The organism is Streptomyces sp. NPDC045431, from assembly GCF_040646655.1.
Lineage (GTDB): Bacteria > Actinomycetota > Actinomycetes > Streptomycetales > Streptomycetaceae > Streptomyces.
Genome location: NZ_JBEZAQ010000004.1, coordinates 459,329 through 515,619, shown reverse-complemented (window position 1 = coordinate 515,619; position 56,291 = coordinate 459,329). Strand labels below are relative to the sequence as shown.

Sequence of the window (56,291 nt, the reverse complement as noted above, 5' to 3'; positions counted from 1 at the left end):
CCGCCTTCGGCAAGCGCGCCACCGCCCCGCTCCAGCTGTCCGTGGGCGGCGAGAAGGAGGAGCTGGCCCCGGACAAGGCGGGCCTCTCCCTGGACGCCGAGGAGACGGTCCGCGCGGCCGCGGGCAGCGACTACAACCCCGTCTCCGTCATCGGCTCCCTCTTCGGCGCCGAGCGCGTGGCCCAGCCGGTGTTCCCGGTCGACGAGGAGAAGCTCGGCGTCGCCCTGACGGACCTGGCGGGCGCCTCCGGCTCGGCCACCGAGGGCACGATCACCTTCCAGCCGAACAAGCCCGTCGCGGTCCCGGGCAAGGCCGGCAAGTCGCTCGACGTCCTGCGCTCGATGATCTCGGTGCGCGACGCGTACCGCGCCCAGGTCGAGACGGGCAAGGAGAACGTCGTCGAGCTCCCCGTCACCACCAAGCAGCCGACGATCACCCAGGCCGAACTGGACCGGGCGATGAACGAGTTCGCCAAGCCCGCGATGTCCGGCCTGGTCACGATCAAGGCGGGCGGCAAGCAGATCCAGTTCGGCCCGGGCCGCTCGCTGCCGAAGATCCTCTCCATGAAGCCGGTCAACGGCCGCCTGGTCGAGGTCTACGACAAGAAGGCGATCAACGACCTGCTGGACGGGGTCTTCGACGGAGTCATGATCACCAAGGCGGACGGCAAGCAGCACCAGGTCTCCGCCGACGACGTCGCCCACGCCCTCCAGACGGCCCTGCTGGGCAAGACCCCGGCGGAGCGCACGGAGGAGATCGACCTCGACGGCGAGGGCTGACCCTCCCGTACGCGAAGGAGCCCCCGCCCGGACCGGGCGGGGGCTCCTTCCGTCTGCGCGGCGCGCAGGGGCGCTCTCACAGGATGTCGGCGTTCGGCGTGAAGGTGTGAGGCCCGTCCGCCAGGCCGCCGACGTAGCAGGACTCGACCTCGCCCGTCAGCACCCCCACCAGGAAGCCGGCGCACGTCAGGGCGTGGTGTTCCCACTCCGGCCCTCGCCCCTCGTTGAGCAGCACCGTCCACTCCGCGGGCTCCTGCCCCGGCCCGGCGAGCCAGTACAGGTAGTGGCCGGCGCCCTCGACGTAGGCCCAGGGGATCACCCGTGCGCCCTCGGCCCGGAGTGCGGCGGGCTGGGGCTCGCCCGCGGCCCAGAGCCCGGCCAGTGCGTCGCCGCACGCCTCGGCCTCGGCGAGGAGGTCGTAGTCCTCGTCGGAGCAGCCCGGCTCGAGCACCCAGATGGTCTCGTCGAAGACCCCGCCGCCGTACGTCTCGATGATCCGCTTGTAGTCGTCGGGCAGCGGACTGCCGAGTGCGGCCTCGACAGGCGACCAGTCGGGGCTCCGGCGGGTCGAGGGGGGAGGCACGAGGGCGGTGAGCCGGGCGAGGGAAGGGTGCGTCATCGTCTCTCTCGGGCAGGTCGGCCGCGACAGGCCCGAACGCCTCCCGGAGGGCGGGCGGTTCGGTCCGCTGAACGCGCCGAACCGCGGTCGACCGGCACGCTGACCGATATTGCCACGGTCGACGCCACCACCGAACCCGACGACCCCGACCTCGGCGACAACACCGCCTCGGCGACCACCACCGTGAACAACTCCCGGGCCAACGGAGGCCCCAACTCCGACACCTGCACCACCGACCCGGGCGACACCCGCATCAGCTGCCCGTAACGGGCGAAGACCCGGCCGTCACCGGAGCCACGACCACATGGACGCGGGCCCCGGTGACGGCTTCGGCCGATCGGGTTGGCTTCCGGTCCCTCCGCATGGCGGTCCCGCCCCGGCGGTACGGGTGGCCACATGAGCGTGACGAACCGCACCCTCCGTGTCCGTGCCATCGCCGCCGTGTGCGCCCTCGCCGGTTCCGCCGCGCTGGTCACCGCCTGCGGGGCCGAAGAGGTGACCCGGGCCGGCGCCGCCGCGCCCACCCCCACGCACGCGACGCCGAGCCCACGCCTCACCCAGGACCAGGCCGAGCGCAAGGCCCTCGTCCCGGCGGCCAAGGTCGGCTGGGACAAGGCGGCCGCCACGGCGGTGGGCGAGGTGCCGCGGGGCAAGCTCGTGGAGATCGAGCTCAAGCGCGCGACCGCCGCGAGCCCCAGCCCCGGCTCGCCCAGCCCCGGGGACACCGCCAACCCGTTCAACCCGAGCCCCGCCACGCCGTCCCCCGCGAGCCCGAGCCCCGGCACCGGCCCCACACCCGGCGCGCCCGAGTGGGTCGCCAAGGTCGCCGGCACCGACGGCACCGTACGCACCCTCCACATCGACGCCGTCACCGGCAAGGTGACCCGCTCCCAGGTCGAGCGCGGCCAGGACGCCGACGACAAGCGCGAGCTCACCGACCGGCTGGGCCGGGCCGAGCGGACCCCGCAGCAGGCCGCGAAGACCGCCACCGACAAGAGGAAGGGCACCGTCACCGCGGTCCAGCTGGACGAGGACGACGCCAACCGCCTCATCTGGTCCGTCGACGTCGTCACCACCAAGGACTGGTACAAGACGACGTACGACGTCGACGCGGCGAACGGCCGGGTCCTGCGCGAGCACGTCGACCGCGACTAGGGGGGTGTCTTGCCGATCTTGCCGGGCTCACGACGCCTGGCACCGCGCCTCGCCGCGTTGTCGTCGGTCGCCAATGCTCCGCAGTGGCTCCCTCCTCCGCCTTGCGATACACGGCACCAGACGCCGCTCCCTGATCCGGCCTGATCGACAAGACACCCCCTAGCGCCGCGCCCCTCGCGACGGGACGGCCGTCAGTTCAGCATTGCCCGCGCCGCCCGCGCCAGGTCCCGGATCTTCCCCGCCGCCACCGGCTCGACCCCCGCCACCACCTCCGCGTACGCGTCCATCTCCGCCGCACCCGCGACGAAGTCGCCCCGCTGGATGAGCAGCTGGGCGCGCTCGTACCGCAGCCGCGCCGGATGGGACGGCAGCAGCAGGGACAGCTCCACCGCCCACAGCGCCACGTGCGAGCACTCGGGCCGGGCGGCGGCCCAGGCGCGGATGTTGTTGAGGATCCGCAGCACGACGTCCAACGGGTCGGCGGGGCGCAGCATCGACGGGCGCAGCGGCTCGCCGGTCGCGCCCGCCACCAGCAGCTCCACGTCCGTACCGGTCAGCAGCAGGCCCCGGTCGAACGGGTCCACCAGGACCCGCTCGTCCGGCCCGCCGAAGCCCACGACGAAGTGGCCCGGCAGCGCGACGCCGTGCACCGGCGCGCCCGCCCGCCGCGCCACCTCGATCCAGACGACGGACAGCAGGATCGGCAGGCCCCGGCGGCGCCGCAGCACCTCGTGCAGCAGCGACGACTCCAGACGCTCGTAGTCGCCGGGCGTGCCGTGGAAGCCGCACCGCTCACCGAGCAGTTCGGCGAGCGCGACGGCCCAGTCGTGCGGCTCGCGCAGGCCGTACGGCACCAGCCCGGCCAGCCGGTCCAGCTCGATCTCGGCGGCGTCGATCCCGGCCTCGCCCAGCTCCGGGTCGGCCTCCGCGCCCACCAGCAGGCACAGTGTCGCCAGGTCCGGCCGTTCCTCGCGGGCCGCCTCGGCGAACCGGCGCTGCCATTCGCTCGTGTGTTGCATACCGGTCACGTACCCGATTCGGGGGACCGGAAGTGGTGGTAGCGGTGGTGGAGGGCGAAGCCCATCCCGTCGTACAGCGCGCGGGCACCGCCGTTGTCCTCCTCCACCTGGAGCCAGGCCGCCGACGCGCCCTCCTCCAGCGCGCGGCGCGCCAGCGCCGCCATGACCGCCGTGGCCAGCCCCCGGCGCCGGTACGCCGGGTCCACCTCGACCGCCGCGAAGCCGGCCCACCGCCCGTCGACGACGCACCGCCCGATCGCGGCCGGCACCTCGCCGCCCTCCGGGTCCGGTACGGAGGCGAACCACACCGACGGTCCGCCGGCCAGCACCTTCAGCACGTGCGGCCCCGGCACCCCGGACCGGTTGTACCGTCGCAGCCACGCCTCGTCGATCTCACGGGACAGGACGACGCCCTCCGGCTCCACCAGGTCCGCGACCGGCGCGAGCGCCCCGATCCGCACCTCCGCGGTCACCTCACGCCGCCACCCCCGCTCCTCCAGCGCCGCGCACAGCCGCTCCTGCGTGCCCTCGGCCCCGGTCGCGGCCTGGACGTACGGCGGCAGGCCCCGCTCCTCGTACCAGGAGCGCACCCGCGCGAGCGCCTCGTCCAGGGGTATGCCGGGATCGCCGAGCGGCAGCGCCGAGTTGGCCCGCCGCGTGAAGCCCACCCGTCGCCCGGCCACCACCCCTCCCGGACGCCCTTCGGGCGGCACCTCCTCGAACGCCGCCCTCAGCGTCCACCCGCCGAGCGGCTCGCTCTCCACCGGCGGCCAGGCGCGCGCCAGCACCGGCGCGAGCTCCGGGAAGTCGGCGGCGGGGCCGCGGCGGCGGGCCGGCGCCGCGGGGACCACCTTGCCCGCGACCAGCGAGGATTCCGGGATGCGGACGGTCTCACCGGTCCGGCGTGTGATCAGCAGCACACCCTTGTCCCATGATGTGAGAACGCCGACCGTGTCGGTGAACGTCTCCCGGCCCGCACCGGGGTCGCCCAACCGGCGGACGGAGACGCGTTTCCCCACGTCAGCCGGGGTGATGCGGACCTCCAGCCGTCCGCCAGCAGTGAATTCCACAGCTCCGCGCGCCCCTCATGTTCGGATCGTTACCAAGAACGGAGATACTAGGTGCGGGCATCGACGACGCCGCGCTCCCGCGCAAGCCAGAGCCCTACCAAGGAGGAACGACAGCGTGACCTACGTCATCGCACAGCCTTGTGTCGACGTGAAGGACAAGGCGTGCATCGAGGAGTGCCCCGTCGACTGCATCTACGAGGGCCAGCGGTCCTTGTACATCCACCCGGACGAATGCGTCGACTGCGGTGCTTGTGAGCCGGTCTGCCCGGTCGAGGCGATCTTCTACGAGGACGACACCCCGGAGGAGTGGAAGGACTACTACAAGGCGAACGTCGAGTTCTTCGACGACCTGGGCTCGCCGGGTGGTGCCTCCAAGCTCGGCCTGATCGAGCGCGACCACCCCTTCATCGCCGCGCTTCCGGCCAACCCTAACGGCTGACGGCGCGCCCTCGGTCCCGTACGGCTTCGTCCGCTGTACGGGACCGACGTGTTTGGCCGTACGGGTGTGGCCGTGGTCGCCGGACCCGTACGCACAGAAGCCGTACGCAGAGAAGCCGTACGTAGAGAAAGAGAGCCCGCACCGTGTCCCCCGCCTCCTCGCGCGTCTCTTCGCGCCTGCCCGTTTTCCCGTGGGACAAGCTCGAGCCGTACAAGAAGACGGCCGCCGCCCACCCGGACGGCATCGTGGACCTGTCCGTCGGTACGCCGGTCGACCCCGTCCCCGAGCTGATCCGGCGTGCCCTGGCCGGCGCCGCCGACTCGCCGGGCTATCCGATGGTGTGGGGGACGCCCGAGCTGCGCGACGCGATCACCGGCTGGTGCGAGCGGCGCCTGGGCGGGCGCGGGCTCGCGCACACCAACGTGCTGCCGGTGGTCGGCTCCAAGGAGCTGGTGGCCTGGCTGCCCACCCAGCTGGGGCTGGGCGCGGGTGACGCGGTCGCCTACCCGCGGCTCGCGTACCCGACGTACGAGGTCGGCGCGCGGCTGTGCGGCGCGACCCCGGTCGTGTACGACGACCCGACGGAGCTCGACCCGGCCGGGCTCAACCTCAAGCTGCTGTGGCTGAACTCGCCGTCCAACCCGACGGGCCGCGTGCTCGCCAAGGACGAGCTGGTGCGGATCGTCGCGTGGGCGCGCGAGCACGGCGTGCTGCTCTTCAGCGACGAGTGCTACCTGGAGCTCGGCTGGGAGGCCGACCCCGTCTCCGTCCTGCACCCGGACGTCTGCGGCGGTTCGTACGAGGGCATCGTCGCCGTCCACTCGCTCTCCAAGCGCTCCAACCTGGCCGGCTACCGCGCCGCGTTCCTCGCGGGCGACGAGGCCGTCCTCGGCGAGCTGCTGCAGATCCGCAAGCACGGCGGCATGATCACGCCCGCGCCGGTGCAGGCGGCGACGGTCGTGGCGCTCGGCGACGACGCCCATGTGGCGGAGCAGCGCGCCCGGTACGCGGCACGGCGCGCGGCGCTGCGCGGGGCCCTGGAGTCGCACGGCTTCCGGATCGAGCACAGCGAGGCGAGCCTGTACCTGTGGGCGACGCGCGACGAGCCGTGCTGGGAGACCGTGGCGTACCTGGCGGAGTCGGGGATCCTGGTGGCGCCGGGTGACTTCTACGGCGAGGCGGGGGAGCGGTTCGTGCGGGTGGCGTTCACGGCCACGGACGAGCGGATCGAGGCCGCGGTGAAGCGGCTGGGCTGACGCCCGCCCGACCGGCCCGCGTACACGCCGAAGGGCGCGTACACGCCGAAGGGCCCGAGGAGCGACGCATCCGCTCCTCGGGCCCTTCGTGGTGCGTGTGCCGGTACGCGGCGGCGTCAGCCGAGCGCCGGGAGCCCGCCGGCCGGGAGCTGCGGGGCCGCCGGCAGGCCGCCGCCGAGCGCGTCGGTCGGGGCGGCGGAGGCGGCGCCGCCGACGAGGTCACCGGCGTTGCCCGCGGCGTCGCCGACGGCCTGCTGGGCGGCGGGCGTCGTGGTCTCGCCCGTCTTGGCGACGGTGTCGCCGACGGCCGGCACGGACTTCTTCACCGCCGAGCCGCCGGCCTCGCCGGCCAGGTCGGTGGCGCCACGGGAGGCGCCGCCCACGGTGTCGGAGGCCGAAGCGGTGTCGAGGCTGGAGACGCCGCCGAGGTCGGTGGCCTGGGGCAGATCCACGGCGTTTGCGGAGCCGGCCGCACCGACCACGGGAGCTGCGCCCGCTGCGATCAGCAGCGCGGCACGGGCGATCCGACGGGTCAGGGGGAGGGACATGATGCTCCTTCGACGGGAGAGGTCGTTGTCTGTCCGACGATCGGACGCTGTGACAACCGGTCGGAGGGCGGGGGAGGTTGCGGTGGCCCGAGGTAAAGAGTTGGTAATGCATCGCATTATCTGCTTCACGCAAAAACGGGCAAAGTGAGGTGTAGGGGCGAGGGTCGGGAACCCTTCGCAGAACCGTCACTCCCCAGGCGCCGCAAGGAAAAGGACGAGGATCGGCGAGGGAGGGCGCGAGGTCGGCGGAAAAAGGCGCGGGGGCAAGCCGCCGAGTAATTCGGGAGAGTGAATTCCAGCGCTACTGTGCGACCCGGATACGGACTTCGCCGGTGTGTGCATCGCCCGGCTCGCGGGAATCGTCATCCGCCCGCCAGCCCTCGGCCGACCGCTCGACGCTCCATACGCGGCCGGCGTACGACACCTGCGCGATGCCCAGCGCGTCCGCCTGCGCCACCGCCCACTGCGCCAGCTCCCAGCCGCGCCGCGAGCCCTCCGTGCCGTCGTCGCCGCCCGCGGCCGCGCCCTCCGGCCCGGCGGACTCCACCAACGCCGCCACCGGCAGGGCGATCTCCGAGGAGGCCGCGCCCTGGGCCTTCGGCAGCACCTCCTCGCCGAACGACCGCACCAACTCCGCGCGCACCTTCGCCGGATCGCCCGCCTCCGGTACGGCGCTGCCCGGCGTACAGGTCAGCGACGCCGCCGACCGCCCGGTCAGCGCGGCGGCCAGCAGCGCGGCGTCCGGCTCGTGCTTCGCGTACGCCTGCGGGAACCCGCTGCGCTGCACGCGCTGCGCGGCGACCGTCAGCGGCAGGCGCGAGTACCCCGGGACCTCGGCCAGGCGCTCGTAGAACCGGCTCGCCGAGAAGACCGGGTCCATGATCTGCTCCACGGTGCCCCAGCCCTGCGACGGGCGCTGCTGGAACAGGCCGATCGAGTCCCGGTCGCCGTGCCGGATGTTGCGCAGCGCCGACTCCTGCAGGGCGGTCGCCAGCGCGATCGTGACCGCGCGCTCCGGCAGCCCGCGCGTGGTGCCGACGGCGGAGATCGTCGCGGCGTTCGACGCCTGCTCGGGGGTGAGCCGGTACGTGTGCGAGCCGGTGCCCACCGTGCACTGCGGGCCGCCCTTGCCCGTCGTCATGTACTGCGCCACCACGTACCCGGCGAGTGCCAGCAGTACGGCGAACGCGACGGCGGTGCGGGCGATCCTGGGGTTGCGGGGGCGGGTGGACTCGGACACGAGCCCACCGTACTGGAGGCCGGGATAGGCTCGTCACCATGTCCGAGACCATGCCCGCGACCGCCTCCGCAGCCACGCTCGACCTGACCCTGGACGGTCCCGCGCTCACCGCCGCGCTCGTCGACTTCCCCTCCGTCAGCGGCACCGAGAAGCCCCTCGCCGACGCGATCGAACAGGCGCTGCGGACCCTTCCGCACCTGACGGTCGACCGGTACGGCAACAACGTCGTCGCCCGTACGAACCTGGGCCGCCCCGAGCGCGTCGTCCTGGCCGGGCACATCGACACCGTGCCGATCGCCGACAACGTCCCCTCGCGCCTGGACGAGAACGGCATCCTGTGGGGTTGCGGCACCTCGGACATGAAGTCGGGCGTCGCCGTCCAGCTGCGCATCGCCGCGACCGTGCCGGAGCCCAACCGCGACCTGACCTTCGTCTTCTACGACAACGAAGAGGTCGCCGCCCACCTGAACGGCCTCGGGCATGTGGCCGCCGCACACCCCGAGTGGCTGGCCGGGGACTTCGCGATCCTGCTGGAGCCCTCCGACGGCGAGGTCGAGGGCGGCTGCCAGGGCACCCTCCGGGTCCACCTGCGGATGACGGGCGAGCGCGCCCACTCCGCGCGTTCCTGGATGGGCTCCAACGCCATCCACGCCGCGGCCCCCGTCCTGGCCAGGCTGGCCGCGTACGAGCCGAGGCGGCCGGTGATCGACGGGCTGGAGTACCGCGAGGGGCTCAACGCCGTCGGCATCGAGGGCGGCGTCGCGACGAACGTGATCCCCGACGAGTGCACCGTCGTCGTCAACTTCCGCTACGCGCCCGACCGCTCCATGGAGGAGGCCGAGGCCCACGTGCGCGAGGTCTTCGCGGACTGCGGCGTCGACGAGTTCGTGGTCGACGACCACACCGGCGGCGCGCTGCCGGGCCTCTCGCACCCCGCCGCGGCGGCCTTCATGGAGGCCGTGGGCGGCGCGGCGCGGCCCAAGTTCGGCTGGACGGACGTGGCCCGGTTCAGCGCGCTGGGCGTGCCCGCGGTCAACTACGGCCCCGGCGACCCGCTCTTCGCGCACAAGCGGAACGAGCACGTCGCCGTCGACAAGATCACCCACTGCGAGCGGCGCCTGTACGACTGGCTCACTGCCTGACCACCGTAATTTCGCCATTCGTCATGTGCGTCGCCCTACCCTGAGCGGGAAACGATGTTCAGCGGAGGGAGCAGGTCATGGGCAACCCCGAGGCCGAGGCCGAAGGACTGCGGGCGCTCGCGGAACAGCGACTGGGGCCGGTGCTGCGCCGCCGTGAGCAGGTGCAGCCCGGTACGACCGATCAGCGGCTGCTGGACACCGCGGGCGATTCCGAGTGGGTGCACACCGACCCGTGGCGCGTCATGCGCATCCAGTCCGAGTTCGTGGAGGGCTTCGGTGCCCTCGCCGAACTCCCGGGCGCGATCAGCGTCTTCGGCTCCGCCCGCACACCGGTGGACTCGCCGGAGTACGAGGCGGGCGTCCGGATCGGCAAGGCGCTGGTGGAGGCGGGCTTCGCGGTGATCACCGGCGGCGGGCCGGGCGCGATGGAGGCCGCGAACAAGGGCGCGCGCGAGGCGAAGGGCATCTCCGTCGGACTCGGCATCGAGCTGCCCTTCGAGCAGGGGCTGAATCCGCACGTCGACATCGGCGTCAACTTCCGCTACTTCTTCGTGCGGAAGACGATGTTCGTGAAGTACGCGCAGGGCTTCGTCGTCCTGCCGGGCGGCCTGGGCACCCTGGACGAGCTCTTCGAGGCCCTCACCCTGGTGCAGACCAGAAAGGTCACCCGCTTCCCGATCGTGCTCTTCGGCACGGCGTACTGGTCCGGCCTGGTCGACTGGCTGAAGAACACCGTCATCGCGCAGGGCAAGGCCTCGGAGCGGGACCTGATGCTCTTCCACGTGACGGACGACGTGGACGAGGCGGTGGCGCTGGTGACGAAGGAGACGGGCGCGACTCCGCGTTAGCCGGTCCGCGCGGCGAGGGGCCGGGGCTCGTGCCCCGGCCCCTCGCCACGCCTACGCCAGCCCCCGGCGGGCGACGGCCGGCGGCCGGTGGCCCGCGATGGAGGCCACCATGTCGAGGACCTGCCTCGTCTCGGCGACCTCGTGGACGCGGTAGACCTGCGCGCCGAGCCAGGCCGAGACCGCCGTCGTGGCCAGCGTGCCGAGGACGCGCTCCTTGACCGGCCGGTCGAGCGTCTCGCCGACGAAGTCCTTGTTGGAGAGGGAGACCAGGACCGGCCACCCCGTCTCCACCATCTCCGGCAGGCGGCGCGTCGCCTCCAGGCTGTGCCGGGTGTTCTTGCCGAAGTCGTGGCCCGGGTCGATGAGGATGCCGTCGCGCCGCACCCCGAGCGCGGCCGCGCGCTCCGCGAGACCCACGGTGACGCGCAGGATGTCCGCCATCACGTCGTCGTACGTGGTGCGGTGCGGCCGCGTGCGCGGCTCCGCGCCGCCCGCGTGCGTGCACACCAGGCCCGCGCCGTACCGCGCGGCGACCTCCGCGAGCTTCGGGTCCACGCCGCCCCACGCGTCGTTCAGCAGGTCCGCCCCCGCCTCGCAGACCGCCTCGCCGACCTCGTGCCGCCAGGTGTCGACGCTGATCACGACGTCCGGATGCCGGCGCCGTACCTCGGCGACGAAACCGACCGTGCGGCGCGCCTCCTCCGCGGCGGAGACCTCCTCGCCGGGGCCGGCCTTGACGCCGCCGATGTCGATGATGGCGGCACCCTCCGCCACCGCCTGCTCGACGCGGGCGAGCGCGGGCTCGTCGCGGAACGTGGCGCCCTGGTCGTAGAACGAATCCGGGGTCCGGTTCACGATCGCCATGATCACCGGCTCGTGCGCGCCGAATTCACGCCGTCCCAAGCGCAGCATCCCGTACGTCCTCCTCGCGTTACGTCGACTGCGACCTTAGCTGTCGGTGGCGCATGGCACGATCGGGAGCAGACGGTTCGGCTCTTACCGGGAGAGGCACGCCTGTGTTCTGGTTCTTGATGATCGCGATGGTCGTGGTGATCGCCGCGGTCACCCTCGCGGTGGTCGGCGGCGGTGAGAGCGAGGTCCTTCCCGAGGCGGCGCCCGAGCAACTGGTGGACCCGCTGCCGCTGACCCGCCCGGTGGGCCGCGCCGACGTCGACGCCCTGCGGCTGCCGGTAGCGCCGCGGGGGTACCGGATGGCGGACGTCGACGACGTGCTGAGCCGGCTCGGCGCGGAGCTCGCCGAGCGGGACGCGCGGATCGCCGAGCTGGAGGCGGCGCTCGCCGGGGCGCAGGCGACCGCGGTCGGCGGGCCGGACCTCTTCGACAAGAGGCCCACCCGTCCGGAAACACGCCCGGAGGTCCGTCCGGAAACGCGCCCGGAAACCCGCTCCGGGGACGACGAGGAGCTGGGCCGGTGACCGGCGGAGTCGTACCCGGCCCGGACGGGAAGCCACGCTGCCCCTGGGGCGTCTCCGCGACCGAGTACGTGCCGTACCACGACGAGGAGTGGGGGCGGCCGGTCCACGGCGACGACGCCCTCTTCGAACGGCTCTGCCTGGAAGCCTTCCAGTCCGGCCTGTCCTGGATCACGATCCTGCGCCGCCGCGAGGGCTTCCGCCGCGCCTTCGCCGACTTCAAGATCGCCGCGGTGGCCGAGTTCACGGACGCCGACCGGGAGCGGCTGCTCGGGGACGAGGGCATCATCCGCAACCGCGCCAAGATCGACGCGTGCCTCGCCAACGCGCGCGTGCTGGCGGGCTGGGCGCCCGGCGAGCTCGACGCCCTCGTCTGGGGCCACGCCCCCGACCGCGCCGGAAGGCCGGCGCCCCGCACGATCGCGGAGGTGCCGGCGGTGACGGAGGAGTCGACCGCGCTGTCGAAGGACCTGAAGAAGCGCGGGCTGCGCTTCATCGGCCCCACGACGGCGTACGCCCTGATGCAGGCGTGCGGACTGGTCGACGACCACCTGGCGGACTGCGTGGCCCGGCGCGGCAGCCGCTAGCGGCCGAGGTACTTCGGCTGCTCCTTCGCGAGGAAGGCCTGGACCGCGATGGTGTGGTCCTCCGACGCGCCCGCCTTCGTCTGGAGCTCGTCCTCCTTCTCCAACGCCTCCTCCAGCGTCCGGGACGCGCCGTACGCCAGGGACTCCTTCAGCGCGGCGTACGCGAGCGTCGGGCCCGAGGCGAGGGTCCGGGCGACCGAGGCGGCCTCGGCGGGCAGGTCCGCCGCCGGGACCAGCCGGTTCGCGATGCCCAGGTCGTACGCCTCCTGCGCCTTGATCGACCGCGGGAAGAGCAGCAGGTCGGCGGCGCGCCCGGGGCCCACCACGCGGGGCAGCGTCCAGGAGACGCCCGAGTCGGCGGTCAGCGCCACGCCGGCGAAGGAGGTGTTGAAGGACGCGGTGTCGGCCACGACGCGGTAGTCGGCGGCGAGCGCGAAGCCGAAACCGGCTCCCGCGGCGACCCCGTTCACCCCCGCCACCACCGGCTTCTCCATTCCGGTGATCGCCCGGACGATGGGGTTGTAGTGCTCCCGCACCGTGCTCATGGTCCGGCCCGAGCCGTCGCCCAGGAGCGAGATGTGCTCCTTGAGGTCCTGGCCGACACAGAAGGCGCGGCCCGTCGCGGTCAGCAGCACGGCCCGTACCGCCGGGTCGTCGCCGGCGGTGTGCAGCGCGTCCCGGAGGGCCACCTTGGCGTCGATGTTCAGCGCGTTCATGGCGTCCGGCCGGTTGAGCGTGATCGTCGCGAGCCCCTCGCTCACCTCGTACAGCACGGTGTCGGCCATGGCGGATCCCCTCAGTCGATGACGACGATGTCCGCTCAGCATGGCGGAGATCTTCGCCCCCCTCCATGTGACCTGCGTCAAAGAAACTCCGGTGACGCGGCCGTACGCAGCGGCGAAGTATCGCAGGCGGATCGCCGAATTATGCGGTTTTGCGAGAGCGCGTTGCGGAAGCGATGCGGTCCGATGTTGGTCATCGGGTCCCGCCATGCGGGATAATGACCTGGAAGCAATGTGTTCGATGCCGGTGATGCGTGCCCATGCCAGAGGGCCGTCGGCGACGATGAGCTGGTTTCAGGAAGGGGAACGAGCATGGCGGCCATGAAGCCGCGAACGGGTGACGGCCCGCTCGAGGTGACCAAGGAGGGGCGGGGCATCGTCATGCGCGTTCCGCTCGAAGGCGGCGGTCGGCTTGTCGTCGAGCTGACTCCGGACGAGGCGAAGGCACTGGGCGAGGCGCTGGAGAAGGTCACGGTCTGACACTGCCCACGGTTTCTCCGACAGCCCCGGCGCGAGGGTACGCGCCGGGGCTGTCGCGTTCCCGCGGGTACGGACGGAACCTAGCCGCGCCGTACCGCGCAGAGCAGGCCGTCACCCACCGGGAGCAGCGACGGCAGCAGCTCCTGGCTCTCCCGTACGGCGCGCAGCAGCTCCCGCAGGCGCTGCACCTCGGCCGGCTGGGCCGCCGAGTCGACCGTGCGGCCGTCCGCGAAGACGCCCTCGAAGCAGACGAGCCCGCCGGGCCGCAGAAGGCGCAACGATTCAGCGAGGTAGTCGAGGCACTCCGTGCGGTCGCCGTCGCAGAAGACCAGGTCATAGCCGCCGTCCGCGAGCCGGGGCAGGACGTCCAGGGCCCGGCCGGGGATGAACCGGGCGCGGTTGCCCGCGAAGCCGGCCGCCCGGAAGGCCTGCTTGGCGAACTGCTGCCGCTCCGGCTCCGGGTCCACCGTGGTCAGAACGCCGTCCGGGCGCATGCCGTGCAGGAGGTAGATCCCGGACACCCCGGTCCCGGTCCCGATCTCGGCCACCGCCTTGGCGTCCGCGGTGGCCGCCAGCAAACGCAGCGCGGCGCCGGTGCCTGGCGACACCGAGGGCAGCCCTGCCTCCCGGGCCCGGTCACGGGCCCAGCGCAGTGCTTCGTCCTCGGCGACAAAGGCGTCGGCGAACGCCCAGCTCGTCTGCCGGTTGGCGGTAATGACCCTCTCCTGTCCCCGTAGTTGGCGCAACGGTGACTGTATCCGCTCGGGGCCGGGAACCCGCAGATGGGACCGGGCGTTAAGGAGGGGCAGAGGGACCAAGACACGGGAGACGGTCCCAAATTCACGTAAAGATTCTTATCCGGAGCTAACGGGCGAGGTGGCTATGGTAGGGGCTCTACTGGACACCACCAGAGCCGACAGGGGAGGTGCGGCTGCGCCTGTGGATCGGGGAGGAGTGCCGCTGCTGCGGCGCTTTCTCAGGTCGGCGGGTGAGCCGAAATCCGTGACCTACACCGCTGACCGTTCCCACGCCGTCGACGACTCCGCACCCACCACCGCGACCTTCGCCTCGGATGCGGAATCGCAGGCGTGGGCTCCGCCCTCGTGGGAGGAGATCGTCAGCACGCACAGCGGCCGCGTCTACCGCCTCGCGTACCGCCTGACCGGCAACCAGCACGACGCGGAGGACCTCACCCAGGAGGTCTTCGTCCGCGTCTTCCGCTCCCTGTCGACGTACACGCCGGGTACGTTCGAGGGCTGGCTGCACCGCATCACCACCAACCTCTTCCTGGACATGGTCCGCCGCAAGCAGCGCATCCGGTTCGACGCGCTCGGCGACGACGCGGCGGAGCGGCTGCCCAGCCGCGAGCCGTCCCCGCAGCAGGCCTTCCACGACACGCACTTCGACGCCGACGTGCAGCAGGCGCTCGACACGCTCGCGCCCGAGTTCCGCGCCGCGGTCGTGCTCTGCGACATCGAGGGGCTGTCGTACGAGGAGATCGCCGCGACCCTCGGGGTGAAGCTCGGCACCGTCCGCAGTCGCATCCACCGCGGCCGCTCCCACCTGCGCAAGGCCCTCAAGCACCGGTCGCCCGAGGCCCGCGCCGAGGGGCGCGCGTTCGCGGCCGTGGGCGGGGAGGGCGGACCCGCGTGAGTGGCACACGTCCGACCCCCGCGGAGCAGCATCTGGGGGACCGGCTCGCCGCGCTGGTGGACGGCGAGCTCGGCCATGACGCCCGCGAGCGGGTTCTCGCGCACCTGGCCACCTGCGCCCGGTGCAAGGCCGAGGCCGACGCCCAGCGCCGGGTGAAGAGCGTCTTCGCCCAGGCCGCCCCGCCGCCGCCCTCCGAAGGGCTGCTCGCACGCCTCCAGGGGTTGCCCGGGGGTCCTGTCGGCCGCGATGACGACGACGAACGACGCTCCGGCGGCGGACCGGGCGGCCCGGGCGGGCGCAGACCCTTCGCCGACGGAGTCTTCGAGGTGACCCGCGACGGCTTCGCGCTGCCCGGCGGGCCCGGCTCCGGCTTCCGTATCCACGAGGTCCACGACGTGGCCCGCCCGGCCGCGGACCGCTCGCCGTGGCGCGGACGCCGGTTCGCGTTCGCCGCCGCGAGCGCCGTGTCCTTCGCGGCGATCGCCCTGGGCGGCGCACTACCCACGGCCGCCACGCTCGACGCCCGGGGCGAGGGCGGCAACAACGTCAACCCGCTGCGTACACCCGGCCAGACGGCGAACGCCACCACCAATTCCGCGAGCGACCGCCGCCGCGGCAGCCTCCCCGGCAACGGCAACGGCAACGGCAAAGGCAACGGCAGTGGCGCCGCCAACGGCGCCGTCACGCCCGCCCCGGTCGTACGGGCGCAGTCGCGGCAGTCGGGAGCCCATCCCTTTCCCCCGGCGACCCTCCCGCCGACCGCGCTGACCGGGGTCGCCCCTCCGGCGCCGCTGGCCCCGCTGCTCCACCTCGCCAACGCCCCGGGCCTGGGCCCGGTCGCCACGGCGACACCGTCGTCGGGCGTTCTGCCACTGATCGCCCGACGCTGACCGGGAGCCCTGCGCGGGACCACCGGACCTGGTTGAATCCATGCCGCAGGGCGCCTCCAGCTCGCTGGGGCGCGGGACGGGACAGCAGCGCCGCAGCGGGGAGCACATGAACGACGGGAAGCCCACCGGTCCGAAGCCGAAATGGTGGAGCCGTCCGGCTCGCCCCGCCCCGGCGTCCCCGCCGGCGCCCGACCACCAGCCCGTACCGGTCGCGGAGCCCGCGCCGGTCGTACCGGGCGCCGAGCCCGTACAGGCCGCACAGCCCGCGACGCGGCCGCAGCCGCTGCACGAGCCCGACGAGTACCGCACACCGCCGTACGGGGAGCCCGGGCCCTGGGCGCCCGCGCCGCCCGTGCAGCGGCCGGTGGCGACCCCGCCGCACGGCACGCCGGTGCCTCCGGCGCCGCAGGCACCCGCCGTACCTCCCGCGTACGGGACTCCGGGAGCGCCCTCGCAGTGGCTGCAGTACGACCCCTGGAGCAGCCCCGGCGGCCGTCCGCAGCCGCTCACGCACGCCGGTGAGCCGCCCGCCCGCAAGGCCCCGCGGCGCGGGCTCGCCTTCACCGGCGCGCTGCTGCTCGCACTGGTCAGCGGCGTACTCGGCGGCGGCGTCGGCGCGTACATCGAGCGCCACGGCGGGCTCACGACCGTCGAGCTGCCCCAGGCCGGCCCCGAGGGCTCCGACCGGGCCCCGGACAGCGTCGCCGGCATCGCCGCCAGCGCCCTGCCCAGCGTCGTCACGATCCACGTGAGCGGCGGCGGCGAACAGAGCACCGGCACCGGCTTCGTCCTCGACGAGCGCGGCCACATCCTCACCAACCACCACGTCGTCGACCCCGCCGGCACCTCGGGCGACATCACCGTCACGTTCAGCGGCGGCGAGACGGCCCCCGCCAAGCTCATCGGCAAGGACAGCGGCTACGACCTCGCGGTCGTCCAGGTCACCGGCGTCTCGAACCTCAAGCCGCTGCCCCTGGGCAACTCCGACAACGTCCGCGTCGGCGACCCGGTCGTCGCCATCGGCGCGCCCTTCGACCTCCAGAACACCGTGACCTCCGGCATCATCAGCGCCAAGGAGCGGCCCATCACGGCGGGCGGCGAGAAGGGCGACGGCAGCGACGTCAGCTATGTCGACGCGCTCCAGACCGACGCGCCGATAAACCCCGGCAACTCCGGCGGCCCGCTCGTCGACTCCAAGGCCCGGGCCATCGGCATCAACAGCGCCATCCGCGCCGCCGACAACGGCGCGGGTCTCGACGGCGGCCAGGGGGGCTCGATAGGGCTCGGCTTCGCCATCCCCATCAACCAGGGCAAGCGCGTCGCCGAGGAACTGATCAACACCGGCAAGGCCACGCACCCGGTCATCGGCGTCAGCCTCGACATGAAGTTCGGCGGCGACGGCGCCCGGGTCGGCGAGAAGGCCCAGGACGGCAGCCCGTCCGTCGTCCCCGGCGGACCCGCCGCGCAGGCCGGCGTCCGCCCCGGCGACGTCATCACCAAGGTGGACGGCCAGCGGGTGCACAGCGGCGAGGAGCTCATCGTGAAGATCCGCGCCCACCGTCCCGGCGACCGGCTCCGGCTGACGCTGGAGCGCGGCGGCAAGGAGCAGACGAAGACGCTCACCCTGGGCTCGTCCTCCGATGACTGACGCCATGACGGAGGCGGTGGCTGCCGCGATGACCGAGGCGATGACCGAGGCGGTGGCTGCCGCCGGTGGTGGAACGGCAACCTGACGGTAACCACCAGGTACCGTCCCGGCAGCCCGGCCAGGTACCGTGGAGCGGGCCCCGGGCCCTCGGTACCGACCCCTGTGGAACCGGACCCTGTGAAGGAGCGGCAAGGTGTTCAACGACATAGGCGGATTCGAGCTCGTGGCGCTCGTGGTCCTTGCCGTGCTCATCTTCGGGCCGGAGAAGCTGCCGAAGGTCATCCAGGACGCCGCCCGCTTCATCCGGAAGATCCGTTCGTTCTCGGAGAACGCCAAGCAGGACATCCGCAGCGAGCTCGGCCCCGAGTTCAAGGACTTCGACTTCGAGGACCTCAACCCCAAGACGTTCATCCGCAAGCAGCTCACGGAGAACGAGGACCTCAAGGAGATCCGCAGCAGCTTCGATCTCAAGAAGGAGATCACCGAGGTGGCGGACGCGGTCAACGACCGCGGCGACTCCTCCGTCCCGGCGACCGTCAACGGAGGCGGCCCGGACCTGCTGAAGAAGCGCGACACCCCTGAGCCGGGCGAGCGTCCCCCGTTCGACGCCGACGCCACCTGAGCCCTTCCGCGGCGCGCGGTGGCTAAGCTCTCCCTCTGTCCACGTATCGAGGAGGCGGCCGGACAGATGGAGACGACAAGTCGGGTGGGCGCGCAGAGCGCCGCACCCAGCGCCAGATCCGCGTCCGACGGGGTGCCGGGCGCCCGCCGCACGGTGGACGGCTATCTGCGGGCGCCCTTCCCCTGGTACGGCCTCGACGAGGCGTTCACCGGCCCGCGCTGGCTGATGCAGGTCGGGGTCTCGGCGGACGGCACCGTCCAGCACGGCTCGACCGGCCACGGCGACGAGCCGTCGATAAGGCCCGAGGCGATCGGCGCCCCCGCCGACCGGGAGCGCTTCGCCGTGGTCGTCACGGTCGCCGCCAACCCCGTACGGCGCAGCGGCGACGGCACGGGCGTGCTCGACGCCACGAGCGTCTCCTCCGCGGCCTGGCTGGCCGGCTCCGGGCTCCTCGCGTACACGTGGCCGCCCCAGCTGGACCACACGCTGCGCGACAACTGGCTCGACCAGCAGACGGAGACCGCCTTCGAGCTCGCCGACGACCTGACCGGCCCGGCCTGGACGTCGCTGTCGCTGCCCGTCGACGGCGTGCCGGTGCCGTTCCACTACCGCGAGTCCGAGTTCGGCTGGGTGCTGGCGGGCACGACACGGGCCGGGGTCCACCTGGGCGCGTACGGCCGCGGGATGAGCGCGTACGGCCTCGGCTTCGCGGTGATCCGGGACATCACGGCGTACGTGTAGCGAAGGCGCCGGACACATGAGAGGGGGCGGCCCGCAGGCCGCCCCCTCTCACGCGTACGGGATCAGAACTTGTTGCGCGGGGTGATCCCCAGCGACATGCCCGACAGGCCGCGCTGGCGGCCGCCCAGCTTGCCCGCGATGGCGCGCAGCGCCGCGCCCGCCGGCGAGTCGGGGTCGGACAGCACGACCGGCTTGCCCTCGTCGCCGCCCTCGCGCAGCCGTACGTCGATCGGGATGGAACCCAGCACCGGAACGGTGGCGCCGGTGGTCTTCGTCAGGCCGTCGGCGACCTTCTGGCCGCCGCCGGTGCCGAAGACGTCGACCATCTCGTCGCAGTGCGGGCACGGCAGGCCCGACATGTTCTCGACGACGCCCACGATCTTCTGGTGGGTCTGTACGGCGATGGAGCCGGCCCGCTCGGCCACCTCGGCCGCCGCCTGCTGCGGGGTGGTGACGACGAGGATCTCGGCGTTCGGCACGAGCTGGGCGACGGAGATCGCGATGTCGCCGGTGCCCGGCGGCAGGTCGAGCAGCAGCACGTCCAGGTCGCCCCAGTACACGTCGGCGAGGAACTGCTGGAGCGCGCGGTGCAGCATCGGGCCGCGCCACACCACCGGGGCGTTGCCCGGGGTGAACATGCCGATGGAGATGACCTTCACCCCGTTGGCCGACGGCGGCATGATCATGTTCTCGACCTGGGTCGGGCGGCCGTCCGCGCCGAGCATGCGCGGCACGCTGTGCCCGTAGATGTCGGCGTCCACGACGCCGACCTTCAGCCCGTCGGCGGCCATCGCCGCGGCCAGGTTCACGGTCACGGAGGACTTGCCGACGCCGCCCTTGCCGGAGGCCACGGCGTACACGCGGGTCAGCGAGCCGGGCTTGGCGAACGGCACCTCGCGCTCGGCGGTGGTGCCGCGCAGCGCGGCGGCCAGCTCCTTGCGCTGCGCGTCGCTCATCACGTCCAGCGTGACGTCGACGCCCGTGACGCCCTCGACCCGGGAGACGGCCTCGGTCACGCGGGAGACGATCGTCTCGCGCATCGGGCAGCCCGAGACCGTGAGGTAGACGGTGACGGCGACCGCACCGTCCGCACCGATCTCCACTGACTTGACCATGCCGAGTTCAGTGATCGGTCGGTTGATCTCGGGGTCGTTCACCGTCGCCAGTGCCTCGCGCACCGCGTCTTCCGTAACCATATGGAGATGGTACGGCGCCGCCCCCGGCCCCCGGTAAGCCCGTCAGCGGTCGCCTTCGTCACTTCCGCGCGCCGCGGCCTCCCGCCGCTCGTCGAGCTCCCGTACGAGGTCCTCCAGCTCGGAGCGGATCCAGTCGCGGGTGGCGACCTCCCCGAGGCCCATGCGCAGGGCGGCGATCTCCCTGGTCAGGTACTCGGTGTCGGCGATCGAGCGCTCGTTCTGCTTGCGGTCCTGCTCGTGCGTGACCCGGTCCCGGTCGGCCTGCCGGTTCTGCGCCAGCAGGATCAACGGGGCCGCGTAGGAGGCCTGGAGGGACAGGGCGAGGGTCAGGAAGATGAAGGGGTACTCGTCCCAGCGCAGGTGGCCGGGCGCGGAGACGTTCCACAGCACCCAGACGATGATGACCACCGTCATCCAGACCAGGAACCGCCCGGTGCCGATGAAGCGGGCGATCCGCTCCGAGAGCCGCCCGAAGGCCTCGGGGTCGTACGCCGGCAGCAGCTTGGGCCGCCGGATGCGCGGCTGGTCCAGCCGGATGCGCGGCGCGGGCGCCTCGCCCACCCGGTCCATGCGGTCCGCGCGCTCCGTCCGGTCGTGCTTGCGCTCAGCCGCCATGCGATACCCCGCCCTCGGGGTCGAACTCCGCCTCGCGCCAGTCCTCGGGCAGCAGGTGGTCCAGTACGTCGTCGACGGTGACGGCCCCGAGCAGCGACCCGCCGTCGTCCACGACGGGGGCGGCGACCAGGTTGTACGTGGCCAGGTGGCTGGTCACGACGGGGAGCGGGGTGTCGGGGGAGAGCGGCTCCAGGTCGGTGTCGATGATCGCCGACACCAGCGTGAACGGCGGGTCGCGCAGCAGCCGCTGGAAGTGCACCGTCCCCAGGTACTTGCCCGTAGGCGTCTCGTCGGGCGGCCGGCAGACGTACACCTGCGCCGCCAGCGCGGGGGAGAGGTCCCGCTGGCGTACGCGTGCGAGGGCGTCGGCGACCGTCGCGTCCGGGCGCAGCACGATCGGCTCGGTGGTCATCAGCCCGCCCGCCGTCCGCTCCTCGTACGCCATCAGGCGGCGTACGTCGGCGGCGTCGTCCGGCCGCATCAGGGTGAGCAGCCGCTCCTTGTCGGCCTCGGGCAGCTCGGACAGCAGGTCGGCCGCGTCGTCCGGGTCCATCGCCTCCAGGACGTCCGCGGCCCGCTCCTCCTTCAGCTTGCCGAGGATCTCGATCTGGTCGTCCTCGGGCAGCTCCTCCAGTACGTCGGCGAGCCGGTCGTCGTGGAGGGCGGCGGCGACCTCGGCGCGGCGCTTGGGCGACAGGTGGTGCAGGACGTTGGCGAGGTCGGCCGCGCGCATCCGCTCGAAGGTGGCGAGCAGGCTCTCCGCGCCCTGGCCCTCCTCCTCGAGCGAGAAGCCCGTCACCGCCGACCAGTCGACGGTCAGCGTCTCGCCCTTGCGGCGCAGCGCCCCACCGCCGCCCCGCCGGACGAAGACCTTGTCGATCTCCCAGTCGCGGCGGGCCGGGAGCTGCTGGATGGACACGTCGAGGACGGTCACCTCGGAGCCGTCCTCGACGAGCCGGACCCGGCGGTCGAGCAGCTCGCCCAGGACCAGGCGCTCCGTGGGGCGCTGCTCGAAGCGCCGGACGTTGAGCACGCCCGTGGTGATGACCTGGCCGGACTCCACGCCGGTGATCCGGGTCATGGGCAGGAAGATCCGGCGCCGGCCGATCACCTCGACGACCAGGCCGAGGAGCCGGGGCGGGCGGCGGCCGACGCGCAGCATCGCGACGAGGTCGCGGACGCGGCCCACCTGGTCCCCGTTGGGGTCGAAGACGGGGACGTCGGCGAGGTGGGAGACGAAGACCCGGGCGGTGCCTGACGCCATGCCGTACACCTCCTCGCCCGCCACCGTCCCACCGGGTGGCCAGAAATCGACACCGATGAGTGCTTTATGACGATTCAGGCTAGCCCGTCCCGATGCGGGTCGCCCAGGCAGGGCGTCCGGACGGCTCCCTTCCGGACGCCGCGGAGGGCCCCGGTACGCTGCGGTCTCACAACCTCCCACCAGCAGACGAGAGGCAGTGCGCAGGTGACCGCTCTCCCCCCGGCCTCGCGTGCCCGCCGGGCAGTCCGGGCATCCCTCCCCGTCGCACTCTGCGCCGGACTGACCGCGATGCTCACCGCGTGCGGTGGCGAGGAGGACCCGGACGCGGGAACCAACGGGCTGGGCAAGCTGTCCGCCTCGGAGATCGAGACCAAGGCCCAGGGCGCGGCGGACACCGCCAAGGCGGTCCGGCTGTCGGGGACGCTGGTCAGCAAGGGCGGCACGTACAAGCTCGACATGCGGCTGAAGGCCACCGGCGCGCTCGGCTCCGTCTCCTCCCGTACGAGCACCTTCGAGCTGCTGCGGGTCGGCGACGCGCTCTTCCTGAAGGCGGACGCGGACTTCTGGACGCACGCGGAGAGCGAGTCGGACGAGAAGGGGCCCGACGAGTCCGACACGCAGGCGGCGGACAAGCTCGACGACAAGTACGTCAAGGTCCCGCAGGACGACCCCTCGTACAAGCAGCTGCGCGGCTTCACCGAGATGAACGTCCTGCTGGACGGCCTGCTGGAGCTGCACGGCGAGGTGGTCAAGGGCGATCGCGACAAGATCGGCGGCATCCGCACGATCAAGGTCTCGGGCGGGAAGGCGGGCGAGGGCGGCACGCTCGACGTGTCCCTGGAGGGCACCCCGTACCCCCTCCAGTTCGCCCGCGGCGGCGGTGGGGGCGTGGTGGCCCTCTCCGACTGGAACCAGGACTTCCCGCTCGCGGAGCCCGCCAAGGACGAGACCCTCGACTACGGCCGCCAGCTGCCGCGCACCAGCGACTAGCCCTTCTCCTGACGCGTCTCTCCTTACGCGCCCTTCTTCGCCTTCCGCCGCTTCAGCAGCAGCCGCGGCAGCGCCGCCGGGATCGGGTGGCGGGTGGTCGCCGGGGTGGGCAGCGGGACCGCCGACAGCGAGCCGTCGGGGAGGGCCGTCGTCGCCTCACCCGGGGTCAGCCGCAGCAGCCGGCACTCGCGGGCCCAGCGATCGGTCATCGTCTCGGCGTCGGGGGCGTTCAGCCGCTTGCCCTTGAGCTCGTCGACCGCCGCCCGCCACTCCTCCGAGCCGGGCGCCGGCTCGGAGACCGCGGCGGTCCAGGCGACGACCCGGCCGCCCTTGTCCTTGCTGCGCACGGTGACCTCGGCGGCGGAGCCGTCGGCGAGACCCGGGGGCAGCGGCTGCTCGCCGGGGCCGTCGCCGATGACGTACGCGGCGCCGTCGTGCCACACGTGCCACAGGGCGCGCGCCGGGCCGCCCTCGCCGCGTACCCAGATCAGGCCGGACTTCTTGGTGGCCTCCTCGACGAGGGCGGGGCCGAGCAGCGCGTCGTGTGTCATGCCCCGCAGCTTAGAAGAAGCCGCGGCGGCCGCTACAGCCAGCCGTTGCGCTTGAGGGTGCGGTGGATGACGAAACAGATGACCGAGATGCCGGCCAGCACCAGCGGGTAGCCGTACTTCCAGCGCAGCTCCGGCATGTAGTCGAAGTTCATGCCGTACACGCCGCACACCGCCGTCGGGACGGCGATGATCGCCGCCCAGGAGGTGATCTTGCGCATGTCCTCGTTCTGCGCGACGGTGGCCTGCGCGAGGTTCGCCTGGAGGATGGAGTTCAGCAGCTCGTCGTAGGAGACGACCTGCTCCTGCACCCGGGCCAGGTGGTCGGCGACGTCCCGGAAGTACTTCTGGATGTCCGGGTCCACCAGCCGCATCGGCCGCTCGCTCAGCAGCTGCATCGGGCGCAGCAGCGGCGACACCGCCCGCTTGAACTCCAGCACCTCACGCTTGAGCTGGTAGATCCGCCCGGTGTCGGTGCCGCGCGTCGAGCCCTTCGTCGGCGGCGAGAACACGTCGATCTCGATCTGGTCGATGTCGATCTGGACGGCGTCGGCGACCGCGATGTACCCGTCCACCACGTGGTCGGCGATGGCGTGCAGCACCGCCGAGGGGCCCTTGCCCAGCAGCTCGGGCTCGCCTTCCATCCGGTGGCGCAGGTTGCGCAGGGAGCCCTGCCCGCCGTGCCGGACGGTGATCACGAAGTCCCGGCCGGTGAAGCACATCACCTCGCCGGTCTCGACGACCTCGCTGGTGGCGGTGAGCTCGGCGTGCTCCACGTAGTGGATGGTCTTGAAGACGGTGAACAGCGTGTCGTCGTACCGCTCCAGCTTGGGCCGCTGGTGGGCGTGGACCGCGTCCTCCACGGCCAGCGGGTGCAACCCGAACTCGGCGGCGATGCCCGCGAATTCGGCCTCCGTGGGCTCGTGCAGCCCGATCCAGGCGAATCCGCCGCCCTCGCGCACCTGCCGCATCGCCTCGCGCGGCGTCAGGCACGCCTCCTCCTTGAGACGGCGGCCGTCGCGGTACACGGCGCAGTCGACGACGGCGCTCGACGCCGACGGGTCGCGGGTGGCGTCGTACGAGTTGTACGCGTTGTACGGGGCTCCGGTGCGCTTGCGCAGGGACGGGCGTACCGCTGCGCGCAGGTCACGGATCATCGACATGGCTGGCTCCTTCACGGAGAGGCCGTCGGCGCGGCGCGGGACAAGGCCGGCGCAGCCCGGAATGGGGACGTGGCGTCATGACGTCCGCAAAGCGGGCGGCACCGCGGTGTGCTCGCGGTGACGGCGTTCGCTACAGACAGGCAAAAAAGGGTGTGCTCTTCCGTCGTGCGCGTCGCCGTGTGTGGAGTGGCTGGTGTGCCTCAGCTCACAGAGCGGAAGCCCAGGAAGCCGGGCAGCGGGCGGAAGAACCGTTGGTACTGCACGATCGACTTCGATCCACCGCAGCCCCACCTCCTCCGGCCGGTCCCCCGTGGGGGACGACGTGTCGTCGGGGCTGGAAAGCAGGCTCGGCCTGCTGCCCCGACCAGCGGCCAAGACTATCAGCCGACTGACGGTCAATCCCTTACTTTGCCCATTCCATACGCGCTTTATGCTCGGCGGATGGAAGAAGTTCTTGCACTGGTCGAGGCCCGGCTGCGCACCGCCCTCGGTGAACCGGACGCGCGCGCCGCCGTGACCTTCCTCGGCACGGACCGCATCGAAGTGCTGCGCTTCACCGAGGGCGATGTGGTGCGGTACGCCACCCTCGGCATGTCGGCCCAGCCCATGACCGACCCCACGGCCGCGCTCGCCGACCCGGTCAAGGGCCCGCGCGCGGAGCTTCTCCTCACGGTACGGGCGGGGATCGCCGACACCGACAAGGTGCTGCGCCCGCTGGCCGTGCTGGCCGCCTCGCCGCAGGTCGAAGGCGTGGTCGTGGCGCCGGGGGCGTCCCTGGACCTCGGTGAACCGCTGTGGCCCGGCGCGCCGTTCAGCTCCGTGCTGGTCGCGGAGTCCGGGGGCCTGGTCGAGGACCTCGAGCTGGACGAGCCGAGGGACCCGGTGCGGTTCCTGCCGCTGCTGCCGATGACGCCCAACGAGGCGGCGTGGAAGCGGGTGCACGGCGCGCAGGCGCTCCAGGAACGGTGGCTCAACGCCGGTACGGACCTGCGCGATCCGCTGCGCAGGTCCGTAACCCTGGACTGAGGTACGTCAGTTGGCGAAGGCGGGCTCGGGCCGCGCCCCCAGGTGCTCCTCGGCCTCGTGGGCCAGCGCCCGCCGCCGTACGACGACGATGCCCGCGCCGATCAGGGCCGCCGCGCCCGCCACCAGGAAGGGCAGGTGGACGTCGCTCCACTCCTGGAGCTTCGGCGCGAAGTACGGGGCGGCGGCCGCCGCGAACCAGCGCACGAAGTTGTAGCCGGCGCTCGCCACCGGGCGCGGGGCGTCCGACACGCCGAGGGCCAGTTCGGTGAAGACGGTGTTGTTCACGCCGATGAAGGCGCCGGACAGGATCGTGCACACCACGGCCGTGGTGTGGTCGCCGTACCCGAGCACGACGACGTCGGCGGCGAGCAGCACGAGCGAGCCGCCGAGCACCTTCAGCGACCCGAACCGCTCCTGGAGCCGCGGTGCGACCAGCACGGAGAAGACCGCGAGCAGCGCGCCCCAGGCGAAGAAGACCGCGCCGGACCTGTACGGCGTCATGTCCAGCACGAACGGCGTGAAGGCGAGGACCGTAAAAAAGGCGTAGTTGTAGAAGAACGACGCCGCGGCGGCGGAGGCGAGCCCTCCGTGCCCGAGCGCCCGCAGCGGGTCGAGCAGGGCCGTCTTGCGCGCGGGCTTCGGCTGCTCCTTCAGGAACGCGGCGATGCAGAGGAAGCCGATCGCCATGAGCGCGGCGGTGCCGAAGAACGGGTAGCGCCAGCTGGCGTCGCCGAGGACCGCGCCGAGCAGCGGCCCGCACGCCATACCGAGGCCGAGCGCCGACTCGTACAGCAGGATCGCCGCCGCGCTGCCGCCGGCCGCCGCGCCGACGATCACGGCGAGCGAGGTCGAGACGAAGAGCGCGTTGCCGAGTCCCCAGCCCGCCCGGAAGCCGACGAGCTCGCCGACCGAGCCGGAGGTGCCCGACAGGGTGGCGAAGACGATCACCAGCGTGAGGCCGGCGAGGAGCGTCCGGCGGCCGCCGATGCGGCTGGAGACGAAGCCGGTGATCAGCATCGCGACGGCGGTGATCAGGAAGTACGAGGTGAAGAGCAGGGAGACCTGGCTGGGCGTGGCCCGCAGGCCCTGGGCGATGGACGGCAGGATCGGGTCCACCAGCCCGATGCCCATGAAGGCGACGACGGACGCGCCGGCGGTGGCCCACACCGCCCTCGGCTGGCGCAGGATGCCGCGCCCGCCCTGTGCGCCCGCGTCGAGGGGGTCGGGTGCCTGAGCCGTCATGCGGGGGTGTCCTCTCCGGAGTCAGAGATGAGTGCTATATGCACACAATAAATTAGAGAGGCTAATGGATGCAAATTACATGTACTTTTCCTGGGCCGGATGGCACACCGGAAGGGTGATCGTCCTTGACGCGGCGACGGCCGGGTAGGACCGTTGAACGCTATGAGGGGCGAACCCAGTTGCCCGAAGTGCGGAGGCCGGGTCCGGGCGCCCGGTCTCTTCTCCGACTCCTGGCAGTGCGCCGTGCACGGCCCCGTGTACCCGCTGCAGCCCGTGCTGCCACCCAGCGTCGAGGCGCTCGGCGTCGTGACGCACCGCGCGAGAGTCCCCGTCTGGATGCCCTGGCCCCTGCCGCTCGGCTGGCTCTTCACCGGGGTCGCGTACGCCGGTGACGACCGCAGCGGCGGGCGCGCCACCGCCGTCGCCTGCTCGGGCCCCGGCCCGCTCGGCGGCGTCGGCGAGCTGCTGCTGATCGCCGAGGAGCTCGGCGTCGGCCTCGGCGCGCGGTACGCGGGCATCGACGGCCCCGACCCGGGCCCGCACATCTGCGGCGACAAACCCCCGCAGACCAAGGTCCTCGCCGCCGGCCGCCCCACACCGCTGTGGCACGTCACCGACGCGCCCGAGGACCGCGCGGTCTTCGCGGGCGAGGCGCGCGGGCTGTGGCTGTGGGCGATCGTCTGGCCGGAGCATTCCGGGATGCTGCTGTACGACGAACTCGTCCTGACCGACGTCCGCGAGTCGGGCGCGGAGGTCGAGCTCCTGCCGTGCGGCGCGCTGACGCCACGCCTGCTCTGACGTGCGGAACGCGGCTTCCGGGGCGGTTATCCTGGGGTGTCCCCTGTCCGTAACCGAGCCCCGGAGTCACGCGTCGTGCGCATCGACCTGCACACCCACTCCACGGCTTCGGACGGTACGGACACCCCCGCCGAGCTGGTGCGCGCCGCAGCCGCGGCCGGGCTCGACGTCGTCGCGCTGACCGATCACGACACCACGCGCGGATACGCGGAGGCCCTCGCGGCGACCCCCGAGGGGCTCACCCTCGTCACCGGCGCCGAGCTCTCCTGCCGCATCGACGGCGTCGGCGTCCACATGCTGGCGTACCTCTTCGACCCGGACGAGCCCGAGCTGGCCCGCGAGCGCGAGCTCGTGCGCGACGACCGTGTGCCGCGCGCCCGGGCGATGGTCGGCAAGCTCCAGGAGCTGGGCGTGCCGGTCACCTGGGAGCGCGTCGCGGCCATCGCCGGCGACGGCTCCGTGGGCCGCCCGCACATAGCCGAGGCGCTCGTCGAGCTCGGCGTCGTCGGCTCCGTCTCGGACGCCTTCACGCCCGAGTGGCTCGCCGACGGCGGCCGGGCGTACGTCGAGAAGCACGAGCTCGACCCGTACACCGCCATCCGCCTCGTCAAGGCGGCCGGCGGCGTCACCGTCTTCGCGCACCCGCTCGCCGTCAAGCGCGGCCGCACCGTACCCGAGGCGGTCCTCGCCGACCTCGCGGCGTACGGCCTCGACGGCATCGAGGTCGACCACATGGACCACGACGAGCCGACGCGCGCGCGGCTGCGCGGCCTCGCCGGGGACCTCGGACTGCTGACCACCGGCTCCAGCGACTACCACGGCAGCCGCAAGACCTGCCGGCTCGGCGAGTACACCACCGACCCGGAGATCTACGGCGAGATCATCCGGCGCGCCACCGGCGCGTTCCCGGTGCCGGGCACCGGGGGTCCCTCCCCGGCGTAGCTCTGGGGGAGGACGCCCGTAACGACCCCGCGTGGCGGGCGGCCCGGGCGTTCCTCCGCTGCCCGTGAACCGCGACGCTCTCCCCCCTCCTTTTTTGTTCGCACCTCTTCCGCAAGGCCACACTGTGTTCGACGCTGCCGTCTTCGGCTCCCTCTTCCTCACCCTTTTTGTCATCATGGATCCCCCCGGGATCACCCCGATCTTCCTGGCCCTGACCTCCGGCCGCCCCGCCAAGACGCAGCGCCGCATGGCCTGGCAGGCGGTCGCCGTCGCCTTCGGCGTGATCACCGTCTTCGGCATCCTCGGTCAGCAGATCCTGGACTATCTGCACGTCTCCGTCCCCGCGCTGATGATCGCGGGCGGGCTGCTCCTGCTGCTCATCGCGCTCGACCTGCTCACCGGCAAGACGGACGAGCCGAAGCAGACGAAGGACGTCAACGTCGCCCTCGTCCCGCTCGGCATGCCCCTGCTCGCCGGACCCGGCGCGATCGTGTCCGTCATCCTGGCCGTGCAGCACGCGGACGGGGTGGGGGAGCAGGTCTCGGTCTGGGGCGCGATCGCCGCCATGCACATCGTGCTGTGGCTGACCATGCGCTACTCGCTGGTGATCATCCGGGTGATCAAGGACGGCGGTGTGGTGCTGGTGACGCGGCTCGCCGGCATGATGCTCTCCGCCATCGCGGTGCAGCAGATCATCAACGGCGTGATGCAGACGATCCAGGCCGCGTGACGCGGCGGTTCGCGCACGACCGCGCCCCCGCTCGGAGTCGTTCCGTGCGGGGGCGCGGCGGTGTGTGGGCGATGCCCAGGCGCTTACGACGCCGTGGTCTCAGCCGGGCGGATATAGATGCGCTGGCCGATAGCGGCGGCCTGCTGCACCATCCTGTTGACGGAGGCGGCGTCCACGACGGTGCTGTCCACGGCGGTGCCGTCGACGTCGTCGAGTCGCATGATCTCAAAGCGCACGGGCTTCTCCCTTCGTCGTGTTCCATACGGGTGCAACGACCTGCGTACCTTAAACATTCCCTACGCTAAGGAAATTTTTTACGTGTCTAACTACTGGCGGGGTGTCAGCCGCCGACGGACAATGAAGCCGGTATGAACGAAGCCGCCGTGAACGAACCCACCGCGAACGAACCCACCGCGAACGAAGCCACCGCGAACGAAGCCGCCGAGCTGTCCCGTCGCCTGGAGCGCACCAATGAGCTCCTCCAGCGCATGCTCGTCGAGGTGGCGAAGACGCCCTCGACGCATGCCATCTTCGTCGACGCCGGTTACGTCTATGCTTCGGCCGGATTGCTGGTGGCGGGCACCGAGGACCGGCGCGCCTTCGACCTCGACGCCGAGGGTCTGATCGAGGCCTTCATCGACAAGGCCCGCACGATCTTCGCCGACAGCCGGCTGCTGCGCGTGTACTGGTACGACGGCGCCAGGCGCCGCATCCACACGCCCGAGCAGCAGGCCATCGCCGAACTGCCCGACGTCAAGGTCCGGCTCGGCAACCTCAACGCCAACAACCAGCAGAAGGGCGTCGACTCCCTCATCCGCTCCGACCTGGAGTCCCTCGCCCGCCACCGTGCCATCAGCGACGCGGCGCTCGTCGGCGGCGACGAGGACCTGGTCTCGGCGGTCGAGGCGGCCCAGGGCTACGGCGCGCGCGTGCACCTGTGGGGCATCGAGGCTGCGGACGGGCGCAACCAGGCCGAGCCGCTGCTGTGGGAGGTCGACAGCCGGCGCGCCTTCGACCTGGACTTCTGCCGCCCGTACGTCACGCGCCGCCCGGTCACGACGTACGAGAACGAGGGCGAGCCGCCGCCGTCGCGCGACGAGGTGCGCTTCCTCGGCGCCCGGATCGCGGAGATTTGGCTCGCGGAGCGGGGCCCGGTCACCATGGCCGAGCTGCTGCCGAGCCACCCGTACCTGCCCGGGCCCGTGGACCAGGACCTCCTGATGGAGGCCGAACGGCTGCTGAGCCGTTCGCTGCGCGGGCACGCCGTGCTGCGGCGGGCACTGCGGGACGGCTTCTGGCAGCAGCTTCAGTCGCGGTTCTGAAGCCCCTGCCGCCGAGGCCCCCGGGTATCCCAGAAGCGCGTGACGGCCGCCGCGGTCTCCGTCGGCCGGTCGGTGTTCGGCGAGTGCGCGGCGCCCTCGACGACCGTGCGGTGGGCGCCGAGGCGCTCCGCCATGGCGTCGAGCAGCGGGACGGGCCAGGTGTCGTCGCTCTCGCCGGACACCACGTGCAGGGGGAGGGCCGGGCGGAGGGCGGCGAGCTCGTGGACCCGGTCCGGTTCCACGGTCAGCCGGCGGCCCGTCACCAGCAGCTGGACCGGGTGGTGCCGCAGCCAGCGCTGCCGCAGGTCCTCGCGGGTGCTGCGCAGGTACTCGGCCTCCTCCGGCGGGTCGAGCGCGCGCATGGCCTCCCAGACCTGGTCCATGGTCATGACGCGCAGCGCGTCGCCGAGCAGCTTGATCTTCTGCTGCTGGGCGGGCGCGACCTCGGCGGGGCCGGACGACATGAGGGTGAGCGTGGCGAAGGGCGCGGCGTCGAGGAGGACGGCGGCGCGGGCGATCTGGCCGCCGAGCGAGTGCCCGAGGAGATGGACCGGCCCGCTGCCGCCGTCGTTACCGAGCGCTTCGGCCTGCGCGATCGCGTCGCGTGCCAACTCCGCCTGCGCGTAGGCGTCTTCGGTTTCCGGGCCCTCGGTCTCGTACTGGCCCCGGCCGTCCACGGCGACGGTCCGGTAGCCCGCGTCGGCGAGCGGCTGGAGCATCGCGATGAAGTCCTCCTTGCTGCCGGTGTACCCGGGCAGCAGCAGGGCGGTGCCCCTCACCGCGACGCCCTCGGCGGGGCGGGCGTCGAGGACGGCGAAGTCGCCGCGCGCGGTCCGCAGACGGGAGGCGCGGGCGCAGGGGGGTGGCGTGAAGGTGGGCGGCCGGCTCATGCCCCGAGGCTACCGGTGGGGCGGGTGGGCCCTGCGCAAGGCGATGGCCCCCGCGCCTCCGGGAGGAGGACGCGGGGGCCATCGAAGCCGGGTCGCTCAGCACTCAGCCTTCGGGCTGGGCGGCGACGGCCTTCTTGCGCGTGCGGCGGGGCTTGGCCTCGGCGGCGGGTGCCTCCGCGGCCTCCACGACCGGCTCCGCCTTCTTGCGCGTGCGGCGGGGCTTGGCCTCGGCGGCGGGTGCCTCCGCGGTCTCGGCGGCGGGCTCGGCCTTCTTCCGCGTACGGCGGGGCTTCGGCTCGACCGGAGCCTCGGCGGCGGGTGCCTCCGCGGTCTCGGCGGCGGGCTCGGCCTTCTTGCGCGTGCGGCGGGGCTTGGCCTCGGCCGGCGCTTCGGCCTCCGCGGCCTCCACCACCGGCTCGGCCTTCTTGCGCGTACGACGCGGCTTCGGCTCGACCGGAGCCTCGGCGGCAGGGGCCTCGGCCACCTCGGCGGGCGCCGCCGCGGCCTCGGCCACCGGCTCCGCCTTCTTGCGCGTGCGGCGGCGCGGCTTCGCCGGCTCCTCCGCGACGGGCTCCACGACAGGCTGGGCGACGGGCTCGGCCACCGGAGCGGCCTCGGTCGCCTGGGCCACCGGAGCGGCGGCCTGGGGCTCCGCGGCCACCGGCGTCACCGGGGCCGTCTCCGACGCCGCGCCCACGCGGGTGCGCCGACGGCGGCGAAGGGTGCGGGGCGCGTCCGACGCGGGAGCCTCCTCCACCGCGGTCGCCGCCGCGGTCACCGCGGCGTCCGCGGCCACCGGGGCGCCGCTGCGCGTACGGCGGCGCTGGCGCGGGGTGCGCGTCCGCGCCGGAGCCTCGTCCTCCGAACGCTCCGAACGGTCCGAGCGCTCCGAACGGTCCGAACGCTCCGAGCGGCCCGAACGCTCCGGGCGGTCGGAACGCGACGAGCGCGACGTACGAGGCGAACGGCCACGGCCGCCCGGCTCGCCCAGGTCCTCCAGCTCCTCCGCGTCCAGACCCGCACGGGTCCGCTCGGCGCGCGGCAGGACGCCCTTGGTGCCCTCGGGGATGTCCATGTCCGCGTACAGGTGCGGGGACGTCGAGTACGTCTCGACCGGGTCGTGGAAGTCCAGGCCCAGCGCCTTGTTGATCAGCTGCCAGCGCGGGATGTCGTCCCAGTCGACCAGCGTGACGGCGATGCCCTTGCGGCCCGCGCGGCCGGTGCGGCCCACGCGGTGGAGGAAGGTCTTCTCGTCCTCGGGCGACTGATAGTTGATCACGTGCGTGACGCCGTCGACGTCGATGCCGCGCGCCGCGACGTCGGTGCAGACGAGGACGTCGACCTTGCCGTTGCGGAACGCGCGCAGCGCCTGCTCGCGCGCGCCCTGGCCGAGGTCGCCGTGGACCGCGCCGGACGCGAAGCCGCGGCGCTCCAGCTGCTCGGCGATGTCGGCGGCCGTCCGCTTCGTACGGCAGAAGATCATCGCGAGGCCGCGGCCGTTGGCCTGGAGGATGCGCGAGACCATCTCGGGCTTGTCCATGGAGTGCGCGCGGTACACGTACTGCGCGATGTTCGCCACGGTCGCGCCCTCGTCGTCCGGCGCGGTGGCGCGGATGTGCGTGGGCTGCGACATGTAGCGGCGGGCCAGGCCGATGACCGCGCCCGGCATGGTCGCCGAGAACAGCATGGTCTGGCGCTTCGCCGGAAGCATGTTGATGATCTTCTCGACGTCGGGCAGGAAGCCCAGGTCGAGCATCTCGTCGGCCTCGTCGAGGACGAGGGCCTTGACCTTGGACAGGTCCAGCTTGCGCTGGCCGGCCAGGTCGAGCAGGCGGCCGGGGGTGCCGACGATGACGTCGACGCCCTTCTTCAGCGCCTCGACCTGGGGCTCGTACGCGCGGCCGCCGTAGATCGCGAGGACCCGGACGTTACGGACCTTGCCGGCGGTGAGCAGATCGTTGGTGACCTGGGTGCACAGCTCGCGGGTCGGAACGACCACGAGGGCCTGCGGGGCGTCGGTCAGCTGCCCGGGCGTGGCCCGGCCCGCCTCGACGTCCGCGGGGACGGTGACCCGCTCCAGCAGCGGCAGGCCGAAGCCGAGCGTCTTGCCGGTGCCGGTCTTGGCCTGGCCGATGACGTCGGTGCCGGAGAGCGCGACCGGGAGGGTCATCTCCTGGATGGGGAACGGCGTCGTGATGCCGACGGCTTCGAGCGCCTCGGCGGTCTCGGGGAGGATCCCGAGCTCTCGGAAAGTCGTAGTCAGGGTGCTGCCTCTTCTGTGAGACGCGGTACGAGGCGAACGCTGGGGGTCTTACCGTGCCAGTTACGGCCGGCCGCAGGCCGTCAAGGCCGCAGTCGGGTGGCGCGGGACCACTGCCGTCGCTCGAGCGTCATACCGCTGAGGGGCCCCTCAAGTGGCGCACCAGGCGCCCCGAGGGCTGTCGGGTCGGAGCCGATCGGGCCACCGACCGGGCATCCTCATTCATGAGATGGCCCGCCGAGTATGTGTACGAAGACGACTGAATACTCAGCAGGCGCAATATCACTGTACCCCGGAATCGCGCATCTGTGTTGGGCCAATTCATAACGAGGGGCAGGTCACACTCGACGGCGTCGGAGCCCACGCCGCCGCGGCGTCGCGCCGGGCGTGCGCGGGGCGTGCGCCGGGCTCGCCCGTGCGGGCGCCGACGGGCGGGCTATTGTGCCGTTCATGGAGACGCCTGACAACGCCACCGCTTCCGCCCCCGCCGGAGAACCGACCGAAGAACCGACCGGGATCGCCGCCCTCGACTGGGCCGGCGCCTCCGCCGAGCCCCAGTACCGCGCGGCGGTCGTGGACCTGCTCGGCGCGCTCGCCTACGGCGAGCTGGCGGCCTTCGAGCGGCTCGCCGAGGACGCGAAGCTGGCGCCGACGCTCGCCGACAAGGCGGAGCTGGCGAAGATGGCGTCGGCGGAGTTCCACCACTTCGAGCGGCTGCGGGACCGGCTGACCGCGATCGACGTGGACCCGACGTCCGCGATGGAGCCGTTCGCGAGGGCGCTGGACGAGTTCCACCGCCAGACGGCGCCGTCCGACTGGCTGGAGGGCCTGGTCAAGGCGTACGTGGGCGACTCGATCGCCAGCGACTTCTACCGCGAGGTCGCCGCCCGCCTGGACTCCGACACGCGCGCGCTGGTGCTGGCGGTGCTGGACGACACCGGGCACGGCAACTTCGCCGTGGAGAAGGTGCGCGCCGCGATCGAGGCCGACCCGCGCGTGGGCGGCCGGCTCGCGCTGTGGGCGCGCCGTCTGATGGGCGAGGCCCTGTCGCAGGCCCAGCGGGTGGTCGCCGAGCGCGACGCGCTGTCGACGATGCTGGTGGGCGGGGTCGCGGACGGCTTCGACCTGGCGGCGGTCGGCGAGATGTTCTCCCGGATCACCAAGGCGCACACCAAGCGGATGGCGGCGCTGGGCCTCGCGGCCTGACGCCTGCCCCGGCACCCGGGCCCTGGCACCCGCCCTCGCGCCGCCGGGCTTACGTCGCCGCCGAGCGGCGCAGCCGACGGGTCGGCCGCAGGAGCAGCGACAGGACGACCGCGTCCACGGCGAGGGCACCCAGCAGGGTGCCCAGCACGAAGCCCGGCCCGAGCGCCGCGTGGGTGACGAGCGCGCCGAACAGCCCGCCCAGGGCGCCGGCGATCAGTACCGTGCGACGCGGCGGAAGCCGGTCGGCCAGCCGCTGGAGGGCAGCCCAGGAGAGTGCGAGTCCGAGCATGACGGAGCCGAGAGCTTCCACGAGCACAACTGATCACCTCGCGGTGGGGCCGGGCGGGCAAAACGGTCGTAGGCCGTACTACCCGATCAGTGACCGAAACAACCCTGGTCGAGCCGACCGGACCGTCGCCCCGGTCATCGACCGGAGACATGGCATGAGGAAGGCCCGGCGGATGCGACCGCATCCGCCGGGCCTTCCTCGTACCGGTCCCGTGGGCCCCGTACGTCTTAGAGCGCGCCGAAACCCACCCGGCGCGCCGCCGGCTCGCCGATCTCCACGTAGGCGATACGGTCCGCCGGCACCAGGACCCTGCGGCCCTTGTCGTCCGTCAGGCTGAGCAGCTGCGCCTTGCCCGCCAGAGCGTCGGCCACCGCGGCCTCGACGTCCGCGGCCGACTGCCCGCACTCCAGAACGATCTCCCGGGGCGCGTGCAGCACGCCGATCTTGACCTCCACGGCTATGTCCCTCCGAACGGTCAGCGTTGCGCGGTTCGCCGCGCCGTACGCAGCACACATTAGCCCGGAGAGGGGACCCGGCAGCCGTCAGTCGAACACGCCAACAGCGAACACGTCGGGTGTCAGTGCGACTCCGAGCCGTGCAGCGGGAAGCCCGCGATGCCCCGCCAGGCCAGCGAGGTCAGCAGCTGCACCGCCCGCTCGCGCGGGATCGACGACTCGCTGGACAGCCAGTACCGCGCGACCACCTGTGACACGCCGCCGAGCCCGACGGCCAGCAGCATCGACTCGTCCTTGGACAGGCCGGTGTCCTCGGCGATGACGTCCGAGATCGCCTCGGCGCACTGGAGGCTGACCCGCTCGACGCGCTCGCGCACGGCCGGCTCGTTGGTCAGGTCGGACTCGAAGACCAGGCGGAACGCGCCGCCCTCGTCCTCCACGTACGCGAAGTACGCGTCCATCGTCGCGGCGACCCGCAGCTTGTTCTCGGTCGTCGAGGCGAGCGCCGTACGGACCGCCTGCAGCAGCGACTCGCAGTGCTGGTCCAGCAGTGCCAGGTACAGGTCCAGCTTCCCGGGGAAGTGCTGGTACAGCACCGGCTTGCTGACCCCGGCGCGCTCCGCGATGTCGTCCATCGCGGCCGCGTGGTACCCCTGGGCGACGAAGACCTCCTGGGCCGCGCCCAGAAGCTGGTTGCGTCGGGCACGGCGCGGCAGGCGTGTACCCCTCGGGCGCGCCGCCTCTGTCTGCTCGATGGCTGTCACGCCGCCTCCCAAAATCGATCCATGTGGCGCTGTGCGCCACGCCCGCCATCGTACTTTTGGGTAACCCGGCGGTGCGCGGTGCGAGCGCAGAATTTCACGTACCGGACGCCCGTGGTAGCTCCCTGGTGCCAGCAGATTCAACTTTTAACGACGTCAAACAGGCCAAAACCACTGCTGGTCGGCCGCTCGGCGGTAGTCGTCCTCAGCGGTAGTCGTCCTCGTCGAGGTCCACCACCCGCGTCTGCTCGGCCGCGTCGGCCGGGTTCACGAGCGCCGGGTCGATGCGGGTGAGCGGATCGTCCTCGCGCGGCCGCAGCTCCGTGTGCTGTTCGGCGGCGTCCGCCTCCGGGGTCTCTTCGGTGAACGCGCCGGTCGCGGTCTCGTCCGCGGTCTCGTCGGCGGTCTCGTCGAAGGTCTCGAAGTCGGTCGGGTCGACGGTCATGGGCTCCCTTTCACGTGGACGGGCAGGGGCCTGGGCGAAATGCCCCGTCTCTACGAGCCTAGGAGGTACCCGTGGAAGGCGCTATGCGATCTGTGATGGCCGACACAGCAATCGTTGCGTGATCGTCTCGTAACATTGCCGCATGTCTTCGACCGAGCTGCCGGAAACCCCTGCCGTCGCCGCGGCGGCACCGCGGGTGAGCACCGTGCGGGTCGCGGAGGGCGAGCGGCTGCGCACGGTGGCGCTGCCGGGACTGACCCTGACCGTACGCGCGCGGCCCGCCGCCCGCGCCGGACTGCCGCCCGCGCTGTACGTGCACGGGCTCGGCGGCTCCTCGCAGAACTGGTCCGCGCTGATGCCGCTCCTCGCCGACCGCGTGGACGGCGAGGCGGTCGACCTGCCCGGCTTCGGCGACTCGCCGCCGCCCGACGACGGCAACTACTCGGTGACCGCGCACGCCCGCGCCGTCATCCGGCTCCTCGACGCCGCCGACCGGGGACCGGTCCACCTCATCTCCAATTCGCTCGGCGGCGCCGTCTCCACCCGCGTCGCGGCCGTCCGTCCCGACCTCGTGCGCACCCTGACGCTCGTCTCGCCCGCGCTGCCGGAGCTCCGCCCGCAGCGCGGCGCCTGGCCGACGGCGCTGCTCGCGCTGCCGGGCGTCTCGACGCTGTTCTCCCGGCTGACCAGGGACTGGACGGCCGAGCAGCGCGTCCGGGGCGTGATGTCCCTGTGTTACGGGGATCCCGGCCGCGTCACCGACGAGGGCTTCCGCAACGCCGTGGAGGAGATGGAGCGGCGCCTCGCCCTCCCCTATTTCTGGGACGCCATGGCCCGCTCGGCGCGCGGCATCGTCGACGCGTACACCGTGGGCGGCCAGCACAACCTGTGGCGGCAGGCGGAGCGGGTGCTCGCGCCGACGCTGCTGGTGTACGGCGGGCGCGACCAGCTCGTCTCGTTCCGCATGGCGCGCCGGGCCGCGGCCGCCTTCCGCGACGCGCGGTTGCTGACGCTTCCGGACGCCGGACACGTCGCGATGATGGAGTATCCGGAGACGGTCGCGAAGGCCGTACGGGAACTGATCGACGAAAGCGACGCCCCTGACGGTGGCGACGACGACGGCGGGAGCTGATCCAGGGCGTGGGACGACATAGTCGCAAGGGCTCCTCCGCCGCCTCCGCTCCCGCCGTGCCGGCCGGGAGCGAGGGCGCACCCGCCCCGGCGGAGCGGCCCGCACACGCTCCCGGCGCCGTACCCGCTTCCGGCGCCGTACCCGGGCCCGGCGTCGCATCCGGTCCCGGGGCCGTACCCGGGCCCGGCACCGGAAGGCGCCGCAAGGGCGCCGCGCCCGCGTCTCCCGCCTCCCCGCCGCCCTGGCCGTACGAGACGCCGGGGGCGTACGAGCCGCCGCGGGCGTACGCCGACGAGCGGCACCAGGCCCCGCACGCGCGCGGCGGCCACCCCGAGCACCCGCACCAGGAGCAGCCCGCACGGTACGGCGACTGGCAGGGCGCACCCCGTACGGCGCCGGGGCCCCGGAGCGGCGTGGGTGCCGGGGCGCGGATACCGGGACCGCGGCGCGAGTTCGTGGAGGCGTTCGACCAGGGCCGGGGCGAGGACGCCCGGCGGACGGACCAGGGGGAGGACCGGCCCGAGGAGGCATCGGCCACCGCCCCCAAGGAGGGCAGGTCCGGCAAGGGCCGCACCGTCACCGGCATCGCGGCCGCCGCCGTCACCACGGTCCTCGCGATCGTCGTGGCCGGCCAGGTCACCGGCACCGGGCCGGACCTCTCCGCCAACCGGCCGGCGGGCGAGGCCGCCCAGCGCGACGACGATGGCTCGGCCCCCCGCTCCGACCGTTCCGACCGCGCCGACGGCCGTGCCGTGCCGTCCGAGGCCGGCCGGGTGGAGCAGCCGGCCGCGCCCGCGACGTACGAACAGCTCATGACCCGGCAGTTCCCGATGGACCCGGCGCTGAAGGGGTCCGGGGCGTTCGAGGTCGTCCCCGGGTTCGACAAGCCGCCCGGGCGTGGCGAGAAGGTGCGCTACCGCGTCGACGTGGAGAAGGGGCTCGGGCTCGACGCGCGGCTGTTCGCCGAGGCGGTCCACAAGACCCTGAACGACGACCGCAGCTGGGCGCACGGCGGTGCCATGGCGTTCGAGCGGGTGTCGAGCGGTGAGGCGCGGTTCGTCGTCACCCTCGCCAGCCCCGGCACGACCGGCGTCTGGTGCGCCAAGTCCGGCCTCGACACGACGATCGACAACGTCTCGTGCGACTCCGCCGCCACCGAACGCGTGATGATCAACGCGTACCGCTGGGCGCAGGGCTCCGAGACGTACGGCGCCGACGCCATGTACGCGTACCGGCAGATGCTGATCAACCACGAGGTCGGGCACCGCCTCGGGCACAACCACGTCACGTGCCGCACGCCGGGCGCGCTCGCGCCGGTCATGCAGCAGCAGACCAAGTCGCTGGAGATCGACGGCGTGAAGTGCCGGCCCAACCCCTGGGTCTACCCCGGCGATTCCTGAGCAGCCCCCTCACCATGTGTGAGGGGGCTGCCCCGTAGCGCGACCAAACGCGTCGTGTACGGGAAAGTTACGTGCATTCACCCCTTCCGGTGGCGCGATGGACAACCGTCCGTCGCGCCATCGGCATATCCGCTTACGTTCGTCCGAGCCGCGCGCCGCCGGGCTGAACGGCGGCCGTACTCAAGGGAGATCGGGGGTGTGCTCGTGCGGATCGGACTGCTGGCCGAGGGCGGGTACCCGTATGCCTCACACGAGGGCGGGCTCTGGTGCGACCGGCTCGTGCGTGGGCTCGCGCAGCACGTCGTCGACGTCTACGCGCTCAGCCGCAGCGCCCGCCAGGAGGACGGCGGTTGGGTCTCCCTCCCGCCGCAGGTCGCGCGGGTGCGGACGGCGGCCCTGTGGGAGCCCGCGGTGGACGGCCGCCGCCCCGGACGGCACGCCCGACGCCGGTTCGCCGCGCACATCGGGCAGCTTGCGCAGGCGGTGTGCGGCACCCGGGAGGACGCGGTCGGCTCCTTCGCCGAAGCGCTGTACGGGCTCGCGGAGCTGGCGCGCGAGAGCGGCGGCCTCGCCCCGGCGCTGCGCTCCGAGACCGCCCTGCGCGCCCTGGAGTCGGCGTGCCGCGCGCCCGGCGCACGCCGGGGCCTGCACGGCGTCACCGTGACCGAACTCCTCGCCGTCACCGACCGGCTGGAGCGCGCCCTGCGCCCCCTCTCGCTCGACTGGTACGGCGAGGAGGACGGCCTCGGCGCCGTCGACCTGTGCCACGCCACGTCGGCGGGGCGCCCCGCGCTGGCCGGGCTGATGGCCAAACGCTTCTTCGGGGTCCCGCTGCTGGTCACGGAGTACGGCGTACAGCTGCGCGCGCACTACCTCGCCGGTGCCGACGCGCGCCTGAGCGCTCCCGTACGCACCCTGCTCGCCTCCTTCCACCGCCTCCACGCCGCCGAGGTGTACCGGCAGGCCGCCGTCATCACCCCCGGCACCACCCACGCCCGCCGCTGGCAGGAGCGGTGCGGCGCCGACCGCGCCAAGCTGCGCACGGTGTACGCGGGCATCGACGCCGAACCCTTCGCGGCGGTCGGCGAGGCGGCGGACACCCTGGACCCCGGTGTCGCGCGCACGCTGGTGTGGGTGGGGCGCGTCGAACCCGCCAAGGACCTGATCACGCTGCTGCACGCCTTCGCCCGGGTGCGCGAGCAGGAGCCCGACGCGCGGCTCCGGGTGATCACCGAACCCGGGCGCGGGCGGAACTCCGCGGCGTACCTCGCCCACTGCGAGGCCCTGGCGGCACGGCTCATCCCCTCCGGCGCCGCCGGTCCCTCCGGCCCCTCCGGTCCGTCCGACGCGCCGGTGGTGTTCGAGCGGCGGTCCGGCGGTCCGGCGCAGGCGTACGCGGCGGGCGGTGTGAGCGTCCTGTCGAGCGCCGCCGAAGGCTTTCCGGCCGGGCTCGTCGAGGCCATGCTCTGCGGCCGGGCGACGGTCTCCACGGACGTGGGCGCGGTCGTCGAGGTCATCGGAGGCACCGGCCTGGTCGTCCCCCCGCGCAACGCGCCGGCGCTCGCCGACGCCTGCCTCGCCCTGCTGCGCGACCCCGACCGCCGTGCGCGCCTGGGCGCCGCCGCACGGGCCCGGGCGCTCGAACTGTTCACCACCGAGCAGAACGTGGCGGCATTTCGCGGCATTTACCTGGAGCTGCTGTCGCACACCCCGGCGCGCCGCACCACCGAGGCGGTGAACGCCGCCGGTGGCCCCGTGCCCTTCGCCCTCCCGGCCGAGGACTTCCTCCAGGGCACCTGGACCGGGCGCCCCGGCGCCCCCGGGTGGGCCGGGCGCCCCGTCGGCGCACACGCGGGAGGCGGCCGTGGCTGACCCCGTCAGGATGCTGCTGCTCCGCCACCGGAAGCTCTGCGAGCGCGCCGTCGACCCGCTGGACATCGCCGCGGGCCTGGAGACGTACGGGATCACCGACCGCACCGCCGCCCGCTTCCGGCACCGTGACGTCTTCTCGCTGGCCGAGGAGCTGTACGCGCGTGTGCCCCGCCCCGCCGAAGGTGCCGCCGGGCCTCCTGCCCCTGCAGTTTCCGTTCCTGTTCCTGCTCCTGGTTCCGAGGCGACTTGGCGGCGGTACGCGTGGGTGCTGCTCGCGCTGCTCCCCGGGGCCGTCTGCGCGGCCGCGCTGGCGGGCGCCGCCGTGACGGACGGGGCGGTGCGCACCGCCGTCGGCGTGGCCGGGGCCGTCGGCGCCGCCGCGGCGCTCGCCGGGTGCCTGCGGCGCGGGCCGCTGCGGCCGCGCGCCCGGCGCACGGTTCCCGGCCTGCGCGCCTGGCCCGGCCTGCTGCTGCTCGCGTACGCCGCGTACGGCGACGGCCTGCTCGCCGCGCTCCTCCGCGGCGGCCCGGACGAGCCGTGGCCCCCGGCCCCGGCACCGCTGGTGGGCCTGGCGTTCGCGGTGGCGCCCGCCGTCTGGTGCGCGCGGTTCTTCGCCGTACGGGCGCGCCGCCGGCTCGCGGCCGGCCGGACGCTGCGTGACGTCGCCGCCGCCGTACGCCCGCTCCTCGCCCTCGTCGTCGTGCTGTACGCGGTGGCGCTGGTGGCCCTGCTGCCGGCCGCGGGCGCGGCCGTGGCGGCGGCCTGGCCGGCGGGCTCCGACTCCTCCGGTGGCGGCGTGGGGGGTGGCCTGGGCGGCTGGGGCGCCTTCGGCGGCGTCAGCGGCTTCCTGGCCGCCGTCGCCCTCGGGGTCCTGCTCTTCGCCGCCCGGCTGCTCACCGTCCACGGCTTCCCCGAGCCGGCCGCCGCCGGGCTGCTCGGCGCCTGCGCCGCCGAGGCGCTCGCACCGGCCTCCCTGCTCGCCGGACGTCTGCCCGGCTGCGACGTCCTCGCCCGGCCCGTCGAGGCCGCGGTCGTGGCCTGGGGGACCGGAGCCGTACCGGCGCTCGCCTGCGGCGTGGCGGCGCTGGCCCTGCTGGCGCGTGCCGCGGCCGTCCTCGGCCGGGCCTCCGCCCACGTGGCGCCCTGACCCCCACGGCGCCCGCCGTCGCCGTGCCCGCTCGCGGAGCCGACACCGTACGGGCGCGGCGTACAGCCCCACCCCGTCACACCACCCCTAGGAGAGAACAGACATGACACCCCGAACCCCAGCAACGGCCGGTCGGCACGAAGGGGCCGCGCGATGAGGGTGCTTCTGCTCGGTGCCAACGGATTCATCGGGCGCTTCGTCGCCGACCGGCTGCTCGCCGACCCGGCCGTGCACCTGACCGCCCTCGGGCGCGGCGACGACGCCGACGTGCGCTTCGACCTCGCCGGCGGCAGCCCCGGCGCGCTCACCCGGTTCCTGGACGCCGTCCACCCCGGGGTGGTCATCAACTGCGCCGGCACCACCCGGGGCGGGGCGCGCGACCTGATCCGGCACAACACCGTGGCCGTCGCCACCGTGTGCGAGGCGCTGCGCCGCAGCGTCTGCGGGGCCCGCCTGGTGCAGGTCGGCTGCGCGTCCGAGTACGGGCCCTCGCAGCCCGGCTCCTCCACCGCCGAGGACGCGGTGCCGCGCCCCGGCGGGCCGTACGGCGTGTCCAAGCTGGCCGCCACCGAGCTGGTCCTCGGCTCCGGTCTGGACGCCGTCGTCCTGCGGGTCTTCTCGCCCGTCGGGCCCGGCACCCCGGCCGCGTCCCCGCTCGGCCGGCTCGCGGAGGCGATGCGCCGCGCCATGCAGGCCGGTGACGGCGAGCTGAAGCTGGGCGGGCTCGGCGCGCAGCGCGACTTCGTCGACGTACGGGACGTGGCGCGGGCCGTGCACGCCGCGTCCCTCTCCGCCGCGCAGGGCATCGTCAACATCGGCACGGGCCGTGCCGTACGGCTCCGGGACGCGGCCGCCGTCCTCGCGCGCGTCGCCGGTTACGCGGGCTCCCTGCACGAGCTGGACCCCCCGCCGGGACGCCCCTCCCTCGGCGGGCCCCTCGGCGGCCCCGCCGGCGGACCGGCCATCGGGGCCCAGCGCGGCGAAAGCCTGCCGGACCACCTGGCCGCCGCCCCGCCGTACCCGTACCCCGACGGGTGCGGCAGCTGGCAGCAGGCGGACGTCCGCACCGCGCGGGACCGGCTCGGCTGGCGGCCCCGCATCAACCTGGAGGAGTCCCTCGCCGACATCTGGATGGAGGCGGCATGCCGCATCTGACCGGGACGGGCGCCTGGCTGCGGGGCGCGACACGGAGTACGGCGCAGGGCGCGGCGCCAGGCACCGCGCAGGGCATGCTCCCAGGCACCGTCCTGGGCACGGCGCAGGGCGCGGCGCAGGGCACGGCCCTCTCCGCGACCGGGCCGGACCGGCTCGGCCTCGGCGTGCCCGGCTACGCGCACCCGCTGGTCGCCCCCGCCGAATGGGCCGCGCTGACCCGCCCGGGCACGCCGCTGCACTGGGTCGTCCTCGATGTCGCGGGCGGCCCCGGGACGCGCCCCGACCCGCACTGCCTGGAGGCGGCGGGCCGACTGCGCAACGCCGGCGTGACGGTCCTCGGGCATCTGGACCTGTGCCACGGAGCCCGGCCCTTCGAGGAGGTCGTCTCCGACGCCCAGCGGTACGTCGACTGGTACCGGGTGGACGGCTTCCTGCTGGACCGCTGTCCCGCGGACCGGGCGCACCTCGCCGACGTCCGGCGTACGGCGGGCACGCTGGAGGTGCTCCTGGACCACGCCGACGGCGGCCACCTGGTGCTGGGCCACGGCGGCCCCTCCCACCCCGGGTACGCGCGGCTCGCCTGCCAGCTGGTGACCTTCTCCGGGTCCTGGGCGGATTACCGCTGGTCGCAGGCGGCGGAGTGGACGGCGGACCATCCGGCCGAACGGTTCGTGCACCTCGTCCACGGGGTGCCGCGCACCCATCTTGACGAGGCGCTGCGCATCGCCCGCTGGCAGGGCGCCGGGACGATCTTCTTCACCGACCAGGCGGAAGACCGGGTCGGACAAACCAGTCCATTCGCGGCGCTGCCCGGCTACTGGGACGAAATCGTCTCGCGTATCGGACCGGGTGTCTCGGAATGAGGAGGGCCGTGGCAGTGTTACGGGGAGAACAACCGTACTGACTACCGACCAACGGAGTCCCCGTGTCGCTGCCACCCCTGGTCGAGCCGGCCGCCGAGCTCACCGTAGACGAGGTCCGCAGGTACTCCCGCCACCTGATCATCCCCGATGTCGGGATGGACGGGCAGAAGCGGCTGAAGAACGCCAAGGTGCTCTGTGTGGGCGCCGGCGGCCTCGGCTCGCCCGCCCTGATGTACCTGGCCGCGGCCGGCGTGGGCACGCTCGGCATCGTGGAGTTCGACGAGGTCGACGAGTCGAACCTGCAGCGCCAGATCATCCACAGCCAGTCCGACATCGGCCGCTCCAAGGCCGAGTCCGCGCGGGACAGCGTCCTCGGCATCAACCCGTACGTGAACGTGATCCTTCACGAGGAGCGGCTCGAAGCCGACAACGTGATGGACATCTTCAGCCAGTACGACCTGATCGTCGACGGCACGGACAACTTCGCCACGCGCTACCTGGTCAACGACGCCTGCGTGCTGCTCAACAAGCCGTACGTCTGGGGCTCGATCTACCGCTTCGACGGCCAGGCGTCGGTCTTCTGGTCCGAGTACGGACCCTGCTACCGCTGCCTCTACCCGGAGCCCCCGCCGCCGGGCATGGTCCCCTCCTGCGCCGAGGGCGGCGTGCTGGGCGTGCTGTGCGCGTCCATCGGCTCCATCCAGGTCACCGAGGCGATCAAGGTCCTGGCCGGCGTGGGTGACCCGCTGGTCGGCCGCCTGATGATCTACGACGCCCTGGAGATGCAGTACCGCCAGGTCAAGGTCCGCAAGGACCCCAACTGCGCGGTCTGCGGCGAGAACCCGACCGTCACCGAGCTCATCGACTACGAGGCCTTCTGCGGCGTCGTGTCCGAGGAGGCCCAGGAGGCGGCGCTCGGCTCGACGATCACTCCCAAGCAGCTCAAGGAGTGGATCGACGAGGGCGAGAACATCGACATCATCGACGTCCGCGAGCAGAACGAGTACGAGATCGTCTCGATCCCCGGCGCCCGGCTGATCCCGAAGAACGAGTTCCTGATGGGCAGCGCCCTTCAGGACCTGCCGCAGGACAAGAAGATCGTCTTGCATTGCAAGACGGGTGTCCGCAGTGCGGAAGTCCTCGCGGTGCTGAAGTCGGCGGGCTTCGCGGACGCGGTGCACGTCGGCGGCGGCGTCATCGGCTGGGTCAACCAGATCGAGCCGGAGAAGCCGGTCTACTGACCGAGCCGGTCTTCTGGCCGAGCCGGTCTTCTGGCCGAGCCGGTCTTCTGGCCGAGCCGGTCTTCTGGCCGAGCCGGTCTTCTGGCCGAGCCGGTCTTCTGACCGGGGAAGGCGGTCCGCCAGGCCGTCGTTCGCTTCATGCGTTCGCTTCACACGCCGAGGGGCCGGATCCGGGACTGGATCCGGCCCCTCCGCGTGAGCGTCACGCCGAGCAGGTCGTGCCGTTCGCCGGCACCTTGCCGTCCAGCAGGTAGTCGTCCACCGTCCCGGTCACGCAGGACGACGAACCGTACGCCCCGTGCCCCTCGCCCTTGTTGGTGACGAGGACGCCGACGCCCGCGCCGAGCTCGGCCGCCATCCTCTGCGCCCCCTCGTACGGCGTGGCCGGGTCGCCCGTGGTGCCCACCACGAGGATCGGTCCCGCGCCCGGCGCGCTCGCCGCGGAGTGCGCGGCCTCGCCCTTCACCGGCCAGTCCGCACACCAGCCGGCCAAGTCCCACGCCAGGAAGTCGCCGAAGACCGGGGATATCCGCCGGAACTCCGGCAGCAGCGCCTTCACCTCGTCGGTCGTCGGCCGCCGGTTGCTGTCGGCGCAGGAGATCACCCGCTGGGAGTGGGCCTGGGTGCTGTAGTGCCCGTTGCCGTCGCGGTTGTTGTACCAGTCGGCGAGCTCCAGCAGCTTGTCACCGGTGCCGTCCTCTTCGGCCTCCTCCAGCGCGCCCGTCAATTGTGGCCACAGGCTCTCCGCGTACAGCGCCTGCGCGATGCCGGTCAGCGCCAGGCTGTCGGTGACCTGCCGGCCGCTGCTCGTCGGCAGCGGCTGCCGGTCGAGCCGCTGCAGCAGCCCGGCCACGCGCGCGGTGCCCGCCTTCGCGCTCTCGCCCGTCGAGGCGAGGTAGCTGTCCAGCGCCCGCTGGAACCCGGTGGTCTGGTGGCGGGCGTGTGCCACCGAGTCGGCCGTCGGGTCGACCACGGCGTCCAGGACCGTTCTGCCGACGTTCTTCGGGAACAGGTGCGCGTAGGTGCCGCCGAGCTGCGTGCCGTACGAGATGCCGAAGTAGTTCAGCTTCCGGTCGCCCAGCACGTGCCGCAGGAGGTCCAGGTCCCGGGCGGTGTTGGAGGTGGTCAGATGCGGGATCAGCCTGCCGTTGCGGGCGGCGCAGTCCTTGCCGAAGTCGGCGCCGTCCCGGAGGAACGCGGCCGTCTCCGCCTCCGTGTCCGGTGTGAGGTCGACGCTCGCCTCGGCGGCGGCCAGCTCCTTGTCGTCCCGGCACCGCACGCCCGCGCTGCCCGCGACCCCGCGCGGGTCGAAACCGACCAGGTCGTACCGTGCGTTGAGCTTGCGGTACTGGTCGGCGAACTGGGGCAGCAGCTCCACGCCGGAGGCGCCCGGGCCACCGAAGTTGAACAGCAGCGAGCCGATGCGCCGGTCCTTGTCCTTCGCCTCCTGGCGTATCAACGCGACGCTGATCGTCTCGCCCTCAGGACGCTTGTAGTCCAGCGGGACCTTGACGCTCGCACACCGCCACTCCCCGCCGGGCCGCTCGCCGCCCTCGGGCGCGGCACACGCGCGCCACTCCGGCCGCTGCCCGGTGAGCGCGGCGGGCAGCGTGGCCGCCTGCCCGGTCGGGGCCTGCCGCTCGGGTGCCTGCCGCTCACCGCCGCCACCCGAGGTGCCCGAACCCGCCCCGGAGCTGCAGCCGGCCGCCGCGCCGGCGAGCAGCACGGCGGCCGCGGCCAGGGCCCCTGCTCGTACCCGCATGGACATGTGTCCCCCCAACGTGTGCACTGGACCGCCCATCGTAGGCCCGGCCACTGACAGTGACGACGCCGAGCGGCCACCACCCGCTGCCTACGGGCAGACCGTCCCCGAGCGGGGGACCTTGCCGTCCAGGAGGTAGTCGTTCACCGTCCTGCGTACGCACGCGTCACCGATGGTGTAGGCGCCGTGCCCCTCGCCCCGGTACGTCACCTCGATCCCGACGCCCTTGCCGAGCGCCTCCGCCATCCTCTTGGCGCCCCCGTACGGCGTCGCCGGGTCGCCGGTGTTGCCGATGACGAGGATGGGCGCCGCGCCCTTCGCGCTGACGTCGGGGTGGTCCCAGGTGCCGGGCACGGGCCAGCCGGAGCAGCCGCTCAGGCGCCAGCCGAGGAAGATGCCGAAGAGCGGAGCCGCCTCCCGGAACTCGGGCAGCTTCGCCTTGGTGTCCTCCAGCGAGAAGCGGGCCTTGTCGTCGACGCAGTTGATGGCCGTGTTCGCCGCCTGGAGGTTGTTGTAGTTGCCGTTCTGGTCGCGTCCGTTCATCGAGTCCGACAGGGCGAGGAGCAGCGCGCCCTGGCCGCCGTCCGCCTCGTCGATGCCCTGCTCCAGATACGGCCAGAACTCCTTGGAGTACAGCGCCTGCACGATGCCGTTGGCCGCGTGGGTCTGGGTCAGCTTGCGGTCGCCCATCCCGGCGACGGGCTTCTCGTCGAGCCTCGCGAGCAGGTCCGCGACGAACCTCTCGATCTCCTCGACGCTTCCACCGGGCAGCTTGCACGCCTCGCCGCGCTTCACGCAGTCGGCCGCGAAGTTGCGGAACGCCAGCTGGAACCCCTTCGCCTGGGCCACCGAACCCTGCTCGACGGTCCCGGAGGGGTCGACGACGGCATCGAAGACGGCGCGCCCGATCCGCTCGGGGAACTGGTGGGCGTAGACGCCGCCCAGTTCGGTGCCGTACGAGATGCCGAAGTAGTGCAGCTTGTCGTCGCCGAGGACCGCCCTGATCAGGTCCAGGTCCCGGGCGGCGTCGACGGTGCCGATGTGGGGCAGCAGGTGGCCGGAGTTCTCCTCGCAGGCGGCCGCGAAGTCCTTCAGGGCCTTCTCGTACGCCTCCTCCTCCCGGGCGTCGTCCGGTGACGCGTCCAGGGCGAAGAACGCGTCGAGCTCCCGGTCGTCCTGGCACTCCACGCCCTCGCTGCGGCCGACCCCGCGCGGATCGAAGCTCACCAGGTCGTACCGGGTGCGCAGCTCCTCGAAGTCCTTCGCGGAGGAGGGCAGGGCGGTGATGCCGGAGCCGCCCGGCCCGCCGAAGTTGAAGATCAGCGAGCCGATCCGGCGGGCCGGATCGGTGGCCCTGGCCCGGATCAGGGCCAGCTCGATCGTGTCGCCCTCCACGTCCTCGTAGTCGAGCGGCGCGTCCATGAAGGCGCACTCCCACCGCGCGCCCCCCGGCAGCGGGGAGGGGGCCGTTCCACTGCCCTCCTCGACGGACGGGGCACGGCACGGGGACCACTCCAGCTCCTGGGCCGCCAGGTCCGTGGGCCGGTCCGGGTCCCCGCCGTCCCCGCCGCCGTCGGAGCAGCCGGCGGCGAGCAGGACGGCGGCGGCGGTCGCGGCGCTCGCCACGGCGAGCGCGGCGGTACGCCGGTGGGCGCGGGTGGGCGTCGGCATGCCACTATGCTGCGCCGGTGCCCGGCCCGCCGCCCGCGACGGCGGTCCATGCGGGTGGCCGGGCCCGGCACCGGGCCTTCCTAGAGCGCGTCCTTCCGCGTCAGGTAGTTGAACGAGAACCACCCCGGGAGCACCGGCAGCCACAGCGTCAGCAACCGGTACAGCAGCACCGCCGGCGTGGCGACCTCCAGCGGCAGCCCCACCGCCACCAGGCCGAAGGTGAGCGCGCCCTCCACCGCGCCGACACCGCCGGGCGTCGGCGCCGCCGAGCCCAGCGCGTTGCCGGCCAGGAACACCACGGCGAGGCTCGCGTAGCTCAGCTGCTGGTCGCCCTGGTCGAACGCGCGGATCGAGGCGTCCAGGCACAGCACGAACATGGCCGTCAGCAGCAGCATGCCGCCGATGCCGGTGAGCAGCTTCACCGGCCGCTGGAGCACGTCCAGCATGCGCGGCACCACACCCGCGAACAGCGAGCGCAGCCGCGTCGAGACGAACTTGCGCAGCGCCGGGATCGCCGTGACCACCAGCACCAGCACGGCGACCGTCAGCAGGCCCGCGATGACCGTCCTGGACGGCGTGAAGTCCTGCGTCTTCTCCGTACCCGTCAGGTAGCCGAAGGCCAGCAGCAGCAGGATGTGCGCGCCCAGGCCGAAGAGCTGCGAGGCGCCGACGCTCGCCACCGCCAGCCCGGGCCGTACGCCCGACCGCTGGAGGAAGCGGGTGTTCAGCGCCACGCCGCCGACCGCCGCCGGCGCCACGATCTTCACGAACGACCCCGCGACCTGCGCCACCACCGTCCTCAGGAACGACACCCGCTCCGGTACGAACCCGAGCAGGCTCATCGCCGCCGCCACATAGCTCAGCGCGGAGAAGAGCACGGCCATCGCGACCCACGCCCAGTGCGCCTCGGCGATCGTCGACAGCGGCGTACGGGCGATCTGCGACAGCAGGAAGTACGCCGCGATGGCCCCCGCGATCAGGCTGATCAGGGTGCGGGGCCTGATCCGCTCCAGCCGCACCGGCTCCACCGGCGCCTGCGGCCTGATCAGCAGCACCTGCCGCCGGATCTGCGCGAGCAGGTCCTCCTCGCGGGCCTCGTCCAGCGCCTCGTCCAGCGCCCGCTTCTCGGCCTGCTTCTCGGCCCGTACGGCCTTGCGCTCGGCCTTCTCGTCCTTGACGACCTTGACGGCGCCCTCCGGCTGCCCGTGCTCCGCCGCGGCTTCCAGACGGGCCTGCCGGGCCTCGTCCGACGCCTTGAGGACCGCCTCGCGCTCGCGCTCCGCGCGCTCCCGGGCGAGCTTGCGCAGCGTGGCGCGGGTGGAGCGGCTGAGGGCGATCGGCTGGAGCAGCGGCAGGCAGTCGGCGACCTTGTCGGGGCCGAGCACCTCGACGGCCGCGGTCACCGCGCGCTCCGCGCCGACCCGCAGGCCCAGCGTGGTCAGCAGTTGCGCGATGTCCATCCGCAGCACCAGATCACCGGCGGCGATCTCCCCGCCCCGCAGGTCCGTGAGGATCACCTTGCGGGAACGATCCACCAGAATCGCGTCGCCCGTGAGCCTGCGGTGGGCGATGCGCCGCGACTGCAGCGCCCTGACCTGCTCCCAGGCGCCCCGCACCAGCTCGTCGGTGATCTCCTCGTCCGCCAGCGCGTCCAGGTACCGGCCGCCCAGGTGCTCGTACACCAGCATCACGGCGTCCGGCCCGAGCTCGGAGGTGGCGATCAGCTTCGGCGCGTTGGCCCCGGCGGCGATCGCCGCGTACGCCAGCAGCGCCTCCTGTTCCAGCGCCTGCCGCAGCGACTGGATGGACCGGCGGGTGGTGATGCCGCGCAGCGTCATCCGGCGCCACAGGCGGTAGAAGAAGCCCTGCGCCTGCTGCTCGCGGTCGACGACCGTGACGTCGAGGGGAGGCCCGTCCTCCAGGGTGACGATGTAGCGGCGGCCCCGGTCGCCCTGCTCGACCGACTCGGACACGTCCTCCGCGCGCATCGCGCTGACCGGACGGAACCCGACGTGGCGCAGACCGGCGAGGAGCGTCTGCCCGGTGGGCCGGACGTTGGGGGAGCCGACGGCGTAGAGCGTGCCGTAGGCGACGGTCCAGCCGATCAGGATGGTGAGGATGATCGAGAGGGGGGTGGTGTAACCCGCCACCAGCATGGTGAACGCGTCGAGCAGCAGCACCACCCACAGGGCCACCCTCCAGCGCGGCCTGCGGGCCATCCCCACGGCCGACATATAGGCGATGACCGGTGCCAGGTAGCCGTGCACGGGGTCGGTCAGACCGCCCCCGGCCTGCGGCTGCGTCAGCGCGTCCTGGATGGTGCCGGGCGCGCCCCTGGCCACCCAGAGGTCGGTGGCGAGCGTCACCCCGTGCGCCAGTACGGCGGCGAGGACGCCGTCCGCGATGCGCAGGCCGTCCCGCTTGATCAGCCGCTCGATGGCGAAGGCGACGGGAACCAGGAGGACGGCGATGCTGGACGCGAGACCGGCGAGCTTGACGAAGAGGTCGGACGCCTGGCCGGTGCGCTCGTTGATGTCCTGCTCCAGGCCGGACGTGGTGGCCTGGGCGAACGCGGCGATGGCCAGGACGACGGCGATCGCGAAGAGACCGATGAGCAGCCGCAGCAGATCGGACGGGCGGTGTACGCGGGCGGCGAGAAGCGGCTCGTCACCGGAGACGCGGTCGATGGGCCCCTCCGCGTTCACGCATACCGTCTCCTTCTGCTTCTCCCCGAGAGGTTCCCCGAGTGGCTCCCCGAGAGGCCGTACATCCTGCCCCTTCATGGTGCCTCTGTCTTGTTGATCTCGTATCACCGGTCACCGCCCTCACCGCCCGGAAGATGGTGGCATGCCCTGGCGTCGGCGGGGGGCATCAGGGTGCACGGGCCGTCTTGCCGGCGGGTTGGTGCAGGATGGTCCGAATGAGTGCGCAGGAGCTTCCGGAGTACGCGGAGCGGGTGCTGGAGACCGCCGAGCTGATTCCGCCCGGCCGGGTGATGACGTACGGGGACGTCGCCGAGTGGCTGGCACAGGAGGAGGAGCGCGAAGCGCTCTCGAGCGAGGGTGGTGGTGGGCGACGGGTGGGCGGGCCGCGTCAGGTCGGTCGCGTCATGACGCTGTACGGCGGCGCCGTGCCCTGGTGGCGCGTGGTGCGGGCCGACGGGCGGCTGCTGCCCGGCCACGAACAGCGGGCGCTCGCGCACTACCGCGAGGAGGGCACCCCGCTGCGCCCCGCCCCGAGGACCGAGGAGGGGCACCTGCCGCGCCTCGACATGCGACGGGCACGGTGGGACGGCGGAGACACTTCTCCCGGAGACGTCCCTGCCGGTGACGTCCCCCCGGGTGACATCTCTCTCGGTGATGTGCCCGGGGGTGATGCGGCGAGCGGCGCATGACGGTGCCGCCGTCCGCGTAACGTTGTTGCCCTTCACCACCAGCACACCCACCAGGACCGGCGATCCAACGTGAGCTCCTCCTCCACCACCACCGGGCGTACGCCGTACCGGGAGCGCACTCCCGGCGCGTACCGGCTGGTGCGTACCCCGCCGGCTCCCGTGAACCCCCCTCTCCTGGACGCATCGCAGCGTGCGGTGGTTGACCACGCCCACGGGCCCCTGCTGGTGCTGGCCGGCCCGGGCACCGGCAAGACCACCACCCTGGTGGAGGCGGTCGCCGCCCGCATCGCCCAGGGCGCCGATCCGGAACGGCTCCTGGTGCTCACCTTCAGCCGTAAGGCGGCGGTGGAACTGCGGGACCGGATGGCGGCGCGCATCCCCGGCGCACGCGCCCCCCAGGCCACCACCTTCCACTCCTACTGCTACGCCCTGATCCGCGCGCACCAGGACGCGGAGCTGTTCGCCGAACCGCTGCGGCTGCTCTCCGGCCCCGAGCAGGACCTCGCCGTGCGTGAGCTGCTCGCCGGCCAGCTGGACCTGGAGCGCGAGGGCCTGGCCCGGGTCCACTGGCCCGACGAGCTGCGGGCCTGCCTGACCACGCGCGGTTTCGCCGACGAGGTGCGCGCCGTACTGGCCCGCTCGCGTGAGCTCGGCCTGGGCCCGCGCGCGCTCGGTGCCTTCGCGGCGCGCCAGGGACGGCCCGACTGGTCGGCGGCGGCGCAGTTCCTCGCCGAGTACCTCGACGTGCTCGACATGCAGGGCGTGCTGGACTACGCCGAGCTGGTGCACCGGGCCGTGCTGCTGGCGGATTCCGTGACGCTGCCCGCGTACGACGCGGTTTTCGTCGACGAGTACCAGGACACCGATCCCGCCCAGGTTCGCCTCCTGAAGGCGCTCGCGGGCGGCGGGCGGACCCTGTACGCGTTCGGCGACCCGGACCAGTCGATCTACGCCTTCCGGGGCGCCGACGTCAACGGCATCCTCGACTTCCCGCACACCTTCCGCCGCGCGGACGGCGCCCCCGCGCCGGTCGCCGTCCTGGCCACCTCCCGCCGCTCGGGCGCGGCCCTGCTGGCCGCCACGCGCCTGCTGACCGCGCGCATGCCTCTGCCGCGTCTCCCGGCCGACAAGGTCCGTGCCCACCGCGAGCTCGCGGCGGTGCGCGCGGGCGGCCGCGTGGAGGCGTACACCTTCCCGACCCCCTCCACGGAGCTCGACAACATCGCGGACATCCTGCGCCGCGCCCACCTGGAGGACGGGGTGCCCTGGCAGGAGATGGCGGTCCTCGTCCGCGCGGGCGCCCGTACGATCCCCTCCCTGCGCCGCGCCCTCACCTCCGCCGGCGTGCCCGTGGAGGTCGACGCCCCGGACATCCCCCTGCGCCACGAGCCCGCGGTGGCCCCGCTGCTGACGGCCCTGCGCGCCACGGCGACGGCCGCGCTGCGGCACACGGCGGCGCCGGAAGGCGCAGAACCTGAGGCCGCCGTGCCCGAAGCCACCGAGCCCGAGGCCGTCGCGCCGGACGGCGCCGAGCCCGAGGCTGCCGCGCCGGAAGCCGCCGAGCCCGAGGCCGCCGCGCCGGAAGCCGCCGAGCCCGAGGCCGCCGTGCCCGAAGACGCCGCGCCGGAAGCCGCAGAGCCTGAGGCTGCCGAGCCCGGGGCCCCCGCCGGGGAGGCGGCCGACGGAGCCGGTGCCGAGCCGTGGCTCGACCCCGAGACGGCGCTCACCCTCCTCACCTCGCCCCTCGGCGGCATGGACGCCGCCGACCTCAGGCGCCTGGGACGGGCGCTGCGCGACGAGGAGCGGGCCGGCGGGAACAAGCTGCCGCCGCCCTCCGACACACTCATCGCCCGCGCCCTCGCCGAACCCGAGCGGCTCGTCGCCCACGACCCCGCCTACGCGCGCGGCGCCCAGCGGCTCGGCGGCCTCCTGCGCCGTACCCGCGAGCTGCTCGCGGCCGGAGCCACCGCCGAGGAGGCCCTGTGGCTCCTCTGGGACGGCACCCCCTGGCCGGCCAGGCTCCAGCGGGCGGCGCTCCGCGGCGGCGCGGCGGGCCGCAACGCCGACCGCGACCTCGACGCCGTATGCGCCCTCTTCGAGACCGCCGCCCGCGCCGAGCAGCGCACCGGCGGCCGGGGCGCCCTGAACTTCCTGGAGGAGCTCGACGCCCAGGACATCGCCGCCGACACCCTCACCAAGCGGCCCGTCCGCCCCGACGCCGTCCGGCTGATGACGGCGCACCGCTCCAAGGGCCTCGAATGGAGCCTCGTCGTCGTCGCCGGCGTACAGGAGGGCCTCTGGCCGGACCTGCGTCGCCGCGGCTCCCTCCTCGAAGCCGACCGCATCGGGCGCGACGGACTCGCCGAGCCGCTCACCCCCGGCGCACTCCTCGCCGAGGAGCGCCGGCTCTTCTACGTGGCCGCCACCCGCGCGCGCGACCGCCTCGTCGTGACCGCCGTCAAGGCGCCCGCCGACGACGGCGACCAGCCCTCCCGCTTCCTCACCGAGCTGGGCGTCGAACCGAAGGACATCACCGGCCGCCCCCGCCGCCCCCTCGCCGTGGCCGCGCTCGTCGCCGAGCTGCGCGCCACCACCGTGGACCCCGAGGCGTCCGAGGAGCTGCGCGACGCCGCCGCCCGGCGCCTCGCCCGTCTCGCCGCGCTCACCGACGAGGACGGCCAGCCCCTCGTCCCGGCCGCCCACCCCTACCGCTGGTGGGGCCTGTACGACCCGACGCACTCCGCCGTGCCCCTCCGGGACCGCGACCGGCCCGTCGCCCTCTCCGGGAGCGCCCTGGAGCAGCTCGCCAACACCTGCGCCCTCCAGTGGTTCCTGGGCCGGGAGGTCAAGGCGGACGCCCCGGCCACCGCCGCCCAGGGCTTCGGCAACGTCGTCCACGTCCTCGCCGACGAGGTCGCCTCCGGCCGCACCCCCGCCGACCTCGCCGTCCTCATGGAGCGCCTCGACTCGGTCTGGGACGCGCTCGCCTTCGACGCCCCCTGGAAGTCCGCCCAGGAGAAGGAGCACGCGCGCGTGGCGCTGGAGCGGTTCCTGCGCTGGCACGTCATGGACCGTGGGGGCCGCACTCCCGCGGCCACCGAGCACGACTTCGACGTCACCCTCGAAGCGGGCGGGTACGAGGTGCGCATCCGGGGCTCCATGGACCGCGTCGAGGCCGACGAGCACGGCCGCGCCTACGTCGTCGACTTCAAGACCGGCAAGCAGGCGCCCACCAAGGACGAGGTCGCCCACCACCCCCAGCTCGCCGTCTACCAGCTCGCCGTCCGCGAGGGCGCCGTCGACGAGGTCTTCGACGGCCGCCGCCCCGAACCCGGCGGCGCCGAACTCGTCCACCTGCGCCAGGCCGCCCCCAAGAAGGAGGGCGGGGAGGCGCTGCCCAAGGTGCAGGCCCAGGAGCCGCTCAGCGGCGAGTGGGTCGGCGACCTCCTCGCGACCGCCGCCGGACGCGTCCTGGACGAACGTTTCACCCCGGCCACCGGCAAGCACTGCGACCACTGTGCGTTCCGGGCCTCGTGCAGCGCCCGCCCCGAGGGCCGCCAC

Annotated in this window: 53 protein-coding genes and 1 pseudogene (2 of these 54 running past the window's edge); 30 read left to right on the top strand and 24 right to left on the bottom strand. The window is 73.2% G+C overall.

The window, feature by feature from the left end; all coding sequences use genetic code 11:
- Positions 1–779, top strand: partial view of a hypothetical protein gene (locus AB0A69_RS13450; RefSeq protein WP_361419649.1) — the end only. Its footprint begins 1,114 nt before the window's first position; the window shows 779 of its 1,893 coding nt (coding positions 1,115–1,893); its start codon lies off the left edge, out of view; the stop codon is at positions 777–779.
- Positions 780–855: 76 nt separating this feature from the next.
- Here the strand turns inward: AB0A69_RS13450 and AB0A69_RS13445 are convergent, their stop codons facing one another.
- Positions 856–1,398 (bottom strand): SMI1/KNR4 family protein, encoded by a 543-nt coding sequence (locus AB0A69_RS13445; RefSeq protein ID WP_361419646.1) that lies wholly within the window; start codon positions 1,396–1,398, stop codon positions 856–858.
- Between the two features lie 396 nt (positions 1,399–1,794).
- On the opposite strand from AB0A69_RS13445, the gene AB0A69_RS13440 reads away from it, so the two are divergent.
- The gene (locus AB0A69_RS13440; protein WP_361419643.1) at positions 1,795–2,553 is read left to right on the top strand and encodes a PepSY domain-containing protein; all 759 of its coding nucleotides are present in this window, start codon (positions 1,795–1,797) and stop codon (positions 2,551–2,553) included.
- 191 nt (positions 2,554–2,744) lie between these two features.
- On the opposite strand, the gene AB0A69_RS13435 is transcribed toward AB0A69_RS13440, so the two are convergent.
- Positions 2,745–3,572, bottom strand: coding sequence for a transglutaminase-like domain-containing protein (locus tag AB0A69_RS13435; protein ID WP_361419640.1), 828 nt, complete (start codon positions 3,570–3,572; stop codon positions 2,745–2,747).
- A 5-nt stretch (positions 3,573–3,577) separates the two neighbouring features.
- Entirely contained in the window at positions 3,578–4,642 is a 1,065-nt protein-coding gene (locus AB0A69_RS13430; RefSeq protein WP_361419637.1) for a GNAT family N-acetyltransferase, read from the bottom strand.
- 115 nt (positions 4,643–4,757) lie between these two features.
- On the opposite strand from AB0A69_RS13430, the gene fdxA reads away from it, so the two are divergent.
- Both fdxA and dapC read left to right on the top strand, forming a co-directional pair.
- Positions 4,758–5,081 carry a ferredoxin gene (fdxA, locus tag AB0A69_RS13425; RefSeq protein ID WP_361419634.1) on the top strand — a complete coding sequence of 108 codons (324 nt, stop codon included), beginning with the start codon at positions 4,758–4,760 and terminating at the stop codon, positions 5,079–5,081.
- A gap of 143 nt (positions 5,082–5,224) precedes the next feature.
- Positions 5,225–6,337 carry a succinyldiaminopimelate transaminase gene (gene dapC, locus AB0A69_RS13420; protein WP_361419631.1) on the top strand — a complete coding sequence of 371 codons (1,113 nt, stop codon included), beginning with the start codon at positions 5,225–5,227 and terminating at the stop codon, positions 6,335–6,337.
- A 116-nt stretch (positions 6,338–6,453) separates the two neighbouring features.
- Here dapC and AB0A69_RS13415 read toward each other — a convergent pair whose 3' ends face one another.
- Complete coding sequence (locus tag AB0A69_RS13415; protein WP_361419628.1) at positions 6,454–6,885, bottom strand: ATP-binding protein; 432 nt, start codon at positions 6,883–6,885, stop codon at positions 6,454–6,456.
- 301 nt (positions 6,886–7,186) lie between these two features.
- Positions 7,187–8,125 (bottom strand): hypothetical protein, encoded by a 939-nt coding sequence (locus tag AB0A69_RS13410; protein WP_361419625.1) that lies wholly within the window; start codon positions 8,123–8,125, stop codon positions 7,187–7,189.
- A 50-nt stretch (positions 8,126–8,175) separates the two neighbouring features.
- Between AB0A69_RS13410 and dapE the strand changes: the two genes are divergently transcribed.
- Together dapE and AB0A69_RS13400 are read left to right on the top strand one after the other, a co-directional pair.
- A complete protein-coding gene (dapE, locus tag AB0A69_RS13405) occupies positions 8,176–9,267 on the top strand; it encodes a succinyl-diaminopimelate desuccinylase (RefSeq protein WP_361419829.1) in 1,092 nt (363 codons plus the stop codon).
- 77 nt (positions 9,268–9,344) lie between these two features.
- Complete coding sequence (locus AB0A69_RS13400; protein ID WP_361419622.1) at positions 9,345–10,115, top strand: TIGR00730 family Rossman fold protein; 771 nt, start codon at positions 9,345–9,347, stop codon at positions 10,113–10,115.
- Between the two features lie 51 nt (positions 10,116–10,166).
- Here AB0A69_RS13400 and folP read toward each other — a convergent pair whose 3' ends face one another.
- The gene (gene folP / locus AB0A69_RS13395; protein ID WP_355364120.1) at positions 10,167–11,027 is read right to left on the bottom strand and encodes a dihydropteroate synthase; all 861 of its coding nucleotides are present in this window, start codon (positions 11,025–11,027) and stop codon (positions 10,167–10,169) included.
- A gap of 104 nt (positions 11,028–11,131) precedes the next feature.
- Here folP and AB0A69_RS13390 point away from each other — a divergent pair, with 104 nt between their 5' ends.
- Positions 11,132–11,551 (top strand): cell division protein DivIVA, encoded by a 420-nt coding sequence (locus AB0A69_RS13390; RefSeq protein WP_361419619.1) that lies wholly within the window; start codon positions 11,132–11,134, stop codon positions 11,549–11,551.
- The gene (locus AB0A69_RS13385; protein ID WP_361419616.1) at positions 11,548–12,135 is read left to right on the top strand and encodes a DNA-3-methyladenine glycosylase I; all 588 of its coding nucleotides are present in this window, start codon (positions 11,548–11,550) and stop codon (positions 12,133–12,135) included. The genes AB0A69_RS13390 and AB0A69_RS13385 overlap by 4 nt, the downstream gene beginning before the upstream one ends.
- Here AB0A69_RS13385 and AB0A69_RS13380 read toward each other — a convergent pair.
- Positions 12,132–12,920 (bottom strand): enoyl-CoA hydratase-related protein, encoded by a 789-nt coding sequence (locus AB0A69_RS13380; RefSeq protein WP_361419613.1) that lies wholly within the window; start codon positions 12,918–12,920, stop codon positions 12,132–12,134. The genes AB0A69_RS13385 and AB0A69_RS13380 overlap by 4 nt on opposite strands.
- A gap of 309 nt (positions 12,921–13,229) precedes the next feature.
- On the opposite strand from AB0A69_RS13380, the gene AB0A69_RS13375 reads away from it, so the two are divergent.
- On the top strand, positions 13,230–13,397 hold the full coding sequence (locus AB0A69_RS13375; RefSeq protein ID WP_003985072.1) for a DUF3117 domain-containing protein: 168 nt from the start codon (positions 13,230–13,232) through the stop codon (positions 13,395–13,397).
- An 80-nt stretch (positions 13,398–13,477) separates the two neighbouring features.
- On the opposite strand, the gene AB0A69_RS13370 is transcribed toward AB0A69_RS13375, so the two are convergent.
- Positions 13,478–14,143 (bottom strand): O-methyltransferase, encoded by a 666-nt coding sequence (locus AB0A69_RS13370; protein WP_361419610.1) that lies wholly within the window; start codon positions 14,141–14,143, stop codon positions 13,478–13,480.
- Between the two features lie 136 nt (positions 14,144–14,279).
- Here AB0A69_RS13370 and sigE point away from each other — a divergent pair, with 136 nt between their 5' ends.
- The 5 genes from sigE (at position 14,280) to AB0A69_RS13345 (ending at position 18,951) form a co-directional block, all read left to right on the top strand.
- Complete coding sequence (gene sigE / locus AB0A69_RS13365) at positions 14,280–15,050, top strand: RNA polymerase sigma factor SigE (RefSeq protein ID WP_361419607.1); 771 nt, start codon at positions 14,280–14,282, stop codon at positions 15,048–15,050.
- Positions 15,047–15,940, top strand: coding sequence for a zf-HC2 domain-containing protein (locus AB0A69_RS13360; protein ID WP_361419605.1), 894 nt, complete (start codon positions 15,047–15,049; stop codon positions 15,938–15,940). The genes sigE and AB0A69_RS13360 overlap by 4 nt, the downstream gene beginning before the upstream one ends.
- A gap of 106 nt (positions 15,941–16,046) precedes the next feature.
- Positions 16,047–17,588: a trypsin-like peptidase domain-containing protein gene (locus AB0A69_RS13355; RefSeq protein WP_361419826.1), complete on the top strand. Its 1,542-nt coding sequence runs from the start codon at positions 16,047–16,049 to the stop codon at positions 17,586–17,588.
- Positions 17,589–17,781: 193 nt separating this feature from the next.
- Positions 17,782–18,210, top strand: coding sequence for a sec-independent translocase (locus tag AB0A69_RS13350; RefSeq protein WP_361419602.1), 429 nt, complete (start codon positions 17,782–17,784; stop codon positions 18,208–18,210).
- Positions 18,211–18,276: 66 nt separating this feature from the next.
- Positions 18,277–18,951 (top strand): hypothetical protein, encoded by a 675-nt coding sequence (locus AB0A69_RS13345; RefSeq protein WP_361419599.1) that lies wholly within the window; start codon positions 18,277–18,279, stop codon positions 18,949–18,951.
- Positions 18,952–19,013: 62 nt separating this feature from the next.
- Here AB0A69_RS13345 and AB0A69_RS13340 read toward each other — a convergent pair whose 3' ends face one another.
- The 3 genes from AB0A69_RS13340 to AB0A69_RS13330 are packed head-to-tail and all read right to left on the bottom strand — an operon-like array spanning position 19,014 to position 22,026.
- Positions 19,014–20,147, bottom strand: coding sequence for an Mrp/NBP35 family ATP-binding protein (locus tag AB0A69_RS13340; protein WP_361419596.1), 1,134 nt, complete (start codon positions 20,145–20,147; stop codon positions 19,014–19,016).
- Between the two features lie 42 nt (positions 20,148–20,189).
- Complete coding sequence (locus AB0A69_RS13335; RefSeq protein ID WP_361419824.1) at positions 20,190–20,717, bottom strand: DUF1003 domain-containing protein; 528 nt, start codon at positions 20,715–20,717, stop codon at positions 20,190–20,192.
- A 34-nt stretch (positions 20,718–20,751) separates the two neighbouring features.
- Positions 20,752–22,026 (bottom strand): CBS domain-containing protein, encoded by a 1,275-nt coding sequence (locus AB0A69_RS13330; RefSeq protein WP_361419593.1) that lies wholly within the window; start codon positions 22,024–22,026, stop codon positions 20,752–20,754.
- 204 nt (positions 22,027–22,230) lie between these two features.
- Here AB0A69_RS13330 and AB0A69_RS13325 point away from each other — a divergent pair, with 204 nt between their 5' ends.
- Entirely contained in the window at positions 22,231–23,016 is a 786-nt protein-coding gene (locus AB0A69_RS13325; protein ID WP_361419590.1) for a hypothetical protein, read from the top strand.
- Between the two features lie 23 nt (positions 23,017–23,039).
- Here the strand turns inward: AB0A69_RS13325 and AB0A69_RS13320 are convergent, their stop codons facing one another.
- Positions 23,040–23,567 (bottom strand): hypothetical protein, encoded by a 528-nt coding sequence (locus AB0A69_RS13320; RefSeq protein WP_361419587.1) that lies wholly within the window; start codon positions 23,565–23,567, stop codon positions 23,040–23,042.
- A gap of 32 nt (positions 23,568–23,599) precedes the next feature.
- Positions 23,600–24,727: a magnesium and cobalt transport protein CorA gene (locus AB0A69_RS13315; RefSeq protein WP_361419584.1), complete on the bottom strand. Its 1,128-nt coding sequence runs from the start codon at positions 24,725–24,727 to the stop codon at positions 23,600–23,602.
- A gap of 441 nt (positions 24,728–25,168) precedes the next feature.
- Here AB0A69_RS13315 and AB0A69_RS13310 point away from each other — a divergent pair, with 441 nt between their 5' ends.
- Positions 25,169–25,753 carry a suppressor of fused domain protein gene (locus tag AB0A69_RS13310; RefSeq protein WP_361419581.1) on the top strand — a complete coding sequence of 195 codons (585 nt, stop codon included), beginning with the start codon at positions 25,169–25,171 and terminating at the stop codon, positions 25,751–25,753.
- 6 nt (positions 25,754–25,759) lie between these two features.
- On the opposite strand, the gene AB0A69_RS13305 is transcribed toward AB0A69_RS13310, so the two are convergent.
- The gene (locus AB0A69_RS13305) at positions 25,760–26,995 is read right to left on the bottom strand and encodes an MFS transporter (RefSeq protein ID WP_361419578.1); all 1,236 of its coding nucleotides are present in this window, start codon (positions 26,993–26,995) and stop codon (positions 25,760–25,762) included.
- Positions 26,996–27,157: 162 nt separating this feature from the next.
- On the opposite strand from AB0A69_RS13305, the gene AB0A69_RS13300 reads away from it, so the two are divergent.
- The 3 genes from AB0A69_RS13300 to AB0A69_RS13290 all read left to right on the top strand — a co-directional run bounded on the left by AB0A69_RS13300 (position 27,158) and on the right by AB0A69_RS13290 (position 29,465).
- Complete coding sequence (locus AB0A69_RS13300; RefSeq protein ID WP_361419575.1) at positions 27,158–27,793, top strand: DUF6758 family protein; 636 nt, start codon at positions 27,158–27,160, stop codon at positions 27,791–27,793.
- A 75-nt stretch (positions 27,794–27,868) separates the two neighbouring features.
- A complete protein-coding gene (locus AB0A69_RS13295; RefSeq protein WP_361419572.1) occupies positions 27,869–28,735 on the top strand; it encodes a PHP domain-containing protein in 867 nt (288 codons plus the stop codon).
- Positions 28,736–28,859: 124 nt separating this feature from the next.
- Positions 28,860–29,465 carry a MarC family protein gene (locus AB0A69_RS13290; protein ID WP_361419569.1) on the top strand — a complete coding sequence of 202 codons (606 nt, stop codon included), beginning with the start codon at positions 28,860–28,862 and terminating at the stop codon, positions 29,463–29,465.
- 83 nt (positions 29,466–29,548) lie between these two features.
- Here the strand turns inward: AB0A69_RS13290 and AB0A69_RS13285 are convergent, their stop codons facing one another.
- Positions 29,549–29,701 (bottom strand): hypothetical protein, encoded by a 153-nt coding sequence (locus tag AB0A69_RS13285; protein WP_361419566.1) that lies wholly within the window; start codon positions 29,699–29,701, stop codon positions 29,549–29,551.
- Between the two features lie 252 nt (positions 29,702–29,953).
- Here AB0A69_RS13285 and AB0A69_RS13280 point away from each other — a divergent pair, with 252 nt between their 5' ends.
- The gene (locus AB0A69_RS13280; RefSeq protein ID WP_361419821.1) at positions 29,954–30,787 is read left to right on the top strand and encodes an NYN domain-containing protein; all 834 of its coding nucleotides are present in this window, start codon (positions 29,954–29,956) and stop codon (positions 30,785–30,787) included.
- Here AB0A69_RS13280 and AB0A69_RS13275 read toward each other — a convergent pair.
- A complete protein-coding gene (locus AB0A69_RS13275; protein WP_361419563.1) occupies positions 30,772–31,677 on the bottom strand; it encodes an alpha/beta hydrolase in 906 nt (301 codons plus the stop codon). The two genes, AB0A69_RS13280 and AB0A69_RS13275, sit on opposite strands and share 16 nt — an antisense overlap.
- Before the next feature lie 115 nt (positions 31,678–31,792).
- Positions 31,793–34,000 (bottom strand): annotated as a pseudogene (locus AB0A69_RS13270) (DEAD/DEAH box helicase); the annotation flags it as partial.
- Between the two features lie 387 nt (positions 34,001–34,387).
- Here AB0A69_RS13270 and AB0A69_RS13265 point away from each other — a divergent pair.
- Complete coding sequence (locus tag AB0A69_RS13265) at positions 34,388–35,143, top strand: ferritin-like fold-containing protein (protein ID WP_361419560.1); 756 nt, start codon at positions 34,388–34,390, stop codon at positions 35,141–35,143.
- A 49-nt stretch (positions 35,144–35,192) separates the two neighbouring features.
- Here the strand turns inward: AB0A69_RS13265 and AB0A69_RS13260 are convergent, their stop codons facing one another.
- The 4 genes from AB0A69_RS13260 to AB0A69_RS13245 all read right to left on the bottom strand — a co-directional run bounded on the left by AB0A69_RS13260 (position 35,193) and on the right by AB0A69_RS13245 (position 37,093).
- Positions 35,193–35,459, bottom strand: a complete 267-nt coding sequence (locus AB0A69_RS13260) for a hypothetical protein (protein ID WP_361419557.1) — start codon at positions 35,457–35,459, stop codon at positions 35,193–35,195.
- Positions 35,460–35,659: 200 nt separating this feature from the next.
- A complete protein-coding gene (locus AB0A69_RS13255; protein WP_361419554.1) occupies positions 35,660–35,887 on the bottom strand; it encodes a DUF3107 domain-containing protein in 228 nt (75 codons plus the stop codon).
- Between the two features lie 122 nt (positions 35,888–36,009).
- Positions 36,010–36,651, bottom strand: a complete 642-nt coding sequence (locus AB0A69_RS13250; protein ID WP_355364199.1) for a TetR/AcrR family transcriptional regulator — start codon at positions 36,649–36,651, stop codon at positions 36,010–36,012.
- Between the two features lie 202 nt (positions 36,652–36,853).
- Positions 36,854–37,093, bottom strand: coding sequence for a hypothetical protein (locus tag AB0A69_RS13245; RefSeq protein WP_361419551.1), 240 nt, complete (start codon positions 37,091–37,093; stop codon positions 36,854–36,856).
- A gap of 142 nt (positions 37,094–37,235) precedes the next feature.
- Here AB0A69_RS13245 and AB0A69_RS13240 point away from each other — a divergent pair, with 142 nt between their 5' ends.
- From AB0A69_RS13240 to moeZ, 7 genes are all read left to right on the top strand, one after another.
- Complete coding sequence (locus tag AB0A69_RS13240) at positions 37,236–38,225, top strand: alpha/beta hydrolase (RefSeq protein ID WP_361419548.1); 990 nt, start codon at positions 37,236–37,238, stop codon at positions 38,223–38,225.
- A gap of 8 nt (positions 38,226–38,233) precedes the next feature.
- The gene (locus AB0A69_RS13235) at positions 38,234–39,625 is read left to right on the top strand and encodes a DUF3152 domain-containing protein (RefSeq protein ID WP_361419545.1); all 1,392 of its coding nucleotides are present in this window, start codon (positions 38,234–38,236) and stop codon (positions 39,623–39,625) included.
- Positions 39,626–39,829: 204 nt separating this feature from the next.
- Positions 39,830–41,497, top strand: coding sequence for a DUF3492 domain-containing protein (locus AB0A69_RS13230; protein ID WP_361419818.1), 1,668 nt, complete (start codon positions 39,830–39,832; stop codon positions 41,495–41,497).
- Positions 41,490–42,644 carry a hypothetical protein gene (locus AB0A69_RS13225; RefSeq protein ID WP_361419542.1) on the top strand — a complete coding sequence of 385 codons (1,155 nt, stop codon included), beginning with the start codon at positions 41,490–41,492 and terminating at the stop codon, positions 42,642–42,644. Before AB0A69_RS13230 ends, AB0A69_RS13225 begins: the two co-directional genes overlap by 8 nt.
- 153 nt (positions 42,645–42,797) lie before the next feature.
- Positions 42,798–43,799, top strand: coding sequence for an NAD-dependent epimerase/dehydratase family protein (locus AB0A69_RS13220; protein WP_361419539.1), 1,002 nt, complete (start codon positions 42,798–42,800; stop codon positions 43,797–43,799).
- A 74-nt stretch (positions 43,800–43,873) separates the two neighbouring features.
- Positions 43,874–44,662, top strand: a complete 789-nt coding sequence (locus AB0A69_RS13215) for a spherulation-specific family 4 protein (RefSeq protein WP_361419815.1) — start codon at positions 43,874–43,876, stop codon at positions 44,660–44,662.
- A 62-nt stretch (positions 44,663–44,724) separates the two neighbouring features.
- Positions 44,725–45,903: an adenylyltransferase/sulfurtransferase MoeZ gene (gene moeZ, locus AB0A69_RS13210; RefSeq protein WP_361419537.1), complete on the top strand. Its 1,179-nt coding sequence runs from the start codon at positions 44,725–44,727 to the stop codon at positions 45,901–45,903.
- A gap of 202 nt (positions 45,904–46,105) precedes the next feature.
- On the opposite strand, the gene AB0A69_RS13205 is transcribed toward moeZ, so the two are convergent.
- From AB0A69_RS13205 to AB0A69_RS13195, 3 genes are all read right to left on the bottom strand, one after another.
- Entirely contained in the window at positions 46,106–47,671 is a 1,566-nt protein-coding gene (locus AB0A69_RS13205; protein WP_361419534.1) for an alpha/beta hydrolase, read from the bottom strand.
- 84 nt (positions 47,672–47,755) lie between these two features.
- A complete protein-coding gene (locus AB0A69_RS13200; RefSeq protein ID WP_361419531.1) occupies positions 47,756–49,336 on the bottom strand; it encodes an alpha/beta hydrolase in 1,581 nt (526 codons plus the stop codon).
- A gap of 80 nt (positions 49,337–49,416) precedes the next feature.
- Positions 49,417–52,119, bottom strand: a complete 2,703-nt coding sequence (locus AB0A69_RS13195) for a lysylphosphatidylglycerol synthase domain-containing protein (RefSeq protein WP_361419528.1) — start codon at positions 52,117–52,119, stop codon at positions 49,417–49,419.
- Positions 52,120–52,256: 137 nt separating this feature from the next.
- Between AB0A69_RS13195 and AB0A69_RS13190 the strand changes: the two genes are divergently transcribed.
- Positions 52,257–52,730: an MGMT family protein gene (locus AB0A69_RS13190; protein WP_361419525.1), complete on the top strand. Its 474-nt coding sequence runs from the start codon at positions 52,257–52,259 to the stop codon at positions 52,728–52,730.
- Positions 52,731–52,799: 69 nt separating this feature from the next.
- On the top strand, positions 52,800–56,291 hold the 5' portion of the coding sequence (locus tag AB0A69_RS13185) for an ATP-dependent DNA helicase (RefSeq protein ID WP_361419522.1). It continues 12 nt past the right edge of the window; the window shows 3,492 of its 3,504 coding nt (coding positions 1–3,492); its start codon is at positions 52,800–52,802; its stop codon lies beyond the right edge, outside the window.

Bases quoted from the DNA above. Each gene is read 5' to 3' on its own strand.
- folP (WP_355364120.1), bottom strand. From the start codon at position 11,027: ATGCTGCGCTTGGGACGGCGTGAATTCGGCGCGCACGAGCCGGTGATC.
- AB0A69_RS13400 (WP_361419622.1), top strand. From the start codon at position 9,345: ATGGGCAACCCCGAGGCCGAGGCCGAAGGACTGCGGGCGCTCGCGGAA.
- AB0A69_RS13240 (WP_361419548.1), top strand. From the start codon at position 37,236: ATGTCTTCGACCGAGCTGCCGGAAACCCCTGCCGTCGCCGCGGCGGCA.
- AB0A69_RS13280 (WP_361419821.1), top strand. From the start codon at position 29,954: ATGCTCGTCGAGGTGGCGAAGACGCCCTCGACGCATGCCATCTTCGTC.
- dapE (WP_361419829.1), top strand. From the start codon at position 8,176: ATGCCCGCGACCGCCTCCGCAGCCACGCTCGACCTGACCCTGGACGGT.
- AB0A69_RS13310 (WP_361419581.1), top strand. From the start codon at position 25,169: ATGGAAGAAGTTCTTGCACTGGTCGAGGCCCGGCTGCGCACCGCCCTC.
- AB0A69_RS13190 (WP_361419525.1), top strand. From the start codon at position 52,257: ATGAGTGCGCAGGAGCTTCCGGAGTACGCGGAGCGGGTGCTGGAGACC.
- AB0A69_RS13275 (WP_361419563.1), bottom strand. From the start codon at position 31,677: ATGAGCCGGCCGCCCACCTTCACGCCACCCCCCTGCGCCCGCGCCTCC.
- AB0A69_RS13200 (WP_361419531.1), bottom strand. From the start codon at position 49,336: ATGCCGACGCCCACCCGCGCCCACCGGCGTACCGCCGCGCTCGCCGTG.
- AB0A69_RS13320 (WP_361419587.1), bottom strand. From the start codon at position 23,567: ATGACACACGACGCGCTGCTCGGCCCCGCCCTCGTCGAGGAGGCCACC.
- AB0A69_RS13380 (WP_361419613.1), bottom strand. From the start codon at position 12,920: ATGGCCGACACCGTGCTGTACGAGGTGAGCGAGGGGCTCGCGACGATC.
- AB0A69_RS13335 (WP_361419824.1), bottom strand. From the start codon at position 20,717: ATGGACCGGGTGGGCGAGGCGCCCGCGCCGCGCATCCGGCTGGACCAG.
- AB0A69_RS13220 (WP_361419539.1), top strand. From the start codon at position 42,798: ATGAGGGTGCTTCTGCTCGGTGCCAACGGATTCATCGGGCGCTTCGTC.
- sigE (WP_361419607.1), top strand. From the start codon at position 14,280: ATGGTAGGGGCTCTACTGGACACCACCAGAGCCGACAGGGGAGGTGCG.
- AB0A69_RS13305 (WP_361419578.1), bottom strand. From the start codon at position 26,995: ATGACGGCTCAGGCACCCGACCCCCTCGACGCGGGCGCACAGGGCGGG.
- AB0A69_RS13355 (WP_361419826.1), top strand. From the start codon at position 16,047: ATGAACGACGGGAAGCCCACCGGTCCGAAGCCGAAATGGTGGAGCCGT.
- AB0A69_RS13265 (WP_361419560.1), top strand. From the start codon at position 34,388: ATGGAGACGCCTGACAACGCCACCGCTTCCGCCCCCGCCGGAGAACCG.
- AB0A69_RS13445 (WP_361419646.1), bottom strand. From the start codon at position 1,398: ATGACGCACCCTTCCCTCGCCCGGCTCACCGCCCTCGTGCCTCCCCCC.
- AB0A69_RS13315 (WP_361419584.1), bottom strand. From the start codon at position 24,727: ATGTCGATGATCCGTGACCTGCGCGCAGCGGTACGCCCGTCCCTGCGC.
- AB0A69_RS13245 (WP_361419551.1), bottom strand. From the start codon at position 37,093: ATGACCGTCGACCCGACCGACTTCGAGACCTTCGACGAGACCGCCGAC.
- AB0A69_RS13440 (WP_361419643.1), top strand. From the start codon at position 1,795: ATGAGCGTGACGAACCGCACCCTCCGTGTCCGTGCCATCGCCGCCGTG.
- AB0A69_RS13340 (WP_361419596.1), bottom strand. From the start codon at position 20,147: ATGGTTACGGAAGACGCGGTGCGCGAGGCACTGGCGACGGTGAACGAC.
- AB0A69_RS13415 (WP_361419628.1), bottom strand. From the start codon at position 6,885: ATGTCCCTCCCCCTGACCCGTCGGATCGCCCGTGCCGCGCTGCTGATC.
- AB0A69_RS13435 (WP_361419640.1), bottom strand. From the start codon at position 3,572: ATGCAACACACGAGCGAATGGCAGCGCCGGTTCGCCGAGGCGGCCCGC.
- AB0A69_RS13300 (WP_361419575.1), top strand. From the start codon at position 27,158: ATGAGGGGCGAACCCAGTTGCCCGAAGTGCGGAGGCCGGGTCCGGGCG.
- AB0A69_RS13375 (WP_003985072.1), top strand. From the start codon at position 13,230: ATGGCGGCCATGAAGCCGCGAACGGGTGACGGCCCGCTCGAGGTGACC.
- AB0A69_RS13345 (WP_361419599.1), top strand. From the start codon at position 18,277: ATGGAGACGACAAGTCGGGTGGGCGCGCAGAGCGCCGCACCCAGCGCC.
- AB0A69_RS13195 (WP_361419528.1), bottom strand. From the start codon at position 52,119: ATGAAGGGGCAGGATGTACGGCCTCTCGGGGAGCCACTCGGGGAACCT.
- AB0A69_RS13215 (WP_361419815.1), top strand. From the start codon at position 43,874: ATGCTCCCAGGCACCGTCCTGGGCACGGCGCAGGGCGCGGCGCAGGGC.
- AB0A69_RS13205 (WP_361419534.1), bottom strand. From the start codon at position 47,671: ATGTCCATGCGGGTACGAGCAGGGGCCCTGGCCGCGGCCGCCGTGCTG.
- AB0A69_RS13330 (WP_361419593.1), bottom strand. From the start codon at position 22,026: ATGGCGTCAGGCACCGCCCGGGTCTTCGTCTCCCACCTCGCCGACGTC.